This window comes from Pseudorhodoplanes sp. (genome assembly GCF_046289595.1).
Taxonomy (GTDB): Bacteria; Pseudomonadota; Alphaproteobacteria; order Rhizobiales; family Xanthobacteraceae; genus Pseudorhodoplanes.
On the sequence record NZ_JBKBVB010000015.1, the window covers coordinates 1 to 49122 of the forward strand.

Annotated in this window: 48 protein-coding genes; 22 read left to right on the forward strand and 26 right to left on the reverse strand. The window is 63.7% G+C overall.

The features are described from left to right. Nucleotides 1-167 precede the first annotated feature (167 nt). A complete protein-coding gene (locus ACK41X_RS05270; protein ID WP_409719996.1) occupies nucleotides 168-968 on the forward strand; it encodes a response regulator in 801 nt (266 codons plus the stop codon). A 152-nt stretch (nucleotides 969-1120) separates the two neighbouring features. On the opposite strand, the gene ACK41X_RS05275 is transcribed toward ACK41X_RS05270, so the two are convergent. After that, nucleotides 1121-1507: a hypothetical protein gene (locus tag ACK41X_RS05275; RefSeq protein WP_409719998.1), complete on the reverse strand. Its 387-nt coding sequence runs from the start codon at nucleotides 1505-1507 to the stop codon at nucleotides 1121-1123. 6 nt (nucleotides 1508-1513) lie between these two features. Continuing rightward, nucleotides 1514-1939 carry a hypothetical protein gene (locus ACK41X_RS05280; RefSeq protein WP_409720000.1) on the reverse strand — a complete coding sequence of 142 codons (426 nt, stop codon included), beginning with the start codon at nucleotides 1937-1939 and terminating at the stop codon, nucleotides 1514-1516. Between the two features lie 423 nt (nucleotides 1940-2362). Here ACK41X_RS05280 and ACK41X_RS05285 point away from each other — a divergent pair, with 423 nt between their 5' ends. Beyond that, a complete protein-coding gene (locus ACK41X_RS05285) occupies nucleotides 2363-3937 on the forward strand; it encodes an HWE histidine kinase domain-containing protein (protein WP_409720002.1) in 1575 nt (524 codons plus the stop codon). Nucleotides 3938-3986: 49 nt separating this feature from the next. After that, on the forward strand, nucleotides 3987-4400 hold the full coding sequence (locus tag ACK41X_RS05290; protein WP_409720004.1) for a hypothetical protein: 414 nt from the start codon (nucleotides 3987-3989) through the stop codon (nucleotides 4398-4400). 123 nt (nucleotides 4401-4523) lie between these two features. Here ACK41X_RS05290 and ACK41X_RS05295 read toward each other — a convergent pair whose 3' ends face one another. After that, the gene (locus ACK41X_RS05295; RefSeq protein WP_409720005.1) at nucleotides 4524-4682 is read right to left on the reverse strand and encodes a DUF3309 family protein; all 159 of its coding nucleotides are present in this window, start codon (nucleotides 4680-4682) and stop codon (nucleotides 4524-4526) included. Nucleotides 4683-4961: 279 nt separating this feature from the next. On the opposite strand from ACK41X_RS05295, the gene ACK41X_RS05300 reads away from it, so the two are divergent. The 3 genes from ACK41X_RS05300 (at nucleotide 4962) to ACK41X_RS05310 (ending at nucleotide 8112) form a co-directional block, all read left to right on the forward strand. After that, nucleotides 4962-5999 carry a glucose 1-dehydrogenase gene (locus tag ACK41X_RS05300; RefSeq protein ID WP_409720006.1) on the forward strand — a complete coding sequence of 346 codons (1038 nt, stop codon included), beginning with the start codon at nucleotides 4962-4964 and terminating at the stop codon, nucleotides 5997-5999. A gap of 362 nt (nucleotides 6000-6361) precedes the next feature. Then, nucleotides 6362-6922 (forward strand): LemA family protein, encoded by a 561-nt coding sequence (locus ACK41X_RS05305; RefSeq protein WP_409720007.1) that lies wholly within the window; start codon nucleotides 6362-6364, stop codon nucleotides 6920-6922. 56 nt (nucleotides 6923-6978) lie between these two features. Continuing rightward, entirely contained in the window at nucleotides 6979-8112 is a 1134-nt protein-coding gene (locus tag ACK41X_RS05310) for a M48 family metallopeptidase (protein WP_409720008.1), read from the forward strand. Nucleotides 8113-8134: 22 nt separating this feature from the next. Here ACK41X_RS05310 and ACK41X_RS05315 read toward each other — a convergent pair whose 3' ends face one another. From ACK41X_RS05315 to ACK41X_RS05330, 4 genes are all read right to left on the reverse strand, one after another. After that, complete coding sequence (locus ACK41X_RS05315) at nucleotides 8135-8341, reverse strand: hypothetical protein (protein ID WP_409720010.1); 207 nt, start codon at nucleotides 8339-8341, stop codon at nucleotides 8135-8137. 89 nt (nucleotides 8342-8430) lie between these two features. Further along, the gene (locus ACK41X_RS05320) at nucleotides 8431-9309 is read right to left on the reverse strand and encodes a S49 family peptidase (RefSeq protein ID WP_409720012.1); all 879 of its coding nucleotides are present in this window, start codon (nucleotides 9307-9309) and stop codon (nucleotides 8431-8433) included. A gap of 243 nt (nucleotides 9310-9552) precedes the next feature. Further along, entirely contained in the window at nucleotides 9553-10308 is a 756-nt protein-coding gene (locus ACK41X_RS05325) for a tRNA1(Val) (adenine(37)-N6)-methyltransferase (RefSeq protein WP_409720014.1), read from the reverse strand. After that, on the reverse strand, nucleotides 10305-10535 hold the full coding sequence (locus ACK41X_RS05330) for a DUF2007 domain-containing protein (RefSeq protein WP_409720016.1): 231 nt from the start codon (nucleotides 10533-10535) through the stop codon (nucleotides 10305-10307). Before ACK41X_RS05330 ends, ACK41X_RS05325 begins: the two co-directional genes overlap by 4 nt. Before the next feature lie 170 nt (nucleotides 10536-10705). On the opposite strand from ACK41X_RS05330, the gene ACK41X_RS05335 reads away from it, so the two are divergent. Continuing rightward, a complete protein-coding gene (locus tag ACK41X_RS05335) occupies nucleotides 10706-11716 on the forward strand; it encodes a polyprenyl synthetase family protein (protein ID WP_409720018.1) in 1011 nt (336 codons plus the stop codon). Nucleotide 11717: 1 nt separating this feature from the next. Here ACK41X_RS05335 and ACK41X_RS05340 read toward each other — a convergent pair whose 3' ends face one another. The 3 genes from ACK41X_RS05340 to ACK41X_RS05350 all read right to left on the reverse strand — a co-directional run bounded on the left by ACK41X_RS05340 (nucleotide 11718) and on the right by ACK41X_RS05350 (nucleotide 16279). Next, entirely contained in the window at nucleotides 11718-12638 is a 921-nt protein-coding gene (locus ACK41X_RS05340; protein ID WP_409720020.1) for a 4-(cytidine 5'-diphospho)-2-C-methyl-D-erythritol kinase, read from the reverse strand. A gap of 7 nt (nucleotides 12639-12645) precedes the next feature. Further along, on the reverse strand, nucleotides 12646-14385 hold the full coding sequence (locus ACK41X_RS05345; RefSeq protein WP_409720082.1) for a tetratricopeptide repeat protein: 1740 nt from the start codon (nucleotides 14383-14385) through the stop codon (nucleotides 12646-12648). Nucleotides 14386-14626: 241 nt separating this feature from the next. Next, a complete protein-coding gene (locus ACK41X_RS05350; RefSeq protein WP_409720022.1) occupies nucleotides 14627-16279 on the reverse strand; it encodes an electron transfer flavoprotein-ubiquinone oxidoreductase in 1653 nt (550 codons plus the stop codon). 129 nt (nucleotides 16280-16408) lie between these two features. Between ACK41X_RS05350 and ACK41X_RS05355 the strand changes: the two genes are divergently transcribed. Then, nucleotides 16409-17227, forward strand: a complete 819-nt coding sequence (locus ACK41X_RS05355; protein WP_409720024.1) for a uracil-DNA glycosylase family protein — start codon at nucleotides 16409-16411, stop codon at nucleotides 17225-17227. A 60-nt stretch (nucleotides 17228-17287) separates the two neighbouring features. On the opposite strand, the gene ACK41X_RS05360 is transcribed toward ACK41X_RS05355, so the two are convergent. Next, nucleotides 17288-18622, reverse strand: coding sequence for an NCS2 family permease (locus ACK41X_RS05360; RefSeq protein ID WP_409720026.1), 1335 nt, complete (start codon nucleotides 18620-18622; stop codon nucleotides 17288-17290). A 297-nt stretch (nucleotides 18623-18919) separates the two neighbouring features. On the opposite strand from ACK41X_RS05360, the gene ACK41X_RS05365 reads away from it, so the two are divergent. Beyond that, nucleotides 18920-20311, forward strand: coding sequence for a cytochrome ubiquinol oxidase subunit I (locus ACK41X_RS05365; protein WP_409720028.1), 1392 nt, complete (start codon nucleotides 18920-18922; stop codon nucleotides 20309-20311). A 3-nt stretch (nucleotides 20312-20314) separates the two neighbouring features. Further along, entirely contained in the window at nucleotides 20315-21316 is a 1002-nt protein-coding gene (cydB, locus tag ACK41X_RS05370) for a cytochrome d ubiquinol oxidase subunit II (protein WP_409720030.1), read from the forward strand. Here cydB and ACK41X_RS05375 read toward each other — a convergent pair. From ACK41X_RS05375 to ACK41X_RS05385, 3 genes are all read right to left on the reverse strand, one after another. Beyond that, nucleotides 21310-22866 carry a glycosyltransferase family 39 protein gene (locus tag ACK41X_RS05375; RefSeq protein ID WP_409720032.1) on the reverse strand — a complete coding sequence of 519 codons (1557 nt, stop codon included), beginning with the start codon at nucleotides 22864-22866 and terminating at the stop codon, nucleotides 21310-21312. The two genes, cydB and ACK41X_RS05375, sit on opposite strands and share 7 nt — an antisense overlap. 68 nt (nucleotides 22867-22934) lie before the next feature. Then, nucleotides 22935-23648: a ribonuclease HII gene (locus tag ACK41X_RS05380; protein WP_409720034.1), complete on the reverse strand. Its 714-nt coding sequence runs from the start codon at nucleotides 23646-23648 to the stop codon at nucleotides 22935-22937. A 113-nt stretch (nucleotides 23649-23761) separates the two neighbouring features. Beyond that, entirely contained in the window at nucleotides 23762-24949 is a 1188-nt protein-coding gene (locus ACK41X_RS05385) for a PA0069 family radical SAM protein (RefSeq protein ID WP_409720036.1), read from the reverse strand. Nucleotides 24950-25112: 163 nt separating this feature from the next. On the opposite strand from ACK41X_RS05385, the gene ACK41X_RS05390 reads away from it, so the two are divergent. Both ACK41X_RS05390 and ACK41X_RS05395 read left to right on the forward strand, forming a co-directional pair. Further along, entirely contained in the window at nucleotides 25113-25679 is a 567-nt protein-coding gene (locus ACK41X_RS05390) for a glycosyltransferase (protein ID WP_409720038.1), read from the forward strand. 47 nt (nucleotides 25680-25726) lie between these two features. Then, nucleotides 25727-26689: a GNAT family N-acetyltransferase gene (locus ACK41X_RS05395; protein ID WP_409720040.1), complete on the forward strand. Its 963-nt coding sequence runs from the start codon at nucleotides 25727-25729 to the stop codon at nucleotides 26687-26689. Here the strand turns inward: ACK41X_RS05395 and ACK41X_RS05400 are convergent. The 3 genes from ACK41X_RS05400 to ACK41X_RS05410 all read right to left on the reverse strand — a co-directional run bounded on the left by ACK41X_RS05400 (nucleotide 26679) and on the right by ACK41X_RS05410 (nucleotide 28764). After that, nucleotides 26679-27110 carry a hypothetical protein gene (locus ACK41X_RS05400; protein WP_409720042.1) on the reverse strand — a complete coding sequence of 144 codons (432 nt, stop codon included), beginning with the start codon at nucleotides 27108-27110 and terminating at the stop codon, nucleotides 26679-26681. The genes ACK41X_RS05395 and ACK41X_RS05400 overlap by 11 nt on opposite strands. Before the next feature lie 173 nt (nucleotides 27111-27283). Further along, nucleotides 27284-27847: a molybdenum cofactor biosynthesis protein B gene (gene moaB / locus ACK41X_RS05405; RefSeq protein ID WP_409720044.1), complete on the reverse strand. Its 564-nt coding sequence runs from the start codon at nucleotides 27845-27847 to the stop codon at nucleotides 27284-27286. Continuing rightward, nucleotides 27847-28764, reverse strand: a complete 918-nt coding sequence (locus ACK41X_RS05410; RefSeq protein ID WP_409720046.1) for a neutral zinc metallopeptidase — start codon at nucleotides 28762-28764, stop codon at nucleotides 27847-27849. Before ACK41X_RS05410 ends, moaB begins: the two co-directional genes overlap by 1 nt. Nucleotides 28765-29000: 236 nt before the next feature. On the opposite strand from ACK41X_RS05410, the gene ACK41X_RS05415 reads away from it, so the two are divergent. Further along, complete coding sequence (locus ACK41X_RS05415; protein WP_409720048.1) at nucleotides 29001-30131, forward strand: site-specific DNA-methyltransferase; 1131 nt, start codon at nucleotides 29001-29003, stop codon at nucleotides 30129-30131. Here ACK41X_RS05415 and ACK41X_RS05420 read toward each other — a convergent pair. The 6 genes from ACK41X_RS05420 to ACK41X_RS05445 form a co-directional block, all read right to left on the reverse strand. After that, nucleotides 30128-31129, reverse strand: coding sequence for a phosphonate dehydrogenase (locus tag ACK41X_RS05420; RefSeq protein ID WP_409720050.1), 1002 nt, complete (start codon nucleotides 31127-31129; stop codon nucleotides 30128-30130). The two genes, ACK41X_RS05415 and ACK41X_RS05420, sit on opposite strands and share 4 nt — an antisense overlap. Next, nucleotides 31126-31932: a phosphonate ABC transporter, permease protein PhnE gene (phnE, locus tag ACK41X_RS05425; RefSeq protein ID WP_409720052.1), complete on the reverse strand. Its 807-nt coding sequence runs from the start codon at nucleotides 31930-31932 to the stop codon at nucleotides 31126-31128. The genes ACK41X_RS05420 and phnE overlap by 4 nt, the downstream gene beginning before the upstream one ends. Next, complete coding sequence (phnD, locus tag ACK41X_RS05430; RefSeq protein ID WP_409720084.1) at nucleotides 31932-32801, reverse strand: phosphate/phosphite/phosphonate ABC transporter substrate-binding protein; 870 nt, start codon at nucleotides 32799-32801, stop codon at nucleotides 31932-31934. Before phnD ends, phnE begins: the two co-directional genes overlap by 1 nt. Continuing rightward, complete coding sequence (gene phnC, locus ACK41X_RS05435) at nucleotides 32801-33592, reverse strand: phosphonate ABC transporter ATP-binding protein (protein WP_409720054.1); 792 nt, start codon at nucleotides 33590-33592, stop codon at nucleotides 32801-32803. Before phnC ends, phnD begins: the two co-directional genes overlap by 1 nt. A 189-nt stretch (nucleotides 33593-33781) precedes the next feature. Beyond that, a complete protein-coding gene (locus ACK41X_RS05440; protein ID WP_409720056.1) occupies nucleotides 33782-35020 on the reverse strand; it encodes a PLP-dependent aminotransferase family protein in 1239 nt (412 codons plus the stop codon). Nucleotides 35021-35024: 4 nt separating this feature from the next. Then, entirely contained in the window at nucleotides 35025-35375 is a 351-nt protein-coding gene (locus tag ACK41X_RS05445) for a RidA family protein (RefSeq protein WP_409720058.1), read from the reverse strand. Nucleotides 35376-35582: 207 nt separating this feature from the next. Between ACK41X_RS05445 and ACK41X_RS05450 the strand changes: the two genes are divergently transcribed. The 3 genes from ACK41X_RS05450 to ACK41X_RS05460 all read left to right on the forward strand — a co-directional run bounded on the left by ACK41X_RS05450 (nucleotide 35583) and on the right by ACK41X_RS05460 (nucleotide 37127). Continuing rightward, nucleotides 35583-36176 (forward strand): HdeD family acid-resistance protein, encoded by a 594-nt coding sequence (locus ACK41X_RS05450; protein WP_409720060.1) that lies wholly within the window; start codon nucleotides 35583-35585, stop codon nucleotides 36174-36176. 121 nt (nucleotides 36177-36297) lie between these two features. Then, entirely contained in the window at nucleotides 36298-36873 is a 576-nt protein-coding gene (locus tag ACK41X_RS05455; protein ID WP_409720062.1) for a ferritin-like domain-containing protein, read from the forward strand. A gap of 29 nt (nucleotides 36874-36902) precedes the next feature. Next, nucleotides 36903-37127, forward strand: a complete 225-nt coding sequence (locus ACK41X_RS05460) for a DUF3551 domain-containing protein (RefSeq protein WP_409720064.1) — start codon at nucleotides 36903-36905, stop codon at nucleotides 37125-37127. Between the two features lie 11 nt (nucleotides 37128-37138). Here ACK41X_RS05460 and ACK41X_RS05465 read toward each other — a convergent pair whose 3' ends face one another. Together ACK41X_RS05465 and mutY are read right to left on the reverse strand one after the other, a co-directional pair. Further along, nucleotides 37139-39709, reverse strand: coding sequence for an HWE histidine kinase domain-containing protein (locus ACK41X_RS05465; protein WP_409720066.1), 2571 nt, complete (start codon nucleotides 39707-39709; stop codon nucleotides 37139-37141). A gap of 789 nt (nucleotides 39710-40498) precedes the next feature. Then, a complete protein-coding gene (gene mutY / locus ACK41X_RS05470; RefSeq protein WP_409720068.1) occupies nucleotides 40499-41614 on the reverse strand; it encodes an A/G-specific adenine glycosylase in 1116 nt (371 codons plus the stop codon). 26 nt (nucleotides 41615-41640) lie between these two features. Between mutY and ACK41X_RS05475 the strand changes: the two genes are divergently transcribed. Together ACK41X_RS05475 and ACK41X_RS05480 are read left to right on the forward strand one after the other, a co-directional pair. Further along, on the forward strand, nucleotides 41641-42114 hold the full coding sequence (locus ACK41X_RS05475) for a DUF721 domain-containing protein (protein ID WP_409720086.1): 474 nt from the start codon (nucleotides 41641-41643) through the stop codon (nucleotides 42112-42114). 99 nt (nucleotides 42115-42213) lie between these two features. Next, nucleotides 42214-42870 carry a DsbA family protein gene (locus ACK41X_RS05480; RefSeq protein WP_409720070.1) on the forward strand — a complete coding sequence of 219 codons (657 nt, stop codon included), beginning with the start codon at nucleotides 42214-42216 and terminating at the stop codon, nucleotides 42868-42870. A 21-nt stretch (nucleotides 42871-42891) separates the two neighbouring features. On the opposite strand, the gene ACK41X_RS05485 is transcribed toward ACK41X_RS05480, so the two are convergent. Next, nucleotides 42892-43965: a DUF2336 domain-containing protein gene (locus tag ACK41X_RS05485; RefSeq protein WP_409720072.1), complete on the reverse strand. Its 1074-nt coding sequence runs from the start codon at nucleotides 43963-43965 to the stop codon at nucleotides 42892-42894. A gap of 174 nt (nucleotides 43966-44139) precedes the next feature. On the opposite strand from ACK41X_RS05485, the gene ACK41X_RS05490 reads away from it, so the two are divergent. The 4 genes from ACK41X_RS05490 to ACK41X_RS05505 all read left to right on the forward strand — a co-directional run. After that, a complete protein-coding gene (locus ACK41X_RS05490) occupies nucleotides 44140-45222 on the forward strand; it encodes a DUF2336 domain-containing protein (protein ID WP_409720074.1) in 1083 nt (360 codons plus the stop codon). Between the two features lie 168 nt (nucleotides 45223-45390). Continuing rightward, complete coding sequence (locus tag ACK41X_RS05495) at nucleotides 45391-45633, forward strand: PilZ domain-containing protein (protein ID WP_409720076.1); 243 nt, start codon at nucleotides 45391-45393, stop codon at nucleotides 45631-45633. 253 nt (nucleotides 45634-45886) lie between these two features. Continuing rightward, a complete protein-coding gene (locus tag ACK41X_RS05500; protein ID WP_409720078.1) occupies nucleotides 45887-46198 on the forward strand; it encodes a hypothetical protein in 312 nt (103 codons plus the stop codon). Between the two features lie 306 nt (nucleotides 46199-46504). Further along, nucleotides 46505-49122: AAA family ATPase (locus ACK41X_RS05505; protein WP_409720080.1), on the forward strand; the 2618-nt coding region annotated here is incomplete at its 3' end.

The window sequence follows — 49122 nt, forward strand, 5'->3', positions numbered from 1 at the left end:
AGACGTGCCTGGCTTTCTGGTGCTCATTTAATCCTCGCCGGTCCGGTTTCGACCGGTCCCCACTCCAGAGCCAAATGCCCGATTCGCCAGAAGGTTCCGCGCCCGGGAACTTTTTTTGCTAAAAGGCGTTGGGGCCGCGACCATTCAGGCCCAACGGGAGGGATTACGTGTCCGCTTCGCAAGCTATTGCTCCTTATCTGCCGTTTCTGCGTCGCTATGCGCGCGCCTTGACCGGCAACCAGTCCTCCGGCGACGCCTATGTGGCGGCGGCTTTGGAGGCACTGATCGAAGACACCTCGGTCCTTGACGATGCGTCCTCCCCCCGCGTTGCTCTGTACCGCCTGTTCAGCAAGATCTGGAATTCAGTCGTCGTAAACGCCAAGGAAACTCCCGACAGTGCCGCGCTGCCGGCTGAGCAGCGCTTGAGCCAGCTAACCCCGCGGCCGCGCCAGGCGTTCCTTCTGGTTGCGCTCGAGGGATTTTCGGAGGCTGATGCTGCCGCCATCCTCGATGTGGACATTCCGACCCTGCGTCAGCTGGTGGAGGAATCCGGCCGCGAGCTTGCCGCGGAAATCGCAACGGACGTGATGATCATCGAGGACGAGCCCTTTATCGCCATGGACCTGGAAGGGCTGGTGGAGAGTCTCGGCCACAAAGTGCTCGGGGTTGCACGCACGCATTCGGAGGCCGTCACGCTGGCCAAGGCCAAGCGGCCTGGTCTGATTCTTGCCGATATCCAGCTCGCCGATGGGAGCTCGGGGCTCGATGCCGTCAATGAATTGCTGAGATCATTTGAGGTGCCGGTGATTTTCATCACCGCCTATCCCGAACGCTTCCTCACCGGCGAACGCCCCGAACCGGCCTTCTTGATCGCCAAGCCGTTCCAGCCGGCCACCGTCTCGGCCGTCATCAGCCAGGCATTGTTCTTCGAGCGCAATGCCAGGCGACGCGAACGGCGTGCGAGCTGACTTCGGAGTGACGCGTTTTCTTCCAGCGAAGCGGTGCCCACTTCGCTGGAAAACGCTATATCCCATCTGGCGAAAGAAAAGGCGGCAGGATCGTCCGGCCGCCTTTTTCGGTTGTTGATGGTGCGCTTCGGCCGACGGAATTGCCGCTAGGGCTAACCGTTTTTCTGGCTATCCGCGCTTTCAGTGGACTTCTTTGAGCCCATCGAGAAACCGAGCATAAGGGCCTCGAAAACCAGCGCGATGCGCTGGTCGCGCGACAGGGCTTCGAGGTCGCTTTCCGGAGCGGACGGCGGTGCTTCGCGCGCGAAAAGTCGCGGCGCAAAATAGGCCGCAACGGCCACGGCGACGAGAAAGACAGCCAGTGCGACGCGCGCCCAGATCGGACCGACGGCGCCTTCCAGCGCGATCACGAGGGCGGAAGCAGCGTAGACGACGGCCGCGATCACTGCGGCAATGGCGATCGCCAGCGAGATGGCATAGCGACGGATCGCGGCTACCGGGCGCCGCAATGCGTCGGATACGATGGTGGACAGCGTCATCGGCGGCTACTCCGGCCGCCGGGCAAGTCCTGCGATGAAGCCAATGCCCGCAGCGATGGCGAGCGTCAGCAAGGGACGCTTGTCGATTTCTCGCACAAAGCGGTTGATGGCCTGCGAGCCGAATGTGGCGACGTCGTCACTCGCCGCCGCCACGCCGGCCTCGGCGGTCTGCGTGATCCGCCCCGTCAGACTGGACAGCGCATCCAGCACGATGTCGTTGGCGCCCTGCGCCGCGTGAGTCGCGCCCTGTTTGGTCAGGCGGTTCAGCCGCTCGATCCGTTCGTCGAGCGATGCGATCATGCTTGCGACTTCGTCGCGCATGGCGGCAATGTCACCGCCCACAGCCTCGTTCATGCGTTTGGCCGCACTTTTCGGACGACGTTTCGACACCTTGCGTCTCGGCTTGGTCTCGCCATCCTGCATGCGGGCCATGTCATGAACTCCGGTCGGTGTTTCAATATTTTGTTCCAACGCCGCGGCCCCGACTGAGTTCCGAGCCGCGCTCGCTCTCAAAAAAAGGCGTGGCCTGCAACGATGCGGGCCACGCCTGAAACCAGCCGACCGAGCACGAGGGGGAGGGGATGACGGCCGGCTCATCGTCCAATGTGCGAGCGCTGCATTGGTTCCACACCATCGCGTGATCGCGGTGCATAACCGTGCAATTTCGGCTGAAAATCCCGGCTACCGGCGTTAAGTCCCGGAAACAGTGCCGGTTCTCGCGCGTTAGCAGACAACGCAATCGGCAGTAACATTACATTTCAGATTGTGCCGGTGCAGCTTCAGGGCCGGTCGGAAACGCTTTGCCGTGCCTTGGCCAAGCATCGGAATGGGCGTCGGAATGCGAGTGAGAATGTGGTGAAGAAAACGAGGGGGCAAGCGCGCGATAACGAAATGCCCGGCAGCGGCGCTTCCGCGACATCCGATGCGACATCCGAAGCCCTAGAGCGGCGTGAAGGCGATATTGCGGACATGCTGGAGCGCGAACGCGCCTTGCATGAGCGGACACGCGCCGAGCTGAACGAGGCGCGCGAAGAGGCTGAGCGCGCCAACCGCGAATGCGAGGAGTTGGCCTCGCGCTTTGAGCGCGCACTCCGTGGCGCGAGCATCCATGCTTTCGCGCAGGACCGCGATCTGCGCTACACTTGGATTGCCGGACCCCGCTCCGACGAGGCTGTGCAGCGGATGCTCGGCCGCACCGACGACGAGCTGTGGTCCTCGCCCGAACAGCAGTCGGTCGTCGAACTGAAACGGCGCGTCATTGAAACCGGCTGCGCCGAGGATTGCGAGGTGTCCTTCATCACACCGGAGCGGCGGGCTCTGTTTGCACTGCATGTCGAGCCGGTGAAGGCCACAGACGGCACGACCGAAGGTGTGCTTTGCACGGCTGTCGATATCAGCCGGATCCGCTCTCTGGAAAGCGAACAGCGGCGGCTGACGGAAGATCTGGCGACCGCGGCGCAGCGCTACGAGTTCGCCTTGCGCGGCTCGAATGTTGCGGTTTTCACACAGGATATCGCGCTTCGCTATACCTCGGTCAGCAAGCCTATTTTCGGATGCGAGCCCGAAACATTGCATGGAAAGACGGACGAGGAGGTGCTGCCGGCCACAAAAGCCTCAGCCATCGTCGCGCTCAAGCGCGAGGTTTTGCAGAAAGGCGAGCCGCGCGACGCCGAACTCAGTTTTCAGACCGCCAACGGCACGCGGTGGTACGACTTTCATATCGAGCCGATGCGCGATGTGTCGGGAAGCCTGATCGGCCTCACCGGCGCCGCTGTTGATGTGACCGAGCAAAAGGCAGGCGAGGTGCATCTACGGCTTCTGATGCGGGAGCTGACGCATCGCTCGAAGAATCTGCTTGCCGTGATTCAGGCCATGGCGCGTCAGACCGCGCGGCATACCGATGATATACAAACCTTTCTGGAGCGCTTCAGCGCCCGCGTTCAGGCGCTCGCGCGGTCCCACGACCTTCTGGTGCAAGAAAGCTGGCACGGTGTCTCGCTCCAGGAACTCGTGCAATCGCAGCTGGCGCAATATCTGGACCGCGAGCCCGCGCAGATCTCGATCGCGGGCCCCGATGTCCGGTTGAAGCCGGAAGCCGCGCAGAGCCTCGGGCTCGCGCTGCACGAGCTCGCAGCCAATGCCGGAAAGCATGGCGCGCTCTCCCGCGCGCGCGGCCGCGTGGACATTAGCTGGCAATCACTGCCTGCCGGCCGGGGCATCGAATTCCTGTGGAAGGAGAGCGGCGGCCCCAGCGTGGAACAGCCGAACCGGCGGGGCTTTGGCTCGATGGTCATCGAGCAAAACCTGTCACGGGCGCTGGATGCGCGCGTCGGGCTCGATTTTGCCGCAGACGGGCTCACCTGCCGCGTTGAAATCCCGATGTCCCAAATGCAGACGATGCGGGGAACGGGCGCGCCTGACGAACGTTGACGAGCGAATTCAAGCTCAGCTTTTCGCGACGATTTGGAGTTTGCAGATCATGGTGCGCAAGATCGCTTGCGCCGCCGGCGGTATTGCGCTCGCCGGTGCGGCGGCTTTTATCGTTCCCGTTGCCGGGCAGGGCGACGTCCGTGTTTCTCAATCGACAACCGGGAAGTCCGATCGCCTGCCAGTTGCGCGAGTGGAGGCTGAGACCTCCACGATTCGGATTCAGGTGGCGGCGCAGGCGGTTACGATCGCCACAAAGATTCCGGCCATCGGAAAGCTGGAAAGCGCTCTCAAGCCCGCACCGGCAACACCCCGCACCATCGATCCCGTTCGCGACGTGACCGCCGACGATGATCAGAAGCCGGATATGAACGAAACCAAACGCCTGCCAGTCGGCTGCGAACCTGCTTTCAGTCCCGTGACTCAGCCTGACCTGGCGCATATCGGCGTGCGTTGTGACTCCTGAAGACCGCAACTCTGCGATTTGCCGCCAAGGTCTCGTTCCTAGCCGCCAAGAGCGGATATAACCCGACGCGGAAAGAAAAGGGCCGGTGCGTCGCCCGGCCCTTCGTCGGCGATCAGCCGGCCGCTAGATTCGGCCCATGAGCAGAAGAACCAGTACGACAACAAGAACCACGCCGACGATACCCGACGGTCCGTAGCCCCAGTTGCGGCTGTAGCCCCAGTTCGGGATCGCACCGATCAGGACAAGAATAAGAATGATGATGAGGATAGTGCCGAGCGTCATGATTCAATCTCCGATATTGCAGAAATGGCGTGCGCGCGACACGCTCTCCGAACCCGCCGGTGTGGCGGGCATGCATGAAGACGTCTGCGAGCAAACGCCGCAGGTTCCGGTCGGTTCCGTAACGATGCCGCGTTATGGAAACCCGATGCTCGAAACCGCCGGACTGGCGGCGGAATTGTCTCGCAGGATCGAGAGGCCTGGAATGAAGCGAGAGACCATCATGAACCGGCGATGTGCCTTGGTGCTGCCGGTGAGCGGGTTGCGATGATCATGCGAGCCGTGACGCTGCTTCCCGGCGTTCCGGATTCGGTGCGCCTCGAAGAGATTGATGAGCCGCCGCTGTCGGACGGGTCGATCCTCGTGCGCACGTTGGCCCTCGGCATTTGTGGTACTGATCATGAAATTCTTGAGGGGTTGCACGGCTCGGCACCGCAACATTCGCAACATCTGGTGCTTGGCCATGAATCGCTGGGCGTGGTTGAGACCGCGCCCAGCGGGTGCGGCTTCTCACCGGGCGATGTGGTGGTCGGAATCGTGCGTCGTCCGGATCCGGTACCATGTCCCGCCTGCGCCGCGGGCGAATGGGATATGTGCCGCAACGACGGCTATACCGAGCGGGGCATCCGCGGCCGTCATGGGTTTGGTGCAGAGCGCTTTCGCATCGAGCCCGAATTTGCGGTGAAGATCGATCCTGACTTGGGGATCGCCGGTGTGCTGATGGAGCCGGCCAGCATCGTCGCCAAGGCGTGGGACCATGTCGAGCGCGTCGCGCTTCGCTCGCAGGCATGGTCCCCGCGCAATCTCCTCGTTTCCGGAGCCGGTCCCATCGGTCTTCTCGCCGCGCTCATGGGGCGGCAGCGCGGTCTCGATGTCCATATTCTGGAACGCACCGTCGCTGGCCCCAAGCCCGCGCTGATCGGCGAACTCGCTGCGCATCATCATGCCAGCGTCGGATCGCTGGGCGACCTTCGATTCGATGTGGTTCTGGAATGCACCGCCGCGCCAGCGATTATTGTCGAAGCGATCAAGCGCTGTGCGCCGTCCGGCATCGTCTGTCTGCTTGGCGTCACGCCATCCGGCCTGACGTCAGAATTCGATATCGGCGGGTTCAACCGCAAGCTCGTGCTTGGAAACGAGGTTGTCTTGGGCGCGGTCAATGCAAATTTGTCGCACTATCGTCAGGCTGCTGACGCGTTGGCCCGGGCCGACAAGCTGTTTCTTGAACGGCTCATCACGCGGCGTGTTCCTCTCGATCGGTGGCGCGAAGCCTTTGAAAAAAGGCCGGGCGATATCAAGGTCGTGCTGGACTTTACGTGAGTTCGGGAATGGACGGCTTGCTTCGGCATCAGCCGGGACGATGCGAACTTACCCGAACCCAAAGAGCAGGACGCCTAATACCACTGTGACCAGCGCCATGCTGGTGACCAAGACAACCAGAACCGGGCGATCCAGAAAGCCCTGACGTGCCTCGACCGGCGTTAACACCTCACGTCCGAAGAAGCGTCGCCACGCCATAGATGCCCTCCTGTCTGATTTATCCGCTATGCAGATGCTTACAAGGGTGAACGTCTGCCCGGTCTGGATGGTTCCTCCGCAGTTGCCGTCACAGTGTCCTCCGGGTACTGATAGGATGGGGGTCGACGCTGGGGCGCCCCCGATTTGTGGCCAAGGGAGATTGCATGTCCTCGTCATTGATCGTTCTTGCGATAATTGCCGGTCTCGTCTTCTGGGGCATATCCATCTACAACGGCCTGGTCGCGATGCGTCAGCGCGTCAACCAGGCCTTTGCCGACGTCGACGTGCAGCTCAAGCAGCGCCACGATCTCATCCCCAATCTGGTTGAAACGGTGAAGGGCTATGCGACGCATGAGCGCGAGACTCTCGATGCCGTCATCAAGGCGCGCAACGCGGCCATGGCCGCGCAAGGGCCCGCTGCGCAAGGGGCGGCCGAAAACGTGCTCTCCGGTGCGCTGCGTCAGCTTTTCGCGCTCGCGGAAGCCTATCCGGATCTGAAGGCCAACACCAACTTCCAGCAATTGCAGACCGAGCTTGCGGATATCGAAAACAAGATCGCGGCCGCGCGCCGCTTCTTCAACAACGCAGTGCAGGAATTCAACACCGGGATCGAGAGTTTCCCGGCGGTGCTGGTGGCGGGCTCGCTCGGCTTTCACAAGCGGGAGTTCTTCGACCTCGGCGAGTCTCGCCCGGCGCTCGAACAGGCGCCGCAGGTCAAGTTCTGACCGGGCCACGGACAGGAGTGGCGGCGTCCGGCGCCGCCGCGGCGGGGCGTTGACGCATGGCGGCCTACGGCCTCTACACGCATATCAGGAGTAACCGCCGGCGCTCCATCGCGCTTCTGATCGGCCTGTTCTTCCTCGTCTACCTGATGACCTTCGCCGGCGCGTTGCTGGCCGAGGCGTTTCTCGACAGCCGCGCGTCCTTCGACCTGATCGTCGGCCGGGCCCTCAACGACCTGATCGGGTCTCTGCCGTTCGTCACCGCAGGCACCGCACTCTGGATCCTGATCGCCTACCGCTTCCACCAGCGCATGATCGACGCTCTGACCGGCGGCCACGAGGTGACGCGCCGGGAACAGCCGCGGATCTACAATCTCCTGGAGAACCTGTGCATCTCGCGTGGCATCCCGATGCCCAAGCTGAAGATCATGGACAGTCCGGCGCTGAACGCCTTCGCATCCGGGCTCAACCAGAAGCAATATTCGATTACGGTCACCAGCGGCCTCGTCAACCGGCTGAGCGATGCCGAATTGGAAGCCGTGCTCGCCCACGAACTGACCCATATCCGTAACGGCGATGTGCGGATGATGGTCATCGCCGTCATCATTGCCGGGGTGATTTCGTTCGCGGCCGAGATTTTCTTTCGCATCATGTTCCGCGGCGGCATGCGCATGGGCGGCGGATCCTCCGGCGGCGGGGATCGCAAAGGCGGGGGTGGCGCGGGCCTCGCCATTCTGCTTGCCGTGGTGCTGATTGCGGTCGCCTGGTTCCTGTCGCTGGTGATCCGTTTCGCGCTGTCGCGCTCGCGCGAATTTCTGGCCGACGCCGGGGCCGTCGAACTGACGAAGGATCCCGACGCCATGATCATGGCTTTGCGCAAGATCGAGAACCGCGGCGAGCTTCAAGGCGTCACCTCCGCGGTGATGGAAATGTGCGTCGATAATCCGCGTTCGGGCTTCGAGGATCTGTTTGCGACCCACCCCTCCATCGACAGCCGCGTCGAGGCGCTGGTGAAAATGGCCGGGGGCCGTGACCCCGGACCGATTGCCGCGTTGCCGCCGCCAGATGATGGCAATGCGGGGTCGGAGATCTCGGATCGTGCGGAACCGGAAACGCCACGCGGACCATGGAGCGATCCGCTTCCCGTTCCGGGCCCTACGCCCGGCGGACCATGGGGACCGCCGCGAGGTTAGGCGCTCGGCCCGAGCGGGTGCGTCACAGGGTGTAAATTCCGGTGCGGGGGTCGCGGCGCAGCGTCGGGTGCTGCGCCCGTTCGGTGACAGGAGTGAGGCGCGCCTCGTCGAGCTCCGCATTCACGCGCTCGAATTCGTTGCGGACAATGCGTGCAAGTGCAAACGCCGCGACTGTGCCCGCGGCCCACAGCACCAGACGAGGAACATTCGAGATCAGTTTCGCGCTCATATCAGCCACCGCATTCACGATCACCGGATCTGGATTTCTTGCGTTGACGCGTTTTCCTCACGCGAACCTTCCACGTCGCTCGAAACGCCCTAAAAGCCATAACGCCCCCACACCGCACGCTTTTCCATCGCGGAGAGCAAGTCTTCAGCGAAATCCTGGCCGAAAGGTCCGCCTATCGCGCCAACGCCAGGGACACGACGGCCGAACCATCCGCGGTCGGCGATCAGCGGCATAATCACCTTCTCGCCGAACCGGGCGCGCAGAAACGAGCGGATTTCACCAAAACCGTCGACCAGCCCCAGATGCTGCGATTGCTCGCCAGACCAATATTCGCCGGAGAAAAGGGCCGATTCTGGGCCGGAAAGCTTCGCGCCGCGGCGCTCCTTCACAAGCGCGATGAAGCCCGCGTGAATGTCCTTCTGTATCGCCTTGATATGAGCGACATCGTCCGGGTTTTCCGGCAGGAACGGGTCGAGGATCATCTTGCGCTCGCCCGCCGTGTAGACACGCCGGTCGATGCCCAGCTTTTCCATCGCCTTGTCAAAGCCGAAGGTCGAGCCGACGACGCCGATCGATCCGACGATCGAAAATGGATCGCAATAAATCTCGTCGCCCGCGCAGGCCACCATGTAGCCGCCGGACGCGCCAACGTCTTCGATGAAGACCAGCACCGGAAGCTTCTTTTCCTCGGCAAGCTGCCGAATGCGCCGGTAGACCAGATGCGACTGGACCGGCGAGCCGCCGGGAGAATTGATCAGGATTGCGACCGCCTTGGCGCGGCGGACCGAGAAGGCCCTGTCGAGCAGCCTCGCGACGCCGGCGAGCGTGATGCCTGGCCGCAGCGGCGAGGAAAATCCGATCACGCCGGCGAGCCGCACCACCGGGACGACCGGAAGGTCACGCCGCAACCATGCCGGGATCAAGGACTGGAGAAAGGACCGGATTTGTTCGCCGGAAATGTCTGCCATCGATGTTCATCCTCAACTTCTTTTAATCGCAACCTGCCGGTTACCGGACGTTAACCGAAACGCGATGTGAATTCCGACGAGGGGAGCGGCCGTCTTGGGTGAACGCGGACCGGCCGTGTTTAGGGACGCAGAGCCATGAAAGTCTATGTGTTGATGCTCCTGCTCGGAACACTTGCGGCATTTGCCCACATGACCTCGCCCGTGCAGGAACAGACCGAATCCGGACGGCGGCTGGGATAAGCATCAGGGCGCCCGCAAGGGAAGACCCGCCCCTTGCCGCAGGACCGCCTCGGCGTCCGCAGTAGGGCACGCCAGCGCGTCGTTCAAGATGAGGGGTGCGAGCATCCGAAGCGGCGCCCGTGCGCCTTTTCCGGCAGTGACGATCAGGCGAACCGCGGCGCGGCCGGGGGCCGGATAGACCGGCAAAATCGATACTGCGCCGAAACCGTCCGCGAGCGCAGCCAGAATGTCCGTGAGCCCCTCGGCGCGCCAGATCAGCGTAACGGTGCCGCCGTCGCGCAAGGCGCTTCGGGCGCCGCCAATCCAGCGTTGGAGCAGGTCAGGCGTCGCTTCGTGTGCCGTGCGCCGTCTTGGATCGGGAGAGGGCTGCAGCGGCGCTTCGTTGAAGGGCGGGTTCATGAGGACGCGATCATATGCAGCGTCCTCCGCGGGCGCGGTGACGTCCCGTGTCACCGCCCTGGCCCGGCCAGAAAAGCTGTTGCGGTCGATATTGCGCCTGGCCAGCGCAGAGAGGCCGGGATCGATCTCGATCAGCGTCACTTCAATTTCAGGCACCCGTGCCAGCAAAGCGAGTCCTGCCGCGCCAACCCCCGCGCCGAATTCGGCGACACGGTCCCCACGCGCGGCGGGCACCGCGGCCGCAAGCAAGATGGCATCGTGGCCGAAGCGATGGCCGCGGCGCGGCTGATACAGGCGTAGCCGGCCGTTCAGGATCGCGTCGTCTGTGACGTCAAGTGTCGCCTCGGGATTCGTGGTCATGGAATTTGCGGACGCAACTCCTTGCCGAGCCCGGCATCGGTCAGGAGCTGACGCGCCGCCCGCTCGGAATCGTCCTCCACCAAAATGCGGCGCGGCAGCATGCCGATCGAGCCTTCAAGGATGCTCATATTCTGGTCCAGGACCAGGTAGGGTATATGGGCGCCCGTGAACAGCGCCTCGATCGCGCTGATCAGGACGGCATCGTTGGTCCGGACGATTTCTCGCAAGAGCAGGATCCTTTCCGACCCGGCGGCTGCGGCCCTCCGGGGCCGGGCGCGCCTTAATTTGTGTGCTTCCGCAACAGCTTCAAATAGCTTACGTGGCAAAGCGGCGCATGCACTTGCTCGCCCAGCATAGCGTTTCTATTGTGTTCCCGTCTGTCCCCGGAGTGCCTCGATTGGCTGTTGTCATCCCCTTCGAATCGCAGCCATCGGCTTCGATCGACCGTTTGGTGGAACTGGTCGCACCGGACATGGAGCGGGTCAATGCGGCGATTCTGGCCCGCACCGGCTCCGAGGTCACGATGATACCGGAAGTCGCGAACCACCTGATCAATTCGGGCGGCAAGCGGCTGCGGCCGATGCTGACGCTGGCGATGGCGCAGCTCTCCGGCTACGAGGGCGACGGCCACATCAAGCTCGCAGCGGCGGTCGAGTTCATGCACACTGCGACGCTGCTGCATGACGACGTGGTTGACGAAAGCGAGATGCGGCGCGGCAAGCTCGCGGCCCGCATGCTCTGGGGTAACGAAGCGAGCGTCCTGGTCGGCGATTTCCTGCTCGGCCAGGCGTTCCGGATGATGGTCGATGTCGGCAACCTGCGTGCGCTCGACATTCTTTCCCAGGCAGCGACGGTCATCGCCGAAGGCGAGGTGATGCAGCTTGCCGCGGCAAAAAACACCCAAACTACCGAGGATGAATATCTCGCGGTGATCCGCGGCAAGACCGCCGAATTATTCGCTGCCGCCTGCGAGGTCGGGCCCGTGCTCGCCGGCCGTGCCAAGTCCGATCTTGCCGCCTGCCGCTCCTATGGGATGAATCTCGGCATCGCGTTCCAGCTCGTCGACGACGCGCTGGATTACGGTGGCAAGTCCGCGAAACTTGGCAAGAATGTCGGCGACGATTTCCGCGAGGGCAAGATCACGCTGCCGGTGGTGCTGTCGTTCCGGCGCGGCACCGAGGAGGAGCGCGCGTTTTGGACGCGCTGCCTCGAGCAAGGCGCGGCGACCGATGCCGATCTTGACCGCGCGATCGCGCTGATGACCAAGCATCGCGCGCTGGAGGATACCATCGGCCGCGCCCAGCATTACGGCGCAATGGCGAACGATGCGCTGGCGCTGTTTCCGCCGTCGCCGATGAAGGCGGCTCTGGAAGAGGCGGTCGCGTTCTGCCTCGCGCGCGCCTATTGACTTAACGCCACGCGGGGGCCGCCCCGAGCGTCGTTGCTTGCACCCACCAGCCGGGATGATGGTGCCGGAGCGCCACGGCCGCGCGCTTCGCATCGTCCGCGGTCTCGAATAGTCCAAAGCACGTCCCGCCCGAGCCGCTCATCCGCGCAAAGCGGCACGCCGAAAGCGCGCGCATCGCGTCAAGAGTTTCGCCGACTGCCGGAAACAAGGACAGCGCCGGGGTCTCGAGATCGTTCGAGGATGCAGCGAGCGCGTCCAGTAACGATGCGAATGACGGCAGGCCACCGGCCTCGACGTATCGGGAGGCCGGATCGTCATCGCATGCAGGTGCTCGTCCGGCGCGCGCTGCAGCGAGCGCACCGAATACGGCGCCGGTCGGCACCGGTACGCCGGCATTGACCAGCACGGCCGGAAGCGCGGGCAGGTCGAGTGGCGGTGAAAGGATGTCCCCGATGCCGCGCATCAGCCGCGGTTTCGGATCGAGGCATACCGGCACATCGGCGCCGGTCGCGCGCGCAACGCCGGTCAGCCGGGCGTCGTGCAGGGGCAGGGCGTTGAGCTGCGCGAGCAGCCGGAGCGCGGCGGCCGCGTCCGAGGATCCGCCGCCCAGACCCGCCGCCACCGGGGTCGATTTGGTCAGATGGAAATGGCCGATCCGTAGGCCGCCGATCTGCGCTTGCAGCGCGCGGGCGGCGCGCAGAACCAGATTGTCGCTGGAGGGGCCGGCATGATCCGCTGTGGGTCCGTCGACCGTCAGTGCCAGCGAAGGGCCAGGAGCCAGCCGCAGCGTGTCGCCGGTATCGGCAAACACGACGAGACTTTCGAGATCGTGGTAGCCGTCTGCGCGCTTACGGCCGATCCGCAGCGTCAGATTGATTTTGGCCGGAGCGAAGGCGCTTCGCTCCGCAGCGTCTGTCGTCACGTTGAGCTTAGCCGCCGTTGCCGGTTTTGCTCTTCTGCTCGGCGGTCGCTCCCGGACCTTCGTCCGGCAGGCCGTTTTTCAGCTTTTCCTGGATCTTGGCCAGCTCTTCGGGCTCGGGCTTTAGAGCGGCCGCATGCGACCACTGGAAATGCGCCTCAAGCTGACGCCCCACCTTCCAGTAAGCGTCCCCGAGATGGTCGTTGATGGTCGGGTCTTCGGGCCGGATTTCCACCGCGCGTTCCAGATGCTTGACCGCCTCCTCGTAATTGCCGAGCCGGTAATAAGCCCAGCCGAGCGAGTCGACGATATAGCCGTCGTCCGGCTTCTGTTCGACGGCGCGCCGGATCATCCGCATGCCCTCTTCCAGGTTCACGCCCTGGTCGATCCAGGAATAGCCGAGATAATTCAGCACATCCGGACGGTCGGGATAGAGCTCCAGCGATTTCTTGAAGTCGGCCTCTGCCAGTGGCCAGTTCTTATTGCGCTCATGGCAGATGCCGCGCGAATAGAAAACGCTCCAGTTGCCGCGTGTTGGATTGTCGATCTGATCGATTACCCGCCCGTAGGTTTTCGCGCATTCCGCGTATTGCTTGCGGGACCGTTCGATATGTCCGAGCATCATGATGGCCTCGATGTCGGACGGGTTCTCCTCGATCAGCTTGCGCAGGTGCTCCTTCGCCTCTTCGGTTTTTTCGAGCGCGTCGAGGTTGGCCGCCAGCTGAATTTCCGAATTGCGGTGCAGCGGCGAATCTGCGGGCACGCGCTTGTACATCTCGATGGCGAGCTGCGGCTTCTTCATCGACTCGTAAAGGTCGGCAAGCGAGAGCAGCGCCAGCGGGTGCCGCGGCTCCAGATACAGCGCGAGCTGAAGATAGGCGAGCCCGAGTTCTTCACCGCCGCGGCGGCCGACCACCGCGCCGATGCCGTAAAGCGCTTCGGCGGCACCGGCCTGCGGGTTGGAGACCAGCGGCGGCAGTTTCTGACCAGCCTCAACCTGCTTTCGGGCATGATTGATCAGCGGATGACGCGGCAGCGCCTTCTCGAAAGTCTCATAGACTTCCAGCGCCTCGTCCTTCTTGCCCTGCCGGGACAGGAAGCCGCCATAGGCTTCAACCGCCCGCAGATTGGTGCCGTCGAGCTTATGCAGCTTCTCGAAGCGGCGCGCGGCTTCCTTTTTCCGGTTGGCGATGTCGAGAATGAGGCCCGCGTGCTGATCCTTGAAAATCGCGTACCAGTCCGGTCCCTGCAGCCGGTCGATGGTCTCGATGGCGGCCTTCGAATCGCCCGCACCATATTGCGCCCAGGCGATCAACAGCGCCGCGGTCAGGTCGGTAACCGGTCCGCGCACCGATTGCGAGAGGTTGGTGCGGGCGGACTGCCACTGCTTGTTCTTCAGGGCGCGAACGCCGAGCACGAGCCGCGCATCGCGATCGGTCTTGTTGATTTGCAAGATGCGCTCGGCAAGCCGGAACGTCTCATCCATGTCGCCTTCGGTGAGGGCCGAACCGAACGCGCGCTGCAGCAGATCCGGGTTTTTCGGATCGGACTTAAGCGCTGCGCGGAAATAAGCCGATGCGGCGGCAGCGTCGCGTTGCTGCACCGCGTGGCGGGCCGCGAGATAATTCCCGGAGGCCGAGGTGCGCGAGGTGTCGGGCTTGGTCGGGGCCTGCGCGGCCAGGAGGCCTGGCAACATGAGGATCCCGAACGCTGTGGCGGCAACGGCCACGGACTTGATCATGGTCGACATTTTCACGTCGAAAATCTCCATTTGGGCTACGCGAAGCGGGCCCTACCGGTCGGGACGAGGATGGACTTTTTGCGCCTGTGCCGCAAGAACAGCAGCTCAGCCATTAAGATACGGCTTTCAGCCGCAATGGGGGCTTTATCGTGACATTCGGTCGCGGACAGGCTGCGGGGCGCCACATTCCGAGGCTTTTCAAGCTCCCGCATATCGGCGGCGATATCCGACGCAATACCCGCCCGGCCGGTCACATATTCGGATAATTCGGTCCGCCCGCGCCCTCTGGCGGAACCCAGGTGATGTTGCGGTTGGGATCCTTGATGTCGCAGGTTTTGCAGTGGACGCAGTTCTGCGCGTTGATGACAAACCGCAGGTCGGCGCCTTCCCCAACCCATTCATAGACCCCGGCCGGGCAGTAGCGGGTCGAGGGGCCGGCATAGACATCGTGTTCGGAGGATTTCTGCAGCGCCATGTCCGCGACTTTAAGGTGCGGCGGCTGATTCTCCTCGTGGTTGGTGTTGGAGAGAAACACCGACGACAACCGGTCGAAGGTGATCTTGCCATCCGGTTTGGGATAGGCAATCGGCGTGCAGTCCCGCGCAGGCTTCAGGCAATCGGAATCGGGCTTTCCGTGCTTCTGCGTTCCGAACAGCGAGAAGCCGAGTGTGTTGGTCCACATGTCGAGGCCGCCGAGCGCGATGCCGACGATGGTGCCGAATTTCGACCAGAGCGGCTTGACGTTGCGTACCGGCCAGAGATCCTTGCCGACTGGCGAGCCGCGCCATGCCGCTTCATAGCCTGCAAGTTCGTCGTTGGCGCGGCCCGCTTTAAGAGCTTCCACCGCATGCTCGGCCGCCAGCATGCCGGAGGAAATCGCATTATGCGTGCCCTTGATGCGCGGCACATTGACGAAGCCCGCGGCACAGCCGACCAGAGCGCCGCCCGGAAAGACGAGCTTTGGCACCGATTGGTAGCCGCCCTCGGTGATCGCGCGCGAGCCGTAAGCAAGGCGTTTGGCGCCTTCGAAAATGTCGCGCACCGACGGGTGTGTCTTGAAGCGCTGGAATTCTTCGAACGGGGAAAGATACGGGTTTTCGTAATTCAGATGCACCACGAAGCCGACCGAAATCAGATTCTCATCGTAGTGATAGAGAAACGAGCCGCCGCCGGTCTTGTTGTCGAGCGGCCAGCCGAATGAGTGCTGGACGAGGCCGGGCTTGTGCTTTTTCGGATCGACCTGCCAGATTTCCTTAAGCCCGATGCCGAATTTCGGCGGCTCGCGATCATTTGCGAGGCCGAATTTCGCGATCAGGATTTTGCTGAGCGAGCCGCGCGCGCCTTCGGCGAACAGCGTATATTTGCCGAGCAATTCCATGCCGCGGGTGAAGCTCTCGGTCGGCTCGCCGTCCTTGCCGATGCCCATGTCGCCGGTGGCAATGCCGCGGACCTCGCCGTTCTCGCCGAAGATCAATTCGGCCGCGGCGAAGCCCGGATAGATTTCAACGCCGAGCGCTTCCGCTTTCGCCGCCAGATATTTGGTAACGAGCCCGAGCGAGCCGATGAAGCAGCCATGGTTGCTCATCAGCGGCGGCGCCAGGAACAAGGGCACCTTGATCGCGGAGCCCTGGGTCAGCCAGTAGAAGCGGTCGTCCGTCACCTCGGTCTTGAGCGGCCGGTCGGCGTCTTCGCGCCAGCCGGGGAGGAGGCGGTCGAGGCCGGACGGATCGATCACGGCGCCGGACAGGATATGGGCGCCGACCTCGGAACCCTTTTCGACCACAACGACGCTGAGATCAGGCGAAAGCTGTTTGAGGCGGATCGCGGCGGCAAGGCCGGCCGGGCCTGCACCGACGATGACGACGTCAAATTCCATGCTTTCGCGGGGCGGCAATTCGGACATTAGAGTTCCTCTGATCGAGAATTTTGTTTTTTCATGTTTGGGGGCGAGCGACAATTCCCCTTCATGCATGGCAAACGGCCATGCCCGCTTCGCCGTGCCCGAAAGCGCCGGGGCTGCTAGAATGGCGCGATGATCCCTGCCGAAGCCAAACCTGTCAGCGACCTGCTGACCTTCTATGTCGAATCCGGTGTCGACGCTGCGCTCGACGAATCGCCCGCCAACCGATTTGCGGAACCGGCGGCGCCGCTGACCGCCGAGCCCTCGCCACGGCCGGTTCCGGTGCGGCCCCGGGCCGAGGCCCGGCCTGCCGCGTCTGCGGCCGGAACGATCGCTGCGCCGCCGCCGCCGGAAGAGGCGGTTATGGCGGCCCGTGCGGCCGCCCGGTCGGCGGCGTCTCTGGAGGAACTGCGCGCGATTATGAACGGCTTCGAGGGTTGCGCGCTCCGGACCACCGCCAAGCAGCTCGTCTTTGGTGACGGCAGCCCGAATGCCCGCCTGATGTTCGTCGGCGAGGCGCCGGGTTCGGACGAGGACCAGACCGGCGTGCCGTTCGTCGGCCGGTCGGGGCAATTGCTGGACCGCATGCTGGCGGCGATCGGGATTGCGCGGTCGGAGGTCTACATCGCCAACATCGTGCCCTGGCGGCCGCCGGGCAACCGCGATCCGTCGATCCACGAGACCCAGATTTGCCTGCCCTTCATCCAGCGCCAGATCGAACTGGTCGGCCCGGAAATCCTGGTCTGTCTCGGCAAGCCATCGACGGCGACGCTGCTCGGCGTGTCAGACGGCATCAAGCGCACCCGCGGCCGCTGGCTCGTCTACCGGACCGAGACCTCGGAAATCCGCGCCATGCCGATGTTCCATCCGGCCTATCTGTTGCGCAATCCGATCGAAAAGCGCTTCGCCTGGCGCGATTTCCTGGCGATCAAGAAGGCGCTTGCAACATGACGGCCCCTCCCTGCGGGAGAGGCCGCTGGTCCTGCGTGAGGCGAAGCGAGACCGCAACCGTCACGACACCGCGAACTTGACGCCGAACAGCACCGCGAGGATCCAGACCGCAGGCGTCACCTCGCTCCAGCGGCCGGCCAGCGCCTTGACCAGCGCATAGGTGATGAAGCCGAGACCGATGCCGGTCGCGATCGAATAGGTGAGCGGCATGGCGATGGCCGCCACCACGGCCGGCGCATATTCGGTCATGTCCTCCCAATCGATTTCTGCAAGGCCGCGGGTCATCACGCAGGCGACGTAGAGCAACGCCGCTGCGGATGCGTAGGCCGGGATCATCTCGGCGAGCGGCGAGAAGAACAGTGCCAGCAGGAACAGGATGCCGACCACCACCGCGGTCAGGCCGGTGCGGCCGCCTGCGGCGACGCCTGCCGCACTTTCGATGTAGCTCGTCGTATTCGAGGTGCCGAGGCCTGCGCCGACCACGGTTGCGGTGGAGTCGGCAAGGAGCGCCTGCGGCATGCGTTCGAGCCTGCCTTCCTCGTCGAGCAATCCGCCGCGATGCGCGACCCCGACCAGCGTACCCGCGGTATCGAACAGGTCGATGAACAACAGCGTGAAGATCACCACGATCGCTGTGGCCTCGAACACCCGCGAGAAGTCGAATTGCAGGAAGGTCGGCGCAATCGACGGCGGCATCGAGACGAGGCCTTTGTATTCGGAGAGGCCGAGCGGCAAGCCCGCGATCGCCACGATCAGAATGCCGATCAGCGTGCCGCCGAGCACATTACGGCTGTTGAGGGCGGCGATGACCACGAATCCGATGATGAACAGGATCGAGGCCGGTTTCATCAGATTGCCAAGCGTGATCAGGGTTGCCGGATGGTCGACGACGACGCCGGCGCTTTGTAATGCAATGATGCCCAGAAACAGGCCGACACCTGCGGACACCGCGAATTTCAAATTCATCGGGATCGCGTTGATCACATATTCCCGGATTTTCGTGACCGAGATCACGATGAACAAAAGACCCGAGATCAGCACGAAGGCCAGCGCCTGCTGGAACGTATATTTGTAGGTCAGCACCAGCGTGAAGGCGAAGAAGGCGTTCAGGCCCATGCCCGGCGCCAGCGCGATCGGGTAATTGGCGTAGAGCCCCATGATGAACGTGGCGATCGCCGCCGCAAGACAGGTCGCGACGAACACGGCGCCGTAATCCATCCCGGCTTTCGACAGGATCGCCGGGTTCACGAACACGATATAGACCATCGTCAGGAACGTGGTCAGCCCGGCCACCGCTTCGGTGCGGACATTGGTGCCGTGTGCGGTCAGCCCGAAATAGCGATCGAGAAAACTGTCAGAAGCCGCCGTCCTGGCGGGTGTATTATCCGTGGCCATGGTCTCCCCCTGCATGCCCCGTAGCAATCGGCGAGATTAGCGCGTTCGCGCGCGGCTTCGCGGCCGATTGTGACGTTGTCCACCGCAAGGAAAGCCAATCTCATGCCAAAATGTCATGGCCGCTTTGCCGCACGCCGATAGACTTGGAATCGTTCGCGGAAGCGCATTAATTGATCGGCGATTGCCCGGCGAATCGGCAAATGTTGGCCGCCCAAGAGCGGCCGGGAGGACGACCAGGGTACGCGGTCAAGGGAAGCGGTCCGGGACGCCATCCCGGAGCGGACCAAGGAGCAGTCTATGGACTTCGACCCCGTCCTCCTCGCCCGGATCCAGTTCGCCTTCACGGTCACCTTTCACATTATTTTTCCGAGCTTCACGATCGGGCTTTCCGCCTATGTCGCCACGCTCGGCGTGATGTGGCTGCGCTCCGGCGAGGAGCGCTACCACCGGCTGATGCGGTTCTGGACCAAGATCTTCGCGGTCTCCTTCGCGATGGGGGTCGTGTCGGGGATCGTGCTCAGCTATCAGTTCGGCACCAACTGGAGCCGGTTTTCGCTGGTCGCGGGCAATGTCGTCGGTCCGCTGATCGGCTACGAGGTGCTGACCGCGTTCTTTCTGGAGGCGACTTTCCTCGGCATCCTCTTGTTCGGCTTCAATCGCGTGCCGCCCGGTCTGTATGTGCTGTCGGCGGCGATCGTTGCCGCAGGCACGGCGATGTCGGCCTTCTGGATTCTCGCCGCCAATAGCTGGATGCAGACCCCCGCCGGCCACGAAATGCGCGACGGCATTGCCTACCCGGTCGACTGGCTCGCGATCATCTTCAATCCGAGTTTCCCCTACCGCTTCTCGCACATGCTGAACGCGGCCTATCTGACCACCGGCTTCGTCGTGCTCGCGGTCGGGGCGCGATATCTGTTGAAGGGCAAGCATATCGAGGACGCCCGCACCATGATGCGGATGGGCCTGTGGTTGATGGCGATCCTGGCCCCGCTGCAATTGTTCATCGGCGACCAGCATGGCCTCAACACCCTGAAGCATCAGCCGATCAAGATCGCCGCCATCGAGGCGCATTGGGACGGATCGAAGCCGGGCGCGCTGGTGCTGTTTGCGTGGCCGGATGAGAAGGCTGAGAAAAACCTGTTTGAGATTTCCATCCCGCACGGCGCTTCCCTGATCCTGACGCACAGCCTCGATGGTCTGTTCCCCGGCCTGAAGAGCGTGCCGGCGGAGGACCGGCCCCCGGTCGCCAACGTGTTCTTCAGCTTCCGGATCATGGTCGGCATCGGCCTCTACATGATCGCGGCGGCGTTGTTCGGATGCTTCCTGTGGTGGCGCGGGACGTTGTGGGAGACGCGCTGGTATCTGCGCATCGTCTCCTGGACCTGGTGGAGCGGCTTCGTCGCGGTGATTGCGGGCTGGGTCGTGACCGAAAGCGGCCGGCAGCCCTGGGTCATCCACGGCATTCTGCGTACGGCCGATGCGGCATCGCCGGTTCCTGCGGCGAGCCTACTCGGCACGCTGACGCTGTTCGTCATCTGCTATGGCATCGTGTTCTCGATGGGCATCTATTACATCAACCGGCTCATCAACAAGGGACCGGAAGATCGCGTGATCCAGCCCGAGGAAGGCGTGCCGAGCCGTCCGCTGTCGGGCGCCGAAGACGCAGCGCGCGCCGCTCGAGGAGGGTGAGCCATGGAATGGTATCTCCCCGTCATCTGGGCCGGTCTGATCGGCACCGCCGTGGCGATGTATGTGATCCTCGACGGCTTCGATCTTGGCATTGGCATCCTGTTTCCGACCGCGCGCAACGAAGTGCAGCGCGATCAGATGATGCGGTCGGTTGCGCCGTTCTGGGACGGCAACGAAACCTGGCTCGTTCTCGGCGGCGGCGGGTTATGGGTCGCATTCCCGATGGCCTATGCCATCATCATGCCGGCGCTCTATCTGCCGGTGATCGTGATGCTGCTGGCGCTGGTCTTCCGCGGCGTGGCCTTTGAATTCCGCCTTGTCTCGCACAGCAAGGTCTGGTGGAATTTCGCCTTCACCTTCGGTTCGCTGATTGCCGCGTTCGCGCAGGGGCTCATCCTCGGCGGGCTGATTCAGGGCATCAGGGTCGAGAATGGCGAATTCGCCGGCGGCCATTTCGACTGGGCAACGCCGTTTTCGGTTCTTTGCGGTCTGGCGCTGGTTGCGGGCTACGCGCTGCTCGGCGCGACCTGGCTGATCATGAAGACGGAAGGCGAGGTCGCCGACCGCGCGCGCGGGCAGGCGAAGATCATGCTTCTGGTCGTCCTCGGCTTTATGGCGCTGGTGTCGCTCTACACCCCCTACGCCTTCGAGCGCATCGCCAATCGCTGGTTCTCGCTGCCGAATTTCTATTATCTGTGGCCGGTGCCGCTGTTCACCGCACTGGTCGCATTTCTGTTATGGCGCTGGATCGGCGGATCGCGCGACTCGCTGCCATTCATCGCGACGATCGTGCTGTTCCTGCTCGGCTATCTGGGGCTTGTTATTTCCAGCTATCCGTATCTCGTTCCGCCGTCATTGACGGTGTGGGATACGGCTGCCGCGCCGGCGAGCCAGATCTTCATGCTGATCGGCACGGTATTCCTTTTGCCGGTCATCCTCGGCTACGTCATCTTCATCTACTGGCTGTTCCGGGGCAAGGTGAAGGAAGGCGAGGCCTATCATTGACGCTCTTGCGTCGCGGCTGACGTCTGCGGCCGCACCACGCCCCAGCCAATGCGCAGCACCGGTGCCCGTCCGGCCAATGCGCGCTCGAAGGCGCGCGGCACTTCCGGCACGATATCGGGAAATTGGGCTTTGATCTCCGGCGGCGGGGTTCCTGCGCTGTCGGTTGCGCGCCACAGCACCACTGCGCCTTTCTCGGTCGCATCCTGACGTTGCGCGAGCTGCGGCTTCTCCGATGCCGGGCCATGCAGCACGCGCGGCCGGCTGGCTGACGCGACAGCGACCAGAGCGGCGAGCCGTGGATCGCCTGCCACGATCTCCAGCCTGCGCCCCGTCCGGCGTTCGAAACTGTCCGTGAAGAATCTCGCGATGTCGTCTGCCGGCTGTGCGGTGCGCAGATCGGCGGCGAATACCGCGGGCAGCAGCAATACGCCGGCCGTGACGAGCGCAGGCGGCACAAGCAGCAGGCTGATCCATGCGAAAGTCAGAATCCGTTGATGGTGCAGCATGATGACGTCGCCGGCGAGCGCGACGATGGCAAGGCCCGACAGCACCAGAAGCGGGGGGATGCCCGAAAGACCGGGTCTGCCGGAGATCACGGCGAAGACGGTGACGAACAGCAGCGGCGCGAGCGCGAATGTATAGATGAAGAGGCGGGCGAAGGGACTGTCTGTTCCGCCGGTCACGGCTGCGGCTTCGTCGCGTTTGATGCGCGCAAGGTTGCTCGCAAGCACGATCAGGATGCCGGCGCCGGCATGCGCAATGGCGACGAGTGCGATCAGTTTGACCCAGGCAATGATGTTCTGGTCGATCGCCTCGAAGCTGCGCAGCTTGTCGAGATTCGGTGCAAGACCGAAGCCGTATTGCTGAATGACCACCACGCTCGGCAGGATCATGCAGCCAATGGTGACCGCCGCCATGCCTGCCGCCGCATTCGATGCAGCCTTGCGGGCGCGCGGATTGATGATGACGAATGCGACGATGACGGCCAGCAGCAGCAACGACAGATGCGAGGTCAGGAGCATCAGCCAGAAATCGACGGCCAGCGCCAGCCAGTAGAGCTCCTTGTCCTCCCCGACCGCGCGCCACAGATGCAGGGTGGCGAAGGCCCAAAGCGGCATCATCAGGATGTCGGGTCCGAAATCCGGCGAGCCGATGGTGAAAAAGGAGATGCCGGCCATCAACAGCACCGCCAGCACCGCATGGCGTTCGCCGAGTGTGGCGCGCCCGAGTTGAAACACGGCAAAATAGGCCGCCACGATGCAGAGCTGCGAGAGCAGATACACGCCGGCCATATGGCCGCCGGCGGCGCGCAAGGCGAAGTCGGCAAGCCAGAAGGCGAGCGGCGGGCCGAGTTCGGAGCCGAATTTCATTTCCCGGCCCACCGAGATCACGTCGGCGAGGTCGCCGGGCGGTGCCGAATAGAACAGCGACGGCACCAGCAGCCAAAGCAGCGCCTGCACCAACGTCGCCGTCCAAAACACGGCCTGCGGCCTGGTGCGCAGGATTTCGATCGGAAGGGTGACAGTGCGCATAAGGGTGACAGTGCGCATGGTGGCCGCTGGGATGGGACCGGCTCCGCCTGGCGCCGGGTGGGGCGGCAGACATAAGCCCGCAGGCGTCAGAGAGGCAACCCGAGAGCCGAGTCCTCACGCTCCGTCGGGGGCTTCAGGCCCTCCGCGATCGCGACCGGCGAAAAGCTGCGGCGATGATGGATGGTGGGTCCGAGCCGCTTCAGGGCGGCGAAATGTTCCGGCACCGAATAGCCCATATGGCGCTCGAAGCCGTAGCCGGGATGCGCCGCGCCGATCTGCATCATCAGGCGGTCGCGGGTGACCTTGGCGACGATCGAGGCAGCGGCGATCGACAAAACGAGTGCGTCGCCGGAGATCACCGGTTCGCAGTCGCACGGCACCTTGATGCGGTCGCGGCCGTCGACATAGACGAGCTTCGGCCGGCAGGGCAGGGCGGCCACCGCCTGCGCGAGCGCCCAGAGCGAGGCCTGCAGGATATTGTCGCGGTCGATCCGCGCGGGCGAGGCGAAGGCGACGCCGACCTCGGCGGTGGCGCAGATGCGCGCATAGAGCTTCTCGCGCTCCTCGAAGGTGAGTTTCTTCGAATCGTTCAGGCCGCGCGGGATGCGATCGGGATCGAGCACCACGGCCGCCGCCACCACGGGTCCGGCCAGCGGCCCGCGCCCGGCTTCGTCGCACCCGGCCACCGGCCAGACGCCGCGCTTGTAGGCGCTCCGTTCGCGCCGGAAGGTCGGACGGATGATGTCCTCCTTCAGGGGCAGGCGCGAAGGCGCTTCGTTCCGATTCGGGGCCGGGCTCATCGCCGGCATGCTGACCGCGTCCGACGGAAAATCGCAATCGCTAATCGGTGAGGTTAGGCCATCCCTCGGCCGACAGTGGAAACCGGGGATTGCACTCCAGTTCCCGGACAAGCCTAAAACAAACTCAACTGCTCGCTGCCCCTCACCGGTTTCTGGAAATGCTCGGTGGTGAGCTTTGCCCGTTCCCGGTTCAGTCCGAGCCGCTCGCAGGCGGCCTCGAAGCGCCGCCCGATCAGCCAGGCATAGGGCCCCTCGCCAGTCTGGCGCTTGCCCCATGTCGAATCGTAGTCCTTGCCGCCGCGCATGTCGCGCACGAGCTTCATCACATGCCGGAACCGGTCCGGATAATTGGCCAGCAGCCATTCCTTGAACAGGTCGCGCACTTCCAGCGGCAGCCGCAGCATCACATAGCCGGCGCTTTTGACGCCGGCCAGCGCCACCGCATCGAGGATGCGTTCGATCTCGGCATCGTTGATCGCAGGAATTACCGGTGCGATCATCGCCGCTGTCGGAATGCCGGCCTCCGACAATTGCCGCAACGCCTCGAGCCGCTTCGCAGGCGTGGACGCACGCGGCTCCATGGTGCGCGCCAGCTTGCCGTCGAGCGTCGTCACCGAGATCGCGACCTTGGCGAGATTGCGTTTGGCCATGCGCGACAGAATGTCGACATCGCGCGTCACCAGCGCCGATTTGGTCACGATGCCGACCGGGTGCCCGGCGCGCTCCAGCACTTCGAGGATACGGCGCATGATCTCGTACTGCTTTTCGATCGGCTGATAGGGATCGGTATTGGTGCCGATCGCGATGGTGCGCGGGCTATAGCCCGGCGCGGCCAATTCGCGTTCGAGCAGCGCCGGGGCGTCCGGCTTCATGAACAGCCTGGACTCGAAATCCAGCCCCGGCGACAGCCCGAGATAGGCATGTGTCGGCCGCGCGAAGCAATAGACACAGCCATGCTCGCATCCGCGATACGGATTGATCGAGCGGTCGAAGGAGATGTCGGGCGACTCGTTGCGCGTGATGACCTTGCGGGCCGCGTCGATCTGGACGCTGGTCTTGAATGGCGGCAGATCGTCGAGGCTCTGCCAGCCGTCGTCGAAGGCGATGCGGGCGAGCGGCTCGTAGCGTCCCGAGGCGTTGGAAAGGGTGCCGCGGCCACGCCGGCGTTGGGTGTCAACGCCGGCGCCAAGGAGCCCGGATTGGTCGGAAGCGCCGTCCGGGGACGTCCTCGCAAAGTCACCCGCAGGCGCGGAGGGCACATGCGCCGGCGGGTGTCTCAGGGCTGCGGATGAACGAGGCATAGCCGATATCTAGGATGCGGCAACGAACAAAACAAGAACATAATGGAAGTTGATCCGCATGACTGCCGGATGGCTGAATGTCGTGGCATCGAGTATTCACAGCCCCATGATCTGGCCGGGTTGAAACACTGACTGGCCAACCGGTCCTCCCGATTTCTGTTCCATGCTCAGTGTGATCGTCCCCACCCGCGAATCAGAACGTATCCTGGTACGGACGCTGGCCTGTCTTGTGCCGGGTGCGACAGCCGGACTGATTCGTGAGGTGATCCTCGCCGATGCCGGATCGACCGACGAAACCGCCGAGGTCGGGGATGTCGCGGGCTGCCGGTTTCTGTCACTGCCGGGCCCGCCGGGACCGCGACTGGATAAGGCCGCCGCAGCAGCGCGCAGCGACTGGCTGATGTTCCTGCCGGCCGGGGCGGTCCTCGAGACGGGTTGGGTGCTGGAGGTGCAGCAATTCGTCGAGCGGGCCCCGGATGGCATCGCGGCCGTCTTCAGCGACTCGCCGAGGCCGCTCGGCCAGGTTTCCATGATCAGCGCCATGGTTGCGCTGTGGCGCGCGCGACAGAGAATCGTGTCGCCTGGCCGCGGACTTCTGATCGGCAAAGGATTTCTTGGAGAGCTTGGCGGTTTCGGAGAACGGCCGGACCCCGAGGCCGACTTGCTGCGCCGGATCGGCAAGCGGCGGCTTGCCATTTTTCGAACTGTCGTCCAGCAGCCAGATACTTGACTCGATCAAACAATTGGTTGACGCTGTCAAATATTCGGAACGCCGTCATGTCGCTTGCTCCAGACCCTGCCTTTGAAGCGCGCATCGGCGCGGTGCGACGCTTTTCGCGTTTCTACACACGCCGCCTCGGCCTGCTCGACGAAGGGCTGCTGCAAAGTCCGTTCACGCTGACCCAGGCGCGTGTGCTTTACGAGCTTGCGCAGCAGCGCGAAGCGACTGCGACAGCGCTTGCTGCTGCACTCAGGATCGACCACGGCTATCTCAGCCGCATCCTGCGCGTATTCGAGGAGCGCGGCCTGATCGTGCGCCGCCGCGACAAGAACGATGCCCGGCAGATCGTGGTCTCGCTTACCACCAAGGGGCATACGGCTTTTGCCGCGCTCGATCACCGCTCGCAGCGCGAAACCGGGCAGTTGCTCGCACATCTCGACGACGCCGAGCAGTCGCGCGTGGTTGCGGCGATGGGCACCATCGAAAGGCTGATCGAGCGAGAGACTGCACCGGGGCGCCATAATGTATTGCGGCCGCACCGGCCTGGCGACATGGGCTGGGTGGTCGAGCGCCATGGCGTGCTCTACAGCGCCGAATACGGATGGGGCAGCCATATCGAGGCGATCACCGCCGAAATCGTCGCGGCGTTTCTGAAAAATTTCGATCCGGCGCGCGAACAGTGCTGGATCGCCGAGATGGATGGCGAGCGGGTCGGATCGGTATTTCTGGTCAGGGAGACCGACGAGGTCGCGCGGCTGCGGCTTCTTCTGGTCGAACCCCGCGCGCGCGGTCTCGGTCTTGGCCGCGATCTCGTGCGGCAATGCATCGCCTTCGCGCGCAGCGCCCGCTACCGCAAGATCACGCTCTGGACACACGCCGTTCTTGTCGCGGCACGCGCGATCTATCGGACGGAGGGCTTCCAGCTCACCCGGCAATGGGTGCACGACGATTTCGGCAAGCCCGAGCCGAGTGAAAGCTGGGAGCTCGATCTGCAGCAGCAGCCTTCGCTCAGGCGGTAAGCGACGCGTCCTGCCGGACTGCGATTTCCACAGCCGGCTTCTTCTCGGGATCAGCCGGCAATTGCAGCACGGTCGCCGTCAGGCCTTCGCGCAGCATCGTGACGAGAACGATCTCGCCGTTCGGAAATTCCAGCGCATCGTGATGCGTGTTCGGGCGATGCATCCCGACCTGCCGGAAGCGCGCGACCCGTTGCGGGGTCGTCACATATCCGAAGCGCGGCGGGATCAGCCCGAAGCCCCGCGAATAGACCACGTCCTGATCGAATGCGATCTCGGTACCGGGCCGCAGACACACCGCGACATCCGGTTCGCCGACAGCCGCGAAGCCGCCGGTGATCGAATTGCTGAATTTCGCGCTGATTACCTTGTCGCCGACTTTCGCCGGGCGTGAAGCTACATTGTGGAGACTATAGTCGCACATGGAAGACATCCTTTCTTTGCTGCGGGCAGCCGAAGCGGTTGTCCTTCTGCAACGAGGATGTCAGTGCGGCGCGGCAAGGATGTGGTCGTGCAAGCGGTGCTGCGACGTATCACTCGAACTTGAAGAATTGTGCTCTCGACGAGCAAAAATTGACCGGCGAAGTTCCGTCGACCTCACACCGTCGCGCCCTGCGCCTTCGGACGGCGCAGATGTTCGTCGAGCCGCGGCATGATCTCGACGAAATTGCACGGCCGGTAGCGGTAATCGAGCTGATGCACGAGGATGCCGTCCCAGGCATCCTTGCAGGCGCCGGGGGAACCCGGCAGGCAGAAGATATAGGTTGCGCCCGCAACGCCCGCGGTGGCCCGGGTCTGGATTGCGGACGTGCCGATCTTGGCGTGGCTGATCATCAGGAACAGGGTGGCAAAACCGTCCATGCGCTTCTCGAATAAAGGCTCCACCGCTTCCGGCGTCACGTCACGGCCGGTGAAGCCGGTGCCGCCGGTCGAGATCACCACGTCAATGCCGGCATCGTCGATCCATGCCTTCACTTGGCCGCGGATTTTCTCCACGTCGTCGGTGACGATGGCGCGCGCAGCAAGCTTGTGTCCGGCGGTCTCAAGCCGTTCGACCAGCGTCGCGCCGGACCTGTCGTCGGCCAGTTCGCGGGTGTCGGAGACGGTGAGCACCGCGATGTTGAGCGGCACGAAGCTTTTCGATTCGTCGATGCCGGGCATTAGAGATTCGTCGTCCGGAACGTATCGCAATCCGCAACCCGGCCGCTCTCCAGGCCGCGCTTGAACCAGCGAACGCGCTGTTCCGATGATCCATGTGTGAAGGAGTCCGGCACGACGCGCCCTTGCGTCTGCCGCTGCAGGCGGTCGTCGCCAATTGCCGATGCGATGCCGATCGCGCCTTCGATGTCGCCGGGATCGATGAAATCCTTCTTGCGCCGCGCGTGATTGGCCCAGACGCCACCGAGGCAGTCGGCCTGCAGCTCGACGCGCACCTGGATGTTGTTTGCCGCGGCGCGGCTGCCCGCCGCCTGCTGGCGCATTTGGGATTCCCGCAGAATGCCGAGCAGGTTCTGCACGTGATGTCCGACTTCATGGGCGATCACGTAGGCCTGCGCGAACTCGCATTGCTTGCCCTTGCAGGCGCGGAATTTCTGCTCCATCTCGCGGAAAAAGGCGGTGTCGAGGAAAATGCGCCGGTCCGGCGGGCAATAGAATGGCCCCATTGCCGATTGCGCCATGCCGCACGCGCCCGCCCCGGTCGCCCCGGCGAACAGGCGCAGCCGCGGCGCGGAATAGGTTCGTCCGTTGGCGCGGAAAATATCCGACCAGACATCCTCCGTCGAGCCGAGCACGGCGGCGACGAACTGGCCCTGATAATCGGAGGGTGCCCCCTGCTTTGCGGGCGGCGCCTGCCGCTGCGTCTGCTGCTGGGCCGGGCCCTGAATGATCTCGGCGCCGCCGATGAGAATCCGCGGGTCGATGCCGAGAAACCAGCCGATCAGACCGAGGATGATGATCGTGCCGATACCAAGCCCGCCACCGCCGCCCGGGATCGGGAGGCCGCCGCCGCCGTAACCGCCGCCTTGGCCGCGCACATCTTCGATGTTGTCGCTGCGGCGGAAATCCTCCCAACGCATCTTATCCTCCAGGCACCAGCCTCAAGTTTCGCCGATCGAATCGGGTTCGTCCACGCCTCAGAACGCCCAAAGACGCCAAACCGTTTCGTTACCAAATGGTTGTTGCAAGAGGTAATCGCCAGCCTTTCAAAGTCATTGCAATTTAAGGGGATTTTTACCTTGGCCCGGCAGTATCCGCGCAGTCGGTTGTAGGTCCCGCGTCACCGACCGCGTCGCCAGGGTCAGAGTTCTGAGTCATGGTAGAGTCGCGTCGCGGGGCGTCCAGACGGACGCCCCGTTTGACTCTCAGTCAAGGTCAAGGCCCCCGTGTGCTGGTGGGCGACTGCGTCGCGCAGATGGCGACGCTGCCGGCCGAATGCGTCGATCTCGTCTTCGCCGATCCGCCCTATAACCTGCAATTGCAGAGCGATCTCAAACGTCCTGACGATTCCAAGGTCGACGCCGTCACCGACGACTGGGACAAGTTCGCTTCCTTCAAGGAATACGACGATTTCACGCGAGCCTGGCTGACCGCCTGCAAGCGCGTGATGAAGCCGTCCGCCACATTGTGGGTGATCGGCTCCTATCACAACATCTTCCGCGTCGGCGCCATCCTGCAGGATCTCGGCTTCTGGATCCTGAACGATGTGGTGTGGCGCAAATCCAATCCGATGCCGAATTTTCGCGGGCGGCGTTTCACCAATGCGCACGAAACCATGATCTGGGCCGCGCGCGATCCCGGCGGCAAGGGCTATACCTTCAACTACGAGGCGCTGAAGGCCGGCAACGACGACGTACAGATGCGCTCCGACTGGACGTTGCCGCTCTGCACCGGCGACGAACGGCTGAAAGGCGGTGACGGCAAGAAGCTGCATCCGACCCAGAAGCCGGAAGCCTTGCTGGCGCGGGTCATTCTTTCGGCGTCGCGGCCGGACGATCTGGTGCTCGACCCGTTCACCGGTACCGGCACAACGGGTGCGGTGGCAACGAAGCTGGGCCGGCGCTTCGTCGGTGTCGAGCGCGACCCCGATTATGCGAAGGCGGCGATGAAGCGCATCGCCGCGGTGGAGCCACTGGAAGCGCCTTCGATCGCCCCGTTCATGACCGCACGCGAGGCGCCGCGGGTGCCGTTCACGGCCCTGATCGAACGCGGTCTCATTTCGCCCGGCGCGAACCTGGTCGACTCCAAGAAGCGCCACAAGGCGCTGGTGCGGGCCGACGGTGCCGTGATGCTCGGCGAAAAGGTCGGTTCGATCCATCGCATCGGGGCGCTGGCGCAGGGACTTGAAGCCTGCAATGGCTGGACCTTCTGGCATGTCGAGACCCGCAAGGGCCTGATGCCGATCGACGATCTGCGGGCCAAGGTGCGCGCGGAGATGGAGTTTTAGCCAGCCTTTGCCAGCGGCTGTGTAGGCTCGTTGATGGCGTCACGCGGCCGGCGGCCCTCCAGCACGTCGGCGATGTTGTCGACCGCGCGCAACTCGATCGCCTGCCGCACGCGCGTCACCGCCGAGCCGAGATGCGGGGTGAATAACGTGCGTGGATGGGTGCGCAGCCGCTCGTCGATCGCCTCCGGCCGGTCCGACAACGCCCGGTCCTCCATCTCGAACACATCCGCCGCATAGCCGCCAAGCTTCCCGGTTTCGAGCGCGGCAAGGACCGCGCTTTCGTCCACGACGGAACCGCGTCCGACATTGATCAGCAGCGCCCCATGTTTCATCCGCGCCAGCGCATCGTTTCCGATCAGATGCCGCGAGGCCGGGGTGAGCGGCGCGCACACAATGACGACGTCCGACATTTCAAGCGCGCGATGAAGCGTGACCCTGATCATGCCGGGGGGAGTCTCGGCCGATGGGTCGACGCCGAGCATCCGGCAGCCAAAACCGGCCAGACGCTGCGCAACGGCGCGGCCGACATGTCCCATGCCGACGATGGCAACCACCGATCCGTCGAGGCCGGTGCCGTAGAGGACCGGACGCCAGCCGTCAAATCGCCCGCTCCGGACCAGCGCATCGCCCTCGCGGATGTTACGGCCGAGTCCGATGGCAAGGCCGACCGCAAGCTCGGCGGTCGGCTCGGTAAGCAGATCGGGAACGATGGTGACGAAGACGCCGGCTTGCGTGCAGGCATCGAGATCAAAATTGTCATAGCCCTTGAGTGCACAGGCGACGACACGAAGCCGCTTGCAACGCGCAAGCAACCGCGCGTCGATGGAGTCTGGCATGAAGGCGAGGATCGCGTCGGCCTTCTCCGCGCGCCGCATGACCTCTTCGCGCGGCCATGGCATGCGCGTTTCGTTGGCGTCGACGTCGCCAAGCAGCGCAAGCTGCTGCAGCGTCGCCTGATGCACCCAGTTGGTGACGAGGATGCGGGGCTGCGTCTTCATTTCAGCGCTTTGCGAAGCCGCGCGCCGATGCCGTCGACCAGGATTACGCAGAACAGGATCGTGATCAGGATCGCGGAGACCTGATCGTAGCGGATGATGCGGAGTGCCGCGATCAGCTCGAAGCCGATGCCGCCGGCGCCGACGATGCCGAGAACCGCGGACGCGCGAAAATGATATTCCCAGCGATAGATGGTGATGTCGGCGAGCTGCGGCAGCACCTGGGGCATCACGGCATGGGTGACGACCTGGAACGGACTGGCGCCGGCTGCGCGCGCGGCCTCCAGCGGCCGCGGGTCCACATGCTCGATCGCCTCCGCATAGAATTTGCCGACCATGCCGACCGAATGCAACGCCAGCGCCAGCACGCCCGGCAGCGCGCCGAAGCCGACGGCGGCGACGAAGATGATGCCCATGATGATTTCAGGCACCGAGCGCAGGGCGGCCAGGACGATGCGCGCTGCCTGGTAGACGATCGCATTCGGCGCTGTATTGGGCGCCGCAAACAACGCCAGCGGAAGTGAGATCACCACCGCAAGTGCGGTGCCGGCCACCGACATGGCGAGCGTATCGATCAGCGGTTTGACCCAGTGCTGCCAGCGGGAAAAGTCCGGCGGTACCATTTCGTTGAATAATTGCCCGAGCGCGGGCAGGCCTTCCATCAGCCGCTGCGCGTCGAAAAATCCGGTGATCCAGAGCGAGGCGATGCAGGCGATGACAATGAGTGCGACGAGACCGGCGTGCCGCAATGCGGCACGCCGGTCGTCGGCGAGGATAGCGTCGTGGCGGGAAACGGCTTCCGACATCAGCTCATCTTGCCGAGATCGAGGTTGAGGATTTTCGCGGTCTCCCGAAGGATGTCGTAGGCCTTGTCGTCGGTCGGTGCAAAAGCCTCGACGCGGAACGATTTCAGAACCGCCGGATCTTTCACGTCGAGGAAGGCCGCGCGGATTTTTTCCTTCAGGGCCGGAGCAAGATCACCCTGCATGGTGATCGGATAGTTCGGGATCGGCTCCGAAAGGTCGAGCTTGATCAGCTTGGTCTCGTCGATGGTCTTGCGGGCGATCAAGGCTCGATAAATTTGTTCCGACAATGCGCCGGCGGGAATCTGGCCGGCTTGCACGGCGCGGGCGACCGCGTCATGGGTGCCGAGATGGACCACCTTGTAGTCCTTGTTGCCTTCGAGTTTATACTTCTTGAGCAGATGTGCGCGCGGAGCGAGATGGCTCGAGGTCGATGCCTGATCTCCGAAGCCGAACGGCTTGCCGCGAATATCCTCGATCGACTTCACCGGACCGTCGGCGCTGGCAATGAGGATCGACTGATAGGTCGGCGAGCCCTTTTCGACGCCGACGGCAAACGGCTCGATGCCCGGGGCCCTGGACTTCGCGAGCACATAAGAGAATGGGCCGAAATAGGCGATCTCGATGCGGCCGAACCGCATCGCCTCGATCATCGATGAATAGTCGGTGGTGACCACCAGTTCGATCTGCTTGCCGAGCGTCTTCTCCAGATAATCCTTCAACGGCTGCGCCTGCTGGATCAGGGTGGATGCATTCTCGTCGGGCAGGAGCGCGACGCGCAGCTTGACCGGATCCTTGGCTTGGGCGAAGGCGGCAACCGGCGACAGCGACAAGACAGCGGCGGTGCCGAGCACAAAATTTCGACGGTGGATCATGCGTAGGTTCCTGTCTTGAGGGGGGTGGGTTCAGTATCGTCATCGTCGGCAGTGGCTGGACCGCTGCCGTAGATCTTTGCGACCTCGGTCTTGCCGAGCCGGCTTGCGGGGCCATCGAACACCACCGCGCCCTGGGCGAGCGCGACGATCCGGTCGGAGTAGCGGCGCGCGAAATCAAGCTGGTGCAGGCTGACCACCGCTGTGATGCCGTCCGACTTGCAGATGCCGTGCAGCAGCGAAAGCACGCGCTCGGCGGTGGCTGGATCGAGGCTCGCCACCGGCTCGTCGGCAAGGATCAGCGTCGGCTTCTGCACCATCGCGCGGGCGATGCCGACTCGCTGCTGCTGTCCGCCCGACAATTGATCGGCGCGCTTGAGCGCATGGTCGATCAGGCCGACGCGCTCGATCGCCTCGAGCGCCATTGTCTTTTCGGAGCGCGACGCCGGCAGCAGCGTGCGCAGGCCGGAATGGTATCCGAGCCGTCCGGTCAGCACATTTTGCAACACGGTGCAGCGGCCGATCAGCTGATGCTGCTGGAAAATCATGCCGGTGCGGCGCCGATGCGCCTGCAGGCGGCGGCGAGTATCCAGTTTGCCGATGCCTTCGACCTCAACATGGCCGCCGGTCGGCGTGACCAGACCATTGAGCGCGCGAAGCAGAGTCGATTTCCCGGCCCCCGAGGCCCCGAGCAGCACCGTAAATGCACCGGGCTCAAAGCGAAGCGCGCAGGGCTTCAGCGCCTGTGCATTGCCGGAATAGGTGACTTCGACGCCATGGGTCTGGATCATCTCGCCCCGGAAATTTGCTGCGATGCGGGAACGAGTGCGGTCCTAGGATTGCCGCGTGAATGTCGGGCGACGCGTCTTTGACGATTTTCTAACGCGACGGTGACGTTATACGTCAGCTCGCCGCTTGTGCCCGCATGGGTAGCAATCGCGCAGATTTGAGCTGCATCGCACAGGCGGTTTTGCCCTTATTTATGCTTGTTTCGGGCGCCGCGCGATATTGCCGCTGCGTTCGGGTACACCGAACGTTGTGCGGCAGATGTCGGCAAGAATTTCGATGCCTTCCCTGAGTTCCTGTTCGGTCGGGCTGGCGAAGCACAGCCGCATCCGGCTCTTGCTATGCGTTGCGTCGGTGGACCATTCCGGGCCGGGATTGATCGCGACACCGGCCGCAAGCGCGGACTGATATAGCTTTAACGTATCCACGCTGTCCGGCAGTTTGACCCACAGGAAAATGCCGCCGGGTGGATCGTCGAATTCTGCCGCAATGCCGAATTGTTGGTCGAGCGCGTCCATCAGCACTTCGAGCTTCTTGCGCAAGCCCTGCCGCAAGGCAGGAACATGCGAGGAAAAATGCGGCGCGCAGTATTCGGCCAGCACCATCTGCTCCAGCGCGCCCGATCCGGCATCGACCTTGAGCGCGATCATCCGCGACAGGATCGGCCACGGTGCGACAATGAAGCCGACCCGCAAGGCCGGTGCAATCGACTTCGAGAACGAGCCGATATGGATGACATTGCCGGAGCCGCTCATGGCGTAGAGCGCAGCCGGCCGCTCGCCGCTCCAGATCAGGTCCGAATAGCAATCGTCCTCGAACACCGGTACCCCGTATTTCTCCGACAGCGCCAGCAGCGCGGTGCGGCGCGTCACCGGCATGATGGTGCCGGTCGGATTCTGCACGGTCGGAATGGTATAGATATATTTCGGCCGGACGCCCTTTGTATTGAGCGAGACAAGCGTCCGCTCCAGCGCATCGATCTGCATGCCGTCGCGATCGAGCGGGACGCCGATCGCGTTGACGCCTGCGCGCGCATATCGGTTCAGCATGCCCTGATACGTGTCGCGTTCGACGATGACGGTATCGCCCGGCGCGAGAAGCGCACCATTGATCAGGTCGAAGGCCTGCAGCGAGCCTGAGACGAGCAGGATCTCGTCGGCGCTGCAGACGATGCCGGCATCGCGCTTCAGTTTTGCGGCGAGAAAGTCCCGCAAGGGGCGATAGCCCTGCGGGCCATGCGCGACGCCGTAATAGGCGAGACTGCGTCCCTCACGCCGCAGCACAGCCTCGGCTGCGGAGAGCAAATCATCCACCGGCACCTGCGCCGGATCGTTGTTGCCGCCGGTGAAATTGTATCGCGGCGATCCCGTCCACTTGGCAGCGGGCGGGGGCGCCCCCGGCGCGATGAGCGGCGTGAAGTCGAAGGCAGGCATCGGCTTATTTCGCCGCCGTCACCATGATCTCCACGGTGAATTGCGGCGCCGCGAGGCGCGCCTGCACGGTCGCGCGCGCCGGCGTATTACCGGGCGTTACCCAGGCGTCCCACACCGCATTCATCTCGGCGAAGGTGTCCATATTCGCGAGCCAGATATTGGCGGTGAGCAGCTTCGACTTGTCGGTGCCCGCCTTCGCCAGATAGCTATCGATGGTGGCGAGGATTTCCTTGGTCTGCTCGGTGACGCTCTTGCCGGCGTTGTTCTGCGCAACGATTCCCGCGAGATAGACCGTATCGCCGTGGATGACGATCTGGCTCATCCGCGGCCCGACTTCGTGACGTTCGACTTTCATGAGGCTCCCCCGTGGTTCGTATCGCACTGCGGCAAATCCGGCCGCGATCATGCGTCTTCCTGCGGCAGCCGACCTTAAATTGCAACAGATCAAAGGCGAGCAGGTGACGCTTTGTTAAAAGGCCTCGCAGCCTTGCTCCGGGGACATGTGTCGAAAGACAGCGAATGCTGATAAGTTGCTGCGTGAATCAATGGCGAGGAGGCGGTCATGCCTGTTGCAGCTTTTTCTGTAGAACCCGAGACTCTGCGCAAGTTCAAGCTCTGGTTCAAGATATACGGCGTCATCCTGATCCTGCTCGGCGCCGCGTCCATCATCCTGCCCGGGATCGCGACGCTCGCGACCACGATCACGGTGGGCTGGCTTTTGATCGCGGGCGGCATTTTCGGACTGATCTCGGTGTTCCAGGCGGGGACCGGCTCCCCCGGCTTCTGGTGGAATCTTCTGACCGCGATCGTCTGCATGCTCGCGGGCGGCGTGCTGCTGTTCAATCCGATCGCCGGCGTGCTGACGCTGACGATCATACTCGCCGCCTATCTGCTGGCGACCGGGGTGACCAAGGGCTTCATGGCGTTCCATTATCGCAGCGCCATCCCGAAGGCGTGGGGCTGGATGCTGTTCTCCGCGCTGGTCGACATCGCGCTCGGCGCGATCATCATTGCCGGCCTGCCTGGCAGCGCGGTCTGGGTGCTCGGGCTTCTGGTCGGCATCAACCTCCTGTTTACCGGCGTCGCGCTGATTACCGCTGCGATCTATTGCGAGAGCGCCAACACCCCGCCGGAGCCTTCTGCCGCAAAAGCCTGAGCGGCAACGCATTCCCCGGCGCGGCCGACGTCATGTCGCGCCGGGGAACTGAAGCGTCGCGCATTCCTTTATTGGTTTTGGTCCCGCGATAAACATTCGCAAACCCTGGGAGGCTGCGGCCATGGGCTGGTTTTCCGACGACATCGAGACGATGGACCATCTGTTCGTCCATTCGCTTCAGGACATCTATTATGCCGAGCAGCAGATCGAAAAGGCGCTGCCGGACATGATCGAGAAGGCAACCGATGCGGAGTTGCGGCGCGCCTTCCAGATGCATTTGCGCCAGACCAAGGCGCAGATCAAACGGCTTGATCGCGTGTTCAAGAAGATCAAGCGGACCCCGCAGGCCCACAAATGCCCGGCGATCGACGGCATCCTCGACGAGGCCGGCGAGATCGCCGGGGACGTCGGTGATCAAGTCGTGCTGAATGCGGCGTTGATTGCAGCGGCCCAGGCCGTCGAACATTATGAGATCACGCGCTACGGCACGCTCACCTCCTGGGCCAAGTTGCTTGGCCATACCGAGGTGGCGAAGCTCTTGTTCATGAGCCTCAAGGAGGAGAAGGCGACCGACAAGAAGCTGAACGACATTGCCAAGCGCAAGATCAACAAGAAGGCGCTGGCGCGTCAGCCAAAGCCGCTCAGCGTCGAGGAGAAAATTGAAGAGGCGATGATTGGCATCCCGATAATCGGATAGGCACCGTAACGATACCAGAGGGAGTGCAAATGGCCGGTCCGACCAGGATAGGATTGCTTACCGCGGCAATGGCCGCAGCCGTGCTGCCGCTCTCTGCGCCGACTGAGGCGGCGCGGGCGCGCGCCGAGGCCGAATGGTGCCTGCGCGGCCCCACGGGCGGTCAGTCCTGCACCTTCACCACACGCGAGCAATGCCGGAAAACCGCCCACGGTGCCGGCGGCACCTGCCGGCGCAATCCGCGCTTCGGGCGTTGACGCCGCACGTCCTAACCGCGGCTGCGCGTGATCGCTGCGTTCAATGCCCGCGCAAGCGCCGCCTCGTCATACGGCTTACGGACAGTTGGAGCCCCAAACGATTGCGGCACCATGATGTTGTCGCCGTAGCCGGTTGCGAACACGAATGGTATGTTCCGGCGGCTCAATTCTTCCGCCACGCTGAGCGATGTTTCGGTGCCGAGATTGACATCAAGCACCGCCGCGTCCGGCGTGAAACGCGAAAGCTTGCGCAACGCCTCCGCAGGTGAGCCCGCGGTCTCGATTGTGCTTGCACCTTTTCCCGAAAGCATCATCTCGGCATCCATCGCAATGACGAGCTGGTCTTCGACAAGCAGAATTTTCAGCCCATCAAGACTGTCTGATGCCGCGTCGGTCTGATCGGGCTGATGTTCTTTCGGCTCGGATTCCGGTGCCTTGGTCATATATTTTCCGGGAATCAAAAAGCGCGCGACGACGCCTCCCGGCTCGAAGGAAATGTCGCTCTCGCCGCCGAGGTCATAGGGAATGCTGCGGTTGATCAGCACTGATCCAAAGCCCTGCGAGCGTGGCGTCGAAACCGCCGGACCGCCGCTTTCCCGCCAGACGATTTCGCAGGCGCCGTGTCCGGTGCGTTGCCAGCGAATATCCAGCGTGCCGCGGGCCCGCGACAGCGCGCCGTATTTCGCGGCATTGGTCGCAAGCTCGTGCAGCACCAGCGCCATCACGGAGAATGCGCGTGAATCGAGTCCAACCGGCGGTCCGTCGAGGGAAATCTTTGCGCCATGGTGCAGATAGGGCGACAATTCCGCTTCGAGGAGATCGCGCAACGCGCCACCACCGTCACCGCGGATGATCTGGTCATGGGCATACGAAAGCGCCTGGATGCGGCCCTGCAGCGAGATGATGTAGTCCTGCAATTGGCGGCCTTCGTCGACCGGATGAGAGATCAGCGATTTGATCAAGGAGAGGATGTTTTTGACGCGGTGATTGAGTTCCTCGTTGAGCATGCGCTGCCTGATATCCGCCTTGCGGCGCTCTTCGCTCAGCAACTCACTGTGGCGCATGAGGACTTCAAGAAGCGCGGTACGGGTCGCCTCTGCGATATCGAGATCGGCCTGGGTCCAGGGACGCGATTGCCGCTCGACCGTCTCTTTCCAGATGGCAAAGCTCTTGCGCGGCGTGAGCCGGTCGCCAAGCGGACCCGTCGAATAATCCTTTTCAGGCTTCCCAGCCCAGTCAATGGTCTGAATCACTTCCTTGCGAAACAGAAAAAGATAGTCGCGCGGCACATGGGACAGCGGAATAGCCATCACGCCCGAGGCGGCGCCTTTGTACTCCTCTGCAGGCGGAAACTGGTCGGACAAGGTGTGTGTCGCAAAGACCTGACCTTCGGCGACCGAGTTGACGAAGCGGGCAAGCCCCGGGATCGCTGAATCCGGCGGCACCGAGCCGCTGGCGGACCAACGTCCGTTGATCCAGAGCCCGATGCCGTCACAGGGCATCAATTCGCTGAAGTCGCAGATGCTTTCGCGCAGGAAACGCGCAAGGTCGGTGTGGTGCGCGACGTTGCGGAGCACCGCATCGAGCGCACGCCGCGCCCTGGTGGCGGTATCGAGGCTTTGCTTGCGCAGCATCGCCTGAAGATGCAGCGAGAAAAAGTCGCCGAACAGTTCGGCGGCAATGCGCACAGGCATCGGCAAAAGGCGCGGTGCGTAATGATGACAGGCGATCAATCCCCAAAGCCGGCCGGCAACGATGATCGAGATCGACATCGAAGCCGAAACCCCCATGTTGCGCAGATATTCGCAATGGATCGGCGATACGCTGCGCAGCGTCGCGTAGGACAGGTCCAGCGGATTGCCGGAGGCGTCGAGTTGCGGTTCGATTGGGGTAAAATTTCCACTGGCATCGGGGATCACCCGGATGGTGTTGCGCAGGTAAAGGTCTCGAGCCTGCCGCGGGATATCGCTTGCGGGAAAATGGCGGCCCAGAAAGCTCTCGAGTTGCGGGGCCTTGGCTTCGCTGACAACCTGACCGGAACCATCGTGGTCGAAGCGGTAGACCATCACGCGGTCGTAACCGAGCGTGCTCCGCAGATAGCGGACCGTGCGATTGCACAGATCGTCGGCATTGGTCACCTGATTCAGCCGCGCGATCAGGGCGCGCGCGATTTCGAGCGGCGCGCCGATCGTGCTGTCTTCCGCGGCCTCGAATTCGACGATGGCGCTGCCCTTGTACTGGTGCACCGCCACGTGAAAGGCGGTGTCCGTCGATGGCAGGGTCATCCCCATGATAAGGCCCGGCCTCGCCGGATCGGCGGACCGCAGCAGCGCGTTGCGAAGATCGTGCGCCTTGCCGGGGCCGACGATGCCCTCCAGCCGCGTCCCGTTGATATCGCCAAATGGCAGGCCGAGCTTCTCAGCCGCGCCGAGCGAGTGCCGCCGGATGACTGACATTTCGGTATCGCAGGCGAGAAGAACGCCGTGCCGCTGGATGGTACCGGGGATATGAATGGGTTCGCGGTCGCAGTTGGTCAGATCGACTCTGACGGCATTGAAGGTGCCGCGTCCATTTGATGACATCGATTTTTCCATGAGGGTCGATTGCGGCTTCGCGCGGGGGCGCGGCAGGCCGCGCGGGAGGCGCGTTGACAGTATAGATCATCTGCCGTGGGAATGAGGTGTCTTTTGACATACTGCGCAAGGACCGTGTCCAAGCTTTCCTCATACGCCGGAGATATTGCCGGTGGTCCGTTCGGCTTCATAATCGCCAAGGGGCCGGGCCGGTTCCATCGATGCTCGGTGATGAGGCTTGGGCGCGCGCTTCACGAGTCCGACCGGAGCGATGGTGCTGTGGGACGATACGAGTGTCACCCATGGTGCCGCGCCGCGGGCCATATCGCATTGCCGTTTCCGCTTTCGCCGGGCTTGTGGGAACCTCATGGGCGGCCTTGCGGTCTCTTCGGAATTGGGGGCGCCGGCTGCGCTTTCGCCGTCACCGCTTGCGCATTGGCAACGGTTTGACGTTTAGCAGGTTTTTGCGGTTGGCAGCCGCATCGGAGTCCATGCGGCCGGCGCGGTAGGCTTCGACAGTGAAACCGAAGGTCGCAGCATCTTCGCCTGTGCGCGCTCGCCCGCGGACGGTCGGCTGCGGGCGATTCAATGGATTGCAGGCGCTCGAGGTGAGTGGATCGTCGGCGCGGTGCTGGTTCCCAATCCCGATCTCGACTGGCCGGCAGGCTCGCGTCTGTTCGTGCCCGATAGCGGCGGAGAGCGGCGATGCCCGTCTGCTTCCCCGGCGAGATTGGTATGCGCCGCACGTCCGTAGCGAGGCCGGGCTGACCGCGAGCCTTGCCATAGCGAGGCGCCGGCTCAGGTTTTCCGCACAAGCGGATTAACCTGCGCAATCACTTTGCGCATAACGCTGGGAAACGCCTCCCCCTCGATCTGGTCGGCGGCAAGCCAGCGCATGCCGTTTGGGGCACGTGCGCCGTCCCGGACCTTTGCCGAATACACCGTAAGCTCAAGCGGAAAGTGCGTGAAAACATGGGTGACGAGCCCCGGCATGCGCCGCCAATCCGCCTTGAGCGGCGCTTCGGCGAGCGCCCGCGCATCGTCGAAATCGTGGGACCAGGCGGTGGTCGGCACCTCGGTCATCTTGGCGAGCAATCCCTTGTCCGGGCGGGTCCGCACCAGCAATGCGCCGTCCCCGCGCGTCACCACGAACGCCGCCCCGCGGCGAAGCCGCCCTGATCTCTTTGGCGCCTTGCGCGGGAAGATTTCCTGATCGCCGCGGGACCGTGCCGCACATGGCATTTGCCAAGGGCACAGGCTGCAGGCCGGCTTCTTCGGGGTGCAGATGGTGGCGCCAAGGTCCATCATGGCCTGGGCGAAATCGCCGGACCGTTCTGGCGGTGTCAGTGTCGCCGCAAGCGCCCGGATGCGAGGCTTCGCTGCGGGCAGACTGTCTTCGACTGCGAACAGACGGGCAACCACGCGCTCGATATTGCCGTCGACGGGCGTGGCCTTGCGGTTGAAAGCGATGGCGGCGATCGCTGCGGCAGTATAGGCGCCGATGCCGGGCAGGCCGAGCAGCGCCACTTCGGTGTCCGGGAAGACACCGCCGTGGTCTTGCACCACGGCGCGCGCGCAGGCGTGAAGGTTGCGCGCACGGGCGTAATAGCCAAGCCCCGCCCAGACTTTCAGGACCTCGTCCAGATCGGCTGCGGCAAGGTCCGTCACCTTCGGCCAGCGTTGCAGGAAGCGCTCGTAATAGGGTGCGGCGGCGCGGACCGTGGTCTGCTGCAGCATGATTTCGGACAGCCAGACCCGGTAAGGGTCAGCCCGTTCGTCCGCAGACGTGCGCCAGGGGAAGCGGCGCCGGTGCCGGTCGTACCAGGCGAGCAAAGCTGCCGCGGACGCCGCGGGGCGCGTCTCATCGGTTTGGCCGGCGGCCTGTTTTTGCGGCTTGCGCTTTGCTAGCGTCATGCCTCCCTGTGACAGAGGCCCCAGCCCTGAACAAGCCGAGACGCATCGCCCGTCCACTGCCGGACATTGCCGGCGCGCTGCTGGCGGACAGCTTTCGCCAGCAGGGCTTCAGCTCGTCCGAACTTGTGGTCCGATGGTCTGCGATCGTGGGTGACGATGTGGCCGATCATGCCGAGCCGCTGAAGATCCAGTGGCAAAAGGTTCCAGACGGGCAGCCGCCGCAACCCGGGACGCTGGTTTTGCGGGTCAGCGGCCCGGCGGCGCTCGAAATTCAGCATATGTCGCACGTGATCCTTGAGCGGGTGAACCGCTATTTCGGCTTTGCCGCGATCGGACGGATTGCGATCCGCCAGGCCCCTCTGCGCCGCGCCCCGCCGCGGCCCCGCCGCACCCTCGATCCCGCAGCGGTCCAATCGGTTGCCGATACCATGCCGGCCGGCACCGATCCCGCGCTCAAGGACGCGCTGGCGCGGCTCGGCGCCGCCATCAAGCGAAAGTGACGCCGCGGCAGCCGAATCTGCCGCAGCGACGGCATTGCCAGTTGCGCTGCGGCGGGTTAGCCAGAGCCAACCAGGCCGGATCAGCCGCAGGAGTTCTCCGTGTATCTTACCCGTCGTCAATTCATCGCCGCGTCTGCCACGTTTTCAGCTCTGTTCGCTCTTCCTTTCGGCAGGAGCCTTTCGCTGACCGGAACGGCCCAGGCCCAGACCGTCAGCTCCGTCGAGCTGATGCAGGCGGGCCCGCTCGGCGACATCGTGGTGGGCAGGGACGATGCCCCGGTAACGATCATCGAATATGCTTCGATGACCTGCGGTCACTGCGCGACATTTCACAACACCACTTATCCTGAGCTGAAGAAGAAATACATTGATACCGGCAAGGTGAAATACATCCTGCGCGAATTCCCGCTCGATGCCTTGGCCGCGGCCGGGTTTATGCTGGCGCGCTGTGCAGGGAACGACAAGTACCACGCCATGATCGAGATGCTGTTCGCCAAGCAGAAGGAGTGGGTAACGCAAAATCCGATTCCGCCGCTTCAGGCGCTCGCGCAGCAGGCCGGGTTCACCAAGGACAGCTTCGAGGCCTGCCTGAAGGATCAGAAAATTCTTGAGGGGATCGAGGCCGTGCGCACCCACGGTGCCGAAAAGCTGGGCGTGAATTCGACGCCCACCTTCTTCATCAACGGCAAGCTGTTTCGCGGCACGCTCACGATCGAGGAACTCGACAAGCAGCTCCAGCCCCTATTGAAGAGCTGACGGGGAACTTATTCGGCCGTTCTACGCATCATCGGAATCGGCTTTGAGGCGTGCTTTCCAGAAGGCGAGTGCCGATCGGGCGATCGCATCTGACAATTTCACGTAGCTGTCGCGGGCGCGCTCAAGATCGCTCGCCGACATCGAATGATGACCGAAGCGATTTCGCAGGATTGCTGCGGTCGATGGCCATGTGAGCGAGGCTGCCCGGCAGAGCACGAGCAGCCCGTCGGGCTGAATATTCTTCAGGAGCCTTTCCGTCAGCGCCAGCGGACAATCCGAAAGCAGCGACAGCGCAACCGCCATTTCCTCGTATTTGCGTTCGCGCGCGAACTGCGCGAGCCCATCTTCCGACAGACGGCCTGCGGCTTTCAAGGCGCCGACTTTGCGGATCGCGTCGGAAAAATCGCGTGGCCGCATCGCCTCCCAGCTGACTTCGTGCGCAATGCCGGTTACGGCCTCCTCGATCTTGTCGTGGGCTTCGCGGGGCGCGGCAGCGGCAAGTCTGTGGTGGACCGTCCTGGTCGCCCGCACCAAGAGCTCCCGCAACAGGTTGAGCGGCAGGTCCAGCCGTTCGTGCAATCTTTCCGTAAGCACATCGTCCTGCAACAAGGTCCGGAATGACTCCTCCGAAAACCTGGCTCCGATGTTGCGCGCGAGCTGATGTTTGACCTGTGCGTCGCCGCGTCGAACCAGGACATCCGTCACCGGGATGCTGAGCTGCGAGCGCGCCGCAATGGCCAGAAGATGCGCATTGCTTTTGCTGTTGCCGATCGCGATCAGGTCGCTATCCATCAGACGTGGCGATTGCGCCAGGACCGGCCCGGCGACCGCGATTTCGTCATCGAAGGCCAGCCTGCGGATTACGGTTGCAGGCGAATTGCCGATGGGCGCGAGCACTTCGCTCAGTCTGATCAGCGCGCGCAATTCAATGCGCTCGATCAGGTGCATCAGCACGTCGTCGAAAAGCTGAACCTGCTCCTCAGTAAAGGCGTCGGCGCCTTCAAGGAACAGGTCAGTAATCCGAAGAGCAATATCGCTTCGTCGCCCGGAATCCCGGTTGTCGAATGACTCTCGCAGCTCCGAAATCAGGGGCATTGCGCTTTGCATTGCCGGCACGCCCATCCGCAATTCGCCGGCGATTGTGCAACCACGAGATGTACAAAGCTTTAAGGAGTATTGGATAAATTCCAGCTATCATTATGGGATTGGGAACGATCCGGGTGTCCGCATGGGGCGCGGCCCCGGATGCGGCTGGATGGGGCATAGAATATGACCGCAGCACGGCGCTCATTGATTGGCGATCTCGATGACGCCGTCAGGAACGGATCGAAAAGCGACAGGGTCGAGACCCTGCGACGCATCACCAACCTGTTCATGGCCTCGAGCGAGCGACTGACCGACGAGCAGATTGATATCTTCGACGACGTCATCAGTCACCTGATGAGACGGGTGGAGAACCGTAACCTCGCCGAACTCAGCCAGCGGCTGGCGCCGGTGGTCAATGCGCCCAATAACGTGGTCCAGACACTTGCGCGAAATGATGAAATAGCAATTGCGGGGCCTGTCCTGACGTTTTCGGCTCGCCTCACCAGTTGCGATCTCATCGAAATCGCAAAATCCAAGCCGCAGGGGCATTTGCAAGCCATCGCCTGCCGGACCGACATCGGACCGAATGTCACCGATGTGCTGCTGGATCGCGGCAACAACGAGGTTCGTCAAAACCTGGTCGGCAATCTGTCGGCCCGGTTTTCCGAAGAGGGGATGTGCCTGTTGATCGGTTATGCCGAAGGCGACGGCAAGCTGCCGGCCGGTCTGGCGCGGCGTCCGGACCTGCCGTTGCATCTGTTGCGAAGCCTTCTGGAGCATGCCAGCGACGACATGCGGCGCGAAATTGCAGCCACCGCGCCGCCGGCGCAGCGGACCGAGATAGTCAATCTTCTGGAAAGCATGGGCTGCGAGTTGCCCGACGACGATGCCGACTCCTCCTCGGCCAAGGCTGAGGTTGCCGTCATGTTCCAGGATGGCGAACTCGACGAAATTGCGCTGCTTCAGTTTGCCCGCAAGCAGCAATTCTCGCACCTCACCGCCGCGCTCGCGGTTCTTTGCGGTATGGAGGTCGAGGACATGAAGCGGGTCTGCGGCACGCTCAAGGTGGAGGATATGTTGATGCCCTGCCGTGCGGCGGGTGTGTCGTGGAATGCATTCCGGGCGATTGTCGCATCGACGCCTGCCGGCGCCGCGCTTGGCGAGGCGCGGCTGAGCGAACTGAAAAAGGACTATGCGCGGCTGGCAACGTCAACCGCACAGCGCGTTCTGCATTTGCGCAGCCGCCAGCTGTCGGCTCTCGAATGAGCGCTGTCTGCGCTAGAGTGGCGAACCTTTACGGCATGTTCACCATGTTGTTGCGCGGGAATGTATTTGAAACTTTTGATTGGCCGTTGTCTTAAACGCGCATTCACCGATCCGAATTATTCTCATTGCATGAGTTGCGGCTGAACTCCTTTGCGAAGGGCAGCACAGATGTCGGAACGCAGGCAGTCATTTCGCAGTCCCACCGATCGTGCTGCGGTCATCCATCTTGGCTCTGGCGAGCAGATCCAGTGCAGGTTGCGCGATGTTTCGGTCAGCGGTGCCCGCCTGGAGACGACCGAGCGCAAGCGGCTTCCGGAGACATTCTTGCTGATGTTGGTGGGTGATTGGCAGAAGCGGCCGTGCCGGGTCGCCTGGCGCAAAGACCGGATGGTCGGCGTCGAATATCTGTAGAGGCGACATGGTCTGTTTCGATACGAGTAAGCCAAAGCCCGAGCGCAAATATTGGTCGGATTTGCAGGCCGAGAAGGAGCTTGCATCGGAGACCAAGGCGACAACGGCCGCGAAGGCTGCACCGGACGCCAAATTTCCGTCAGGCGGAAAGTCTGTTTCAGAGCCCAGGTCCGCTCCGGAAGCAAAGTCTGCGACAGAGGAACGACCCGTCGTCGTGCCGAAGCGGCCGAGGCGCGACAGAACCACGCAGACCGTGCTCCATACGCTTTTTGCCTGCGCGCTTCTGGCCGGCGGCCTCGGGCTTTACTTTGTGCTTGGAAGCAGGGCCGACGCGCCCTCGGCAAAGGTCGCGGAAACCGTCCGTCCGGGCGAGGCGCACCAAATCGGTCAGATCAAGATTTCGACCGATGCAGAGTGCAAGAAGCGGCTGTTTGATAATGCGTCGGGCGCGGTGGTCGAAGCCCCTGGCGCCGATTGCGCCGCTTCGAACCTCCAGAATCCCAACAGCCTTTATGTGACGCCGACCAACCGCCTTGACGCGGTCCGGCGCGGCTTCAACCGGTAACCAAAACCTGTTCGCCTGCCGCGGTTTGGCTGCGGGGGTGGCGCTGCGGATCAAGCGGTTTGGCAGGGCTGCAGAGGGGGCGGCAGCGCATCAATCGTGGGCGTCAGCGGCGCCCGCATCGCCAAAAACCTCTTCAAAACTGATTTTTTCGTGATTTCAGAGGCTTGGGGGTAAACCCCGTTTTCGGCTTGCCCTCGCCGCACTCGCCTCCCATTCTCCGGCCGCCTCCTGGTTTCCACGGTTCTGATTCGACTGCCGGGGGCGAACAGGCGCGAACCAGCGCCGGCATGGGAAGAAGAAACCAGCATGAAGCTGACGCGACTGCGGCTGATCGGATTCAAGTCCTTTGTAGAACCGACCGACTTCCTGATCGAGCCCGGCCTCACCGGTGTGGTCGGGCCGAATGGCTGCGGCAAATCGAACCTGGTCGAGGCGCTGCGCTGGGTGATGGGAGAAAACTCCTATAAGTCCATGCGCGCCACCGACATGGACCAGGTGATCTTCGCCGGTTCTGGCAATCGCCCCGCGCGCAATCACGCCGAAGTGTCGATGGCGATCGACAATTCCGAGCGGACCGCGCCGCAGACCTATGCCGATGTCGACATGCTCGAAGTCGCGCGCCGGATCGAGCGCGAACAGGGCTCGACCTACCGCATCAACGGCCGCGAGGTGCGCGCCCGCGACGTGCAGATATTGTTCGCCGATGCTTCGACCGGCGCGCGTTCGCCAGCGCTCGTGCATCAGGGCCGGATCGGCGAGATCATCCAGGCCAAGCCCGAGCAGCGCCGCCGCGTTCTGGAAGATGCGGCTGGCATTTCCGGTCTGCATGTGCGCCGCCACGAGGCGGAGCTGCGCCTGCGCGCTGCCGAGCAGAATCTGCAGCGTTTGGAAGATGTTATCGGGCAGCTGGCGGCGCAGATGGAGGCGCTGAAGCGGCAGGCGCGGCAGGCGGTGCGCTACCGGACAGTGTCGGCGCAGGTCCGCAAACAGGAAGCCACCCTGTTCCATCTGCGCTGGCTGAACGCCAATACCGATCTTGAGGCCTCCGAACAGGCCCGCGCCGCGGGTCTCCGCGAGGTTGCGGCTGCGACGCTGGCGCAGACCGAGGCCGCCCGGGTGCAGGACGAGGCCAGTGCCGCGCTGCCGCCCCTGCGCGAGGCCGAGGCCCGCGCCAGCGCGACGCTGCAGCGGCTCGTGGCCGCGCGCGACACCCTCGACCGCGAGGAAGCCCGTGCCAAGGAGCGCATCGCCGAACTGGCCCAGCGGATCGTGCAACTGGGCGAGGACATTGCCCGCGAGCGCACGCTCGCCGCGGATTCCGAGGCGGCTCTGGAGCGTCTGACCGCCGAGGCGGCGGCATTGCGGCGCGATCTTGAAGCCGGGGAGAGCAAGCGCGCGGATGCCGACCAGCGGCTGGCGCAGGCCGATGGCGAGCTGGCGCAGTCCGAGAAGACCTTCAGCGAGGTGACCGGCGCGCTCGCCGATCTCACGGCGCGACGCAATGCGCTCGAGACCGCGGCGCGCGACCAGACCGAGCGGGTGACTCGGCTGGAGCGCGACATTGCCGATGTGATCGCCGAATTCGCCAAGATCGATGCGGCGAACGAGGGCGGGCCGGATCTTGCTTCGCTCGTGCAGGCGGTCGAGGCGGCGCAGGCGGCGGTGGCGGAAGGGGAGGCCGCGGCATTGCGGGCGGAGGCGGCGCATTCGGCGGCGCGGCAGGCACTGGATGTCGAACGGAAGCCGCTCGCCGAGGCCGAACGCCGGGCCGGCCGTCTCGAAACCGAGGCGCGCACGCTGCGCAAGGTGCTGCATGTCGATTCCGGGAGCCTGTGGCCCTCGGTCATCGACAATCTCACCGTGGAAAAAGGCTTCGAGACCGCACTCGGGGCAGCCCTCGGCGACGATCTCGAAGCGCCGGCCGATCCGCGCGCGCCGATGCGCTGGGCAGGCGCGATCGTCGATCCGTCCGACCCTGTATTGCCGGAGGGCGTCACGCCGCTGACCAATCACGTCAACGCGCCGGCCGAACTCGACCGCCGGCTGCGGCAGATCGGACTCGTCGACCGCGCCGAGGCGGACAAATTCGTCCCCTTGCTGAAGCCCGGCCAGCGGCTGGTCTCGCGCGAGGGCGACCTGTGGCGCTGGGACGGCTTTGCGGTCGCCGCCAATGCCCCGACCGGCGCGGCGCGTCGTCTGGCCGAGCGCAACCGGCTCGCCGAAATCGAGGCCGAACTCGATTCCGCGCGCATCCATGTCGAGGCCAAGCGCGAGATCGTCGCCAAGGCCGAGGCCGAAGCCACGGCGGCCGCTGCGGCCGAAGCCGAGGCGCGCAACCGCTGGCGCGAATTGCAACGTGCGGCCAACGAGGCGCGCGAGCGCCATGCCGCAGCCGAACGCGAGCTGACCCACATCACCACGCGGCGTGCGGCGCTGACCGAGGCGCAGTCGCGTCTCGGCGCCAACCGCGACGAGGCCGCCGCGGCGCTTGCCGAGGCCCGGGCCGCGCTGTCCGAATTGCCGCCGGTGGCCGATCTCCAGACCCGTCTGGAAGAGGTGCGCAGCGAGATCGCCGCGCGCCGCACCCATGTCGCCGAACTTCGCGCCGAAGCGCAGGCGCTGACCCGCGAGGCCGACATTGCCAAAAAGCGGCTCGAGGCGATTGCCGGCGAACAGAAATCCTGGATCGACACCCGCGAGCGCACGGCAAAGCAGATCGAGGCGCTGGAAGCCCGCCTCGCCGAAGCCACCAGCGAGCGCGACAGTCTCGCCGACGCGCCGCAGCTGTTCGAGGAAAAGCGCGTCGCGCTGCTCGGCGAAGTGCAGATTGCGGAGAGCGAAAAGCGCGAATCGGGCGATCGCCTTGCCGAGGGCGAAAAGGCCGCGACCGCCGCCAACAGCGCCGCGCGGGCGGCGCTCGAAGC

What these genes read in the sequence shown, in the direction of transcription:
- ACK41X_RS05275 (WP_409719998.1), bottom strand. Translation starts at nt 1,507, where the DNA reads ATGACGCTGTCCACCATCGTATCCGACGCATTGCGGCGCCCGGTAGCC.
- ACK41X_RS05280 (WP_409720000.1), bottom strand. Translation starts at nt 1,939, where the DNA reads ATGGCCCGCATGCAGGATGGCGAGACCAAGCCGAGACGCAAGGTGTCG.
- ACK41X_RS05290 (WP_409720004.1), top strand. Translation starts at nt 3,987, where the DNA reads ATGGTGCGCAAGATCGCTTGCGCCGCCGGCGGTATTGCGCTCGCCGGT.
- ACK41X_RS05295 (WP_409720005.1), bottom strand. Translation starts at nt 4,682, where the DNA reads ATGACGCTCGGCACTATCCTCATCATCATTCTTATTCTTGTCCTGATC.
- ACK41X_RS05305 (WP_409720007.1), top strand. Translation starts at nt 6,362, where the DNA reads ATGTCCTCGTCATTGATCGTTCTTGCGATAATTGCCGGTCTCGTCTTC.
- ACK41X_RS05310 (WP_409720008.1), top strand. Translation starts at nt 6,979, where the DNA reads ATGGCGGCCTACGGCCTCTACACGCATATCAGGAGTAACCGCCGGCGC.
- ACK41X_RS05315 (WP_409720010.1), bottom strand. Translation starts at nt 8,341, where the DNA reads ATGAGCGCGAAACTGATCTCGAATGTTCCTCGTCTGGTGCTGTGGGCC.
- ACK41X_RS05320 (WP_409720012.1), bottom strand. Translation starts at nt 9,309, where the DNA reads ATGGCAGACATTTCCGGCGAACAAATCCGGTCCTTTCTCCAGTCCTTG.
- ACK41X_RS05325 (WP_409720014.1), bottom strand. Translation starts at nt 10,308, where the DNA reads ATGACCACGAATCCCGAGGCGACACTTGACGTCACAGACGACGCGATC.
- ACK41X_RS05345 (WP_409720082.1), bottom strand. Translation starts at nt 14,385, where the DNA reads ATGTCGACCATGATCAAGTCCGTGGCCGTTGCCGCCACAGCGTTCGGG.
- ACK41X_RS05350 (WP_409720022.1), bottom strand. Translation starts at nt 16,279, where the DNA reads ATGTCCGAATTGCCGCCCCGCGAAAGCATGGAATTTGACGTCGTCATC.
- ACK41X_RS05355 (WP_409720024.1), top strand. Translation starts at nt 16,409, where the DNA reads ATGATCCCTGCCGAAGCCAAACCTGTCAGCGACCTGCTGACCTTCTAT.
- ACK41X_RS05360 (WP_409720026.1), bottom strand. Translation starts at nt 18,622, where the DNA reads ATGGCCACGGATAATACACCCGCCAGGACGGCGGCTTCTGACAGTTTT.
- ACK41X_RS05365 (WP_409720028.1), top strand. Translation starts at nt 18,920, where the DNA reads ATGGACTTCGACCCCGTCCTCCTCGCCCGGATCCAGTTCGCCTTCACG.
- cydB (WP_409720030.1), top strand. Translation starts at nt 20,315, where the DNA reads ATGGAATGGTATCTCCCCGTCATCTGGGCCGGTCTGATCGGCACCGCC.
- ACK41X_RS05375 (WP_409720032.1), bottom strand. Translation starts at nt 22,866, where the DNA reads ATGCGCACTGTCACCCTTATGCGCACTGTCACCCTTCCGATCGAAATC.
- ACK41X_RS05380 (WP_409720034.1), bottom strand. Translation starts at nt 23,648, where the DNA reads ATGAGCCCGGCCCCGAATCGGAACGAAGCGCCTTCGCGCCTGCCCCTG.
- ACK41X_RS05385 (WP_409720036.1), bottom strand. Translation starts at nt 24,949, where the DNA reads ATGCCTCGTTCATCCGCAGCCCTGAGACACCCGCCGGCGCATGTGCCC.
- ACK41X_RS05390 (WP_409720038.1), top strand. Translation starts at nt 25,113, where the DNA reads ATGCTCAGTGTGATCGTCCCCACCCGCGAATCAGAACGTATCCTGGTA.
- ACK41X_RS05395 (WP_409720040.1), top strand. Translation starts at nt 25,727, where the DNA reads ATGTCGCTTGCTCCAGACCCTGCCTTTGAAGCGCGCATCGGCGCGGTG.
- ACK41X_RS05400 (WP_409720042.1), bottom strand. Translation starts at nt 27,110, where the DNA reads ATGTGCGACTATAGTCTCCACAATGTAGCTTCACGCCCGGCGAAAGTC.
- moaB (WP_409720044.1), bottom strand. Translation starts at nt 27,847, where the DNA reads ATGCCCGGCATCGACGAATCGAAAAGCTTCGTGCCGCTCAACATCGCG.
- ACK41X_RS05410 (WP_409720046.1), bottom strand. Translation starts at nt 28,764, where the DNA reads ATGCGTTGGGAGGATTTCCGCCGCAGCGACAACATCGAAGATGTGCGC.
- ACK41X_RS05415 (WP_409720048.1), top strand. Translation starts at nt 29,001, where the DNA reads ATGGTAGAGTCGCGTCGCGGGGCGTCCAGACGGACGCCCCGTTTGACT.
- ACK41X_RS05420 (WP_409720050.1), bottom strand. Translation starts at nt 31,129, where the DNA reads ATGAAGACGCAGCCCCGCATCCTCGTCACCAACTGGGTGCATCAGGCG.
- phnE (WP_409720052.1), bottom strand. Translation starts at nt 31,932, where the DNA reads ATGTCGGAAGCCGTTTCCCGCCACGACGCTATCCTCGCCGACGACCGG.
- phnC (WP_409720054.1), bottom strand. Translation starts at nt 33,592, where the DNA reads ATGATCCAGACCCATGGCGTCGAAGTCACCTATTCCGGCAATGCACAG.
- ACK41X_RS05440 (WP_409720056.1), bottom strand. Translation starts at nt 35,020, where the DNA reads ATGCCTGCCTTCGACTTCACGCCGCTCATCGCGCCGGGGGCGCCCCCG.
- ACK41X_RS05445 (WP_409720058.1), bottom strand. Translation starts at nt 35,375, where the DNA reads ATGAAAGTCGAACGTCACGAAGTCGGGCCGCGGATGAGCCAGATCGTC.
- ACK41X_RS05450 (WP_409720060.1), top strand. Translation starts at nt 35,583, where the DNA reads ATGCCTGTTGCAGCTTTTTCTGTAGAACCCGAGACTCTGCGCAAGTTC.
- ACK41X_RS05455 (WP_409720062.1), top strand. Translation starts at nt 36,298, where the DNA reads ATGGGCTGGTTTTCCGACGACATCGAGACGATGGACCATCTGTTCGTC.
- ACK41X_RS05460 (WP_409720064.1), top strand. Translation starts at nt 36,903, where the DNA reads ATGGCCGGTCCGACCAGGATAGGATTGCTTACCGCGGCAATGGCCGCA.
- ACK41X_RS05465 (WP_409720066.1), bottom strand. Translation starts at nt 39,709, where the DNA reads ATGTCATCAAATGGACGCGGCACCTTCAATGCCGTCAGAGTCGATCTG.
- mutY (WP_409720068.1), bottom strand. Translation starts at nt 41,614, where the DNA reads ATGACGCTAGCAAAGCGCAAGCCGCAAAAACAGGCCGCCGGCCAAACC.
- ACK41X_RS05485 (WP_409720072.1), bottom strand. Translation starts at nt 43,965, where the DNA reads ATGCCCCTGATTTCGGAGCTGCGAGAGTCATTCGACAACCGGGATTCC.
- ACK41X_RS05490 (WP_409720074.1), top strand. Translation starts at nt 44,140, where the DNA reads ATGACCGCAGCACGGCGCTCATTGATTGGCGATCTCGATGACGCCGTC.
- ACK41X_RS05495 (WP_409720076.1), top strand. Translation starts at nt 45,391, where the DNA reads ATGTCGGAACGCAGGCAGTCATTTCGCAGTCCCACCGATCGTGCTGCG.